This window comes from Ligilactobacillus faecis (assembly GCF_029889745.1).
Lineage (GTDB): Bacteria > Bacillota > Bacilli > Lactobacillales > Lactobacillaceae > Ligilactobacillus > Ligilactobacillus faecis.
Genome location: NZ_CP123639.1, coordinates 872,501 through 930,171 on the forward strand (window position 1 = coordinate 872,501; position 57,671 = coordinate 930,171).

The 57,671-nt window shown below is 39.7% G+C and carries 56 protein-coding genes, 2 rRNA genes, 1 pseudogene and 1 riboswitch (2 of these 60 running past the window's edge); of the genes and pseudogenes, 45 read left to right on the forward strand and 14 right to left on the reverse strand.

What is annotated here, in order from left to right:
* The 18 genes from QFX10_RS04260 to QFX10_RS04345 form a co-directional block, all read left to right on the forward strand.
* A 23S ribosomal RNA gene (locus QFX10_RS04260) occupies nucleotides 1-36 on the forward strand (it extends 2,887 nt beyond the left edge of the window).
* Between the two features lie 70 nt (nucleotides 37-106).
* A 5S ribosomal RNA gene (rrf, locus tag QFX10_RS04265) occupies nucleotides 107-223 on the forward strand.
* A 209-nt stretch (nucleotides 224-432) separates the two neighbouring features.
* Nucleotides 433-555 carry a RodZ family helix-turn-helix domain-containing protein gene (locus tag QFX10_RS04270; protein WP_280606970.1) on the forward strand — a complete coding sequence of 41 codons (123 nt, stop codon included), beginning with the start codon at nucleotides 433-435 and terminating at the stop codon, nucleotides 553-555.
* A 29-nt stretch (nucleotides 556-584) separates the two neighbouring features.
* On the forward strand, nucleotides 585-1,325 hold the full coding sequence (locus QFX10_RS04275; protein WP_280606971.1) for a CPBP family glutamic-type intramembrane protease: 741 nt from the start codon (nucleotides 585-587) through the stop codon (nucleotides 1,323-1,325).
* A 93-nt stretch (nucleotides 1,326-1,418) separates the two neighbouring features.
* On the forward strand, nucleotides 1,419-2,465 hold the full coding sequence (locus QFX10_RS04280) for an LLM class flavin-dependent oxidoreductase (protein ID WP_280606972.1): 1,047 nt from the start codon (nucleotides 1,419-1,421) through the stop codon (nucleotides 2,463-2,465).
* A gap of 219 nt (nucleotides 2,466-2,684) precedes the next feature.
* Nucleotides 2,685-5,363 carry a sigma-54-dependent transcriptional regulator gene (locus QFX10_RS04285; RefSeq protein ID WP_280606973.1) on the forward strand — a complete coding sequence of 893 codons (2,679 nt, stop codon included), beginning with the start codon at nucleotides 2,685-2,687 and terminating at the stop codon, nucleotides 5,361-5,363.
* Nucleotides 5,364-5,479: 116 nt separating this feature from the next.
* The gene (locus tag QFX10_RS04290; protein ID WP_280606974.1) at nucleotides 5,480-5,803 is read left to right on the forward strand and encodes a PTS sugar transporter subunit IIB; all 324 of its coding nucleotides are present in this window, start codon (nucleotides 5,480-5,482) and stop codon (nucleotides 5,801-5,803) included.
* Between the two features lie 9 nt (nucleotides 5,804-5,812).
* Nucleotides 5,813-6,130 carry a PTS lactose/cellobiose transporter subunit IIA gene (locus QFX10_RS04295; RefSeq protein ID WP_280606975.1) on the forward strand — a complete coding sequence of 106 codons (318 nt, stop codon included), beginning with the start codon at nucleotides 5,813-5,815 and terminating at the stop codon, nucleotides 6,128-6,130.
* 11 nt (nucleotides 6,131-6,141) lie between these two features.
* Nucleotides 6,142-7,278 (forward strand): GNAT family N-acetyltransferase, encoded by a 1,137-nt coding sequence (locus QFX10_RS04300; protein ID WP_280606976.1) that lies wholly within the window; start codon nucleotides 6,142-6,144, stop codon nucleotides 7,276-7,278.
* An 18-nt stretch (nucleotides 7,279-7,296) separates the two neighbouring features.
* Nucleotides 7,297-8,556: a PTS sugar transporter subunit IIC gene (locus QFX10_RS04305; RefSeq protein WP_280606977.1), complete on the forward strand. Its 1,260-nt coding sequence runs from the start codon at nucleotides 7,297-7,299 to the stop codon at nucleotides 8,554-8,556.
* A gap of 12 nt (nucleotides 8,557-8,568) precedes the next feature.
* The gene (locus QFX10_RS04310; protein WP_280606978.1) at nucleotides 8,569-9,657 is read left to right on the forward strand and encodes a DUF871 domain-containing protein; all 1,089 of its coding nucleotides are present in this window, start codon (nucleotides 8,569-8,571) and stop codon (nucleotides 9,655-9,657) included.
* A 253-nt stretch (nucleotides 9,658-9,910) separates the two neighbouring features.
* A complete protein-coding gene (locus QFX10_RS04315; RefSeq protein WP_280606979.1) occupies nucleotides 9,911-12,109 on the forward strand; it encodes a PTS transporter subunit IIBC in 2,199 nt (732 codons plus the stop codon).
* 82 nt (nucleotides 12,110-12,191) lie between these two features.
* Entirely contained in the window at nucleotides 12,192-13,007 is an 816-nt protein-coding gene (locus tag QFX10_RS04320) for an endonuclease/exonuclease/phosphatase family protein (RefSeq protein ID WP_280606980.1), read from the forward strand.
* 148 nt (nucleotides 13,008-13,155) lie between these two features.
* Entirely contained in the window at nucleotides 13,156-13,278 is a 123-nt protein-coding gene (locus QFX10_RS04325) for a hypothetical protein (RefSeq protein WP_280606981.1), read from the forward strand.
* A 61-nt stretch (nucleotides 13,279-13,339) separates the two neighbouring features.
* On the forward strand, nucleotides 13,340-15,970 hold the full coding sequence (locus QFX10_RS04330; RefSeq protein WP_280606982.1) for a class III lanthionine synthetase LanKC N-terminal domain-containing protein: 2,631 nt from the start codon (nucleotides 13,340-13,342) through the stop codon (nucleotides 15,968-15,970).
* Nucleotides 15,971-16,122: 152 nt separating this feature from the next.
* The gene (locus QFX10_RS04335) at nucleotides 16,123-16,824 is read left to right on the forward strand and encodes a hypothetical protein (protein WP_280606983.1); all 702 of its coding nucleotides are present in this window, start codon (nucleotides 16,123-16,125) and stop codon (nucleotides 16,822-16,824) included.
* A 9-nt stretch (nucleotides 16,825-16,833) separates the two neighbouring features.
* Entirely contained in the window at nucleotides 16,834-17,376 is a 543-nt protein-coding gene (locus QFX10_RS04340) for an ATP-binding cassette domain-containing protein (RefSeq protein ID WP_280606984.1), read from the forward strand.
* Nucleotides 17,377-17,401: 25 nt separating this feature from the next.
* Entirely contained in the window at nucleotides 17,402-18,289 is an 888-nt protein-coding gene (locus tag QFX10_RS04345; protein WP_280606985.1) for a DNA-3-methyladenine glycosylase family protein, read from the forward strand.
* Between the two features lie 53 nt (nucleotides 18,290-18,342).
* Here the strand turns inward: QFX10_RS04345 and QFX10_RS04350 are convergent, their stop codons facing one another.
* Together QFX10_RS04350 and QFX10_RS04355 are read right to left on the reverse strand one after the other, a co-directional pair.
* Nucleotides 18,343-18,840: an ATP-binding cassette domain-containing protein gene (locus QFX10_RS04350; protein ID WP_280606986.1), complete on the reverse strand. Its 498-nt coding sequence runs from the start codon at nucleotides 18,838-18,840 to the stop codon at nucleotides 18,343-18,345.
* Between the two features lie 170 nt (nucleotides 18,841-19,010).
* A complete protein-coding gene (locus tag QFX10_RS04355) occupies nucleotides 19,011-20,261 on the reverse strand; it encodes an RNA-guided endonuclease InsQ/TnpB family protein (RefSeq protein WP_280606987.1) in 1,251 nt (416 codons plus the stop codon).
* Between the two features lie 74 nt (nucleotides 20,262-20,335).
* Here QFX10_RS04355 and tnpA point away from each other — a divergent pair, with 74 nt between their 5' ends.
* Nucleotides 20,336-20,809 carry an IS200/IS605 family transposase gene (tnpA, locus tag QFX10_RS04360; protein WP_280606988.1) on the forward strand — a complete coding sequence of 158 codons (474 nt, stop codon included), beginning with the start codon at nucleotides 20,336-20,338 and terminating at the stop codon, nucleotides 20,807-20,809.
* A 2-nt stretch (nucleotides 20,810-20,811) separates the two neighbouring features.
* Here tnpA and QFX10_RS04365 read toward each other — a convergent pair whose 3' ends face one another.
* Nucleotides 20,812-21,903 carry an ABC transporter transmembrane domain-containing protein gene (locus tag QFX10_RS04365; RefSeq protein ID WP_280606989.1) on the reverse strand — a complete coding sequence of 364 codons (1,092 nt, stop codon included), beginning with the start codon at nucleotides 21,901-21,903 and terminating at the stop codon, nucleotides 20,812-20,814.
* Nucleotides 21,904-22,056: 153 nt separating this feature from the next.
* Here QFX10_RS04365 and QFX10_RS04370 point away from each other — a divergent pair, with 153 nt between their 5' ends.
* The 4 genes from QFX10_RS04370 to QFX10_RS04385 all read left to right on the forward strand — a co-directional run bounded on the left by QFX10_RS04370 (nucleotide 22,057) and on the right by QFX10_RS04385 (nucleotide 24,004).
* Nucleotides 22,057-22,404: a hypothetical protein gene (locus tag QFX10_RS04370; protein ID WP_280606990.1), complete on the forward strand. Its 348-nt coding sequence runs from the start codon at nucleotides 22,057-22,059 to the stop codon at nucleotides 22,402-22,404.
* A gap of 24 nt (nucleotides 22,405-22,428) precedes the next feature.
* The gene (locus tag QFX10_RS04375; RefSeq protein WP_280606991.1) at nucleotides 22,429-22,773 is read left to right on the forward strand and encodes a hypothetical protein; all 345 of its coding nucleotides are present in this window, start codon (nucleotides 22,429-22,431) and stop codon (nucleotides 22,771-22,773) included.
* A gap of 8 nt (nucleotides 22,774-22,781) precedes the next feature.
* Nucleotides 22,782-23,144 (forward strand): hypothetical protein, encoded by a 363-nt coding sequence (locus QFX10_RS04380; protein WP_280606992.1) that lies wholly within the window; start codon nucleotides 22,782-22,784, stop codon nucleotides 23,142-23,144.
* A gap of 62 nt (nucleotides 23,145-23,206) precedes the next feature.
* Nucleotides 23,207-24,004, forward strand: a complete 798-nt coding sequence (locus QFX10_RS04385) for a helix-turn-helix domain-containing protein (RefSeq protein WP_280606993.1) — start codon at nucleotides 23,207-23,209, stop codon at nucleotides 24,002-24,004.
* Nucleotides 24,005-24,049: 45 nt separating this feature from the next.
* Here QFX10_RS04385 and QFX10_RS04390 read toward each other — a convergent pair whose 3' ends face one another.
* Nucleotides 24,050-25,045, reverse strand: a complete 996-nt coding sequence (locus QFX10_RS04390) for a LacI family DNA-binding transcriptional regulator (protein ID WP_280606994.1) — start codon at nucleotides 25,043-25,045, stop codon at nucleotides 24,050-24,052.
* A 14-nt stretch (nucleotides 25,046-25,059) separates the two neighbouring features.
* Entirely contained in the window at nucleotides 25,060-26,556 is a 1,497-nt protein-coding gene (locus QFX10_RS04395; RefSeq protein WP_280606995.1) for a sucrose-6-phosphate hydrolase, read from the reverse strand.
* 225 nt (nucleotides 26,557-26,781) lie between these two features.
* Here QFX10_RS04395 and QFX10_RS04400 point away from each other — a divergent pair, with 225 nt between their 5' ends.
* The 4 genes from QFX10_RS04400 to QFX10_RS04415 all read left to right on the forward strand — a co-directional run bounded on the left by QFX10_RS04400 (nucleotide 26,782) and on the right by QFX10_RS04415 (nucleotide 33,905).
* Nucleotides 26,782-28,719: a sucrose-specific PTS transporter subunit IIBC gene (locus tag QFX10_RS04400; protein WP_280606996.1), complete on the forward strand. Its 1,938-nt coding sequence runs from the start codon at nucleotides 26,782-26,784 to the stop codon at nucleotides 28,717-28,719.
* Nucleotides 28,720-29,617: 898 nt separating this feature from the next.
* Nucleotides 29,618-30,355, forward strand: a complete 738-nt coding sequence (locus QFX10_RS04405; RefSeq protein WP_280606997.1) for a DUF975 family protein — start codon at nucleotides 29,618-29,620, stop codon at nucleotides 30,353-30,355.
* A gap of 120 nt (nucleotides 30,356-30,475) precedes the next feature.
* Entirely contained in the window at nucleotides 30,476-32,140 is a 1,665-nt protein-coding gene (locus QFX10_RS04410; RefSeq protein ID WP_280606998.1) for an alpha-glucosidase, read from the forward strand.
* Between the two features lies 1 nt (nucleotide 32,141).
* Nucleotides 32,142-33,905, forward strand: coding sequence for a glycoside hydrolase family 13 protein (locus QFX10_RS04415; RefSeq protein ID WP_280606999.1), 1,764 nt, complete (start codon nucleotides 32,142-32,144; stop codon nucleotides 33,903-33,905).
* 104 nt (nucleotides 33,906-34,009) lie between these two features.
* Here QFX10_RS04415 and QFX10_RS04420 read toward each other — a convergent pair whose 3' ends face one another.
* Complete coding sequence (locus QFX10_RS04420) at nucleotides 34,010-34,318, reverse strand: hypothetical protein (protein ID WP_280607000.1); 309 nt, start codon at nucleotides 34,316-34,318, stop codon at nucleotides 34,010-34,012.
* A gap of 327 nt (nucleotides 34,319-34,645) precedes the next feature.
* Between QFX10_RS04420 and QFX10_RS04425 the strand changes: the two genes are divergently transcribed.
* The 4 genes from QFX10_RS04425 to QFX10_RS04440 all read left to right on the forward strand — a co-directional run bounded on the left by QFX10_RS04425 (nucleotide 34,646) and on the right by QFX10_RS04440 (nucleotide 36,171).
* Nucleotides 34,646-34,792, forward strand: a complete 147-nt coding sequence (locus tag QFX10_RS04425; protein ID WP_280607001.1) for a hypothetical protein — start codon at nucleotides 34,646-34,648, stop codon at nucleotides 34,790-34,792.
* The gene (locus QFX10_RS04430; RefSeq protein ID WP_280607002.1) at nucleotides 34,789-35,070 is read left to right on the forward strand and encodes an uberolysin/carnocyclin family circular bacteriocin; all 282 of its coding nucleotides are present in this window, start codon (nucleotides 34,789-34,791) and stop codon (nucleotides 35,068-35,070) included. Before QFX10_RS04425 ends, QFX10_RS04430 begins: the two co-directional genes overlap by 4 nt.
* A 67-nt stretch (nucleotides 35,071-35,137) precedes the next feature.
* Complete coding sequence (locus QFX10_RS04435) at nucleotides 35,138-35,653, forward strand: hypothetical protein (protein WP_280607003.1); 516 nt, start codon at nucleotides 35,138-35,140, stop codon at nucleotides 35,651-35,653.
* 2 nt (nucleotides 35,654-35,655) lie between these two features.
* Entirely contained in the window at nucleotides 35,656-36,171 is a 516-nt protein-coding gene (locus tag QFX10_RS04440; protein ID WP_280607004.1) for a hypothetical protein, read from the forward strand.
* Between the two features lie 33 nt (nucleotides 36,172-36,204).
* On the opposite strand, the gene QFX10_RS04445 is transcribed toward QFX10_RS04440, so the two are convergent.
* Nucleotides 36,205-36,648, reverse strand: a complete 444-nt coding sequence (locus tag QFX10_RS04445; protein WP_280607005.1) for a hypothetical protein — start codon at nucleotides 36,646-36,648, stop codon at nucleotides 36,205-36,207.
* Between the two features lie 371 nt (nucleotides 36,649-37,019).
* Between QFX10_RS04445 and QFX10_RS04450 the strand changes: the two genes are divergently transcribed.
* The 4 genes and pseudogenes from QFX10_RS04450 to QFX10_RS04465 all read left to right on the forward strand — a co-directional run bounded on the left by QFX10_RS04450 (nucleotide 37,020) and on the right by QFX10_RS04465 (nucleotide 41,329).
* Nucleotides 37,020-37,283 (forward strand): LytTR family DNA-binding domain-containing protein, encoded by a 264-nt coding sequence (locus QFX10_RS04450; protein ID WP_280607006.1) that lies wholly within the window; start codon nucleotides 37,020-37,022, stop codon nucleotides 37,281-37,283.
* An 11-nt stretch (nucleotides 37,284-37,294) separates the two neighbouring features.
* Nucleotides 37,295-37,666 carry a DUF3021 domain-containing protein gene (locus tag QFX10_RS04455; protein WP_280607007.1) on the forward strand — a complete coding sequence of 124 codons (372 nt, stop codon included), beginning with the start codon at nucleotides 37,295-37,297 and terminating at the stop codon, nucleotides 37,664-37,666.
* 296 nt (nucleotides 37,667-37,962) lie between these two features.
* Nucleotides 37,963-39,732 (forward strand): alpha amylase N-terminal ig-like domain-containing protein, encoded by a 1,770-nt coding sequence (locus tag QFX10_RS04460; protein ID WP_280607008.1) that lies wholly within the window; start codon nucleotides 37,963-37,965, stop codon nucleotides 39,730-39,732.
* Nucleotides 39,733-39,913: 181 nt separating this feature from the next.
* Nucleotides 39,914-41,329 (forward strand): annotated as a pseudogene (locus QFX10_RS04465) (IS1182 family transposase).
* Between the two features lie 47 nt (nucleotides 41,330-41,376).
* On the opposite strand, the gene QFX10_RS04470 reads toward QFX10_RS04465, so the two are convergent.
* The gene (locus tag QFX10_RS04470; RefSeq protein WP_280607009.1) at nucleotides 41,377-42,753 is read right to left on the reverse strand and encodes a C40 family peptidase; all 1,377 of its coding nucleotides are present in this window, start codon (nucleotides 42,751-42,753) and stop codon (nucleotides 41,377-41,379) included.
* A gap of 550 nt (nucleotides 42,754-43,303) precedes the next feature.
* On the opposite strand from QFX10_RS04470, the gene serC reads away from it, so the two are divergent.
* The 4 genes from serC to QFX10_RS04490 all read left to right on the forward strand — a co-directional run bounded on the left by serC (nucleotide 43,304) and on the right by QFX10_RS04490 (nucleotide 47,954).
* Nucleotides 43,304-44,404, forward strand: coding sequence for a 3-phosphoserine/phosphohydroxythreonine transaminase (gene serC, locus QFX10_RS04475; protein WP_280607010.1), 1,101 nt, complete (start codon nucleotides 43,304-43,306; stop codon nucleotides 44,402-44,404).
* A gap of 100 nt (nucleotides 44,405-44,504) precedes the next feature.
* The gene (locus QFX10_RS04480) at nucleotides 44,505-45,098 is read left to right on the forward strand and encodes a uracil-DNA glycosylase family protein (RefSeq protein ID WP_280607011.1); all 594 of its coding nucleotides are present in this window, start codon (nucleotides 44,505-44,507) and stop codon (nucleotides 45,096-45,098) included.
* A gap of 110 nt (nucleotides 45,099-45,208) precedes the next feature.
* Complete coding sequence (locus QFX10_RS04485) at nucleotides 45,209-46,390, forward strand: MFS transporter (protein WP_280607012.1); 1,182 nt, start codon at nucleotides 45,209-45,211, stop codon at nucleotides 46,388-46,390.
* A gap of 142 nt (nucleotides 46,391-46,532) precedes the next feature.
* Nucleotides 46,533-47,954, forward strand: coding sequence for an APC family permease (locus QFX10_RS04490; RefSeq protein ID WP_280607013.1), 1,422 nt, complete (start codon nucleotides 46,533-46,535; stop codon nucleotides 47,952-47,954).
* Nucleotides 47,955-47,994: 40 nt separating this feature from the next.
* On the opposite strand, the gene QFX10_RS04495 is transcribed toward QFX10_RS04490, so the two are convergent.
* The 6 genes from QFX10_RS04495 to QFX10_RS04520 all read right to left on the reverse strand — a co-directional run bounded on the left by QFX10_RS04495 (nucleotide 47,995) and on the right by QFX10_RS04520 (nucleotide 53,074).
* Nucleotides 47,995-48,534, reverse strand: a complete 540-nt coding sequence (locus QFX10_RS04495) for a folate family ECF transporter S component (protein WP_280607014.1) — start codon at nucleotides 48,532-48,534, stop codon at nucleotides 47,995-47,997.
* 56 nt (nucleotides 48,535-48,590) lie between these two features.
* Nucleotides 48,591-48,695, reverse strand: a riboswitch (THF riboswitch).
* Between the two features lie 208 nt (nucleotides 48,696-48,903).
* Entirely contained in the window at nucleotides 48,904-49,704 is an 801-nt protein-coding gene (locus tag QFX10_RS04500; protein WP_280607015.1) for a metal ABC transporter permease, read from the reverse strand.
* On the reverse strand, nucleotides 49,697-50,362 hold the full coding sequence (locus tag QFX10_RS04505) for a metal ABC transporter ATP-binding protein (RefSeq protein WP_280607016.1): 666 nt from the start codon (nucleotides 50,360-50,362) through the stop codon (nucleotides 49,697-49,699). The genes QFX10_RS04500 and QFX10_RS04505 overlap by 8 nt, the downstream gene beginning before the upstream one ends.
* 18 nt (nucleotides 50,363-50,380) lie before the next feature.
* Nucleotides 50,381-51,262, reverse strand: a complete 882-nt coding sequence (locus QFX10_RS04510) for a metal ABC transporter solute-binding protein, Zn/Mn family (RefSeq protein WP_280607017.1) — start codon at nucleotides 51,260-51,262, stop codon at nucleotides 50,381-50,383.
* A 364-nt stretch (nucleotides 51,263-51,626) separates the two neighbouring features.
* Complete coding sequence (locus QFX10_RS04515) at nucleotides 51,627-52,268, reverse strand: HD domain-containing protein (RefSeq protein WP_280607018.1); 642 nt, start codon at nucleotides 52,266-52,268, stop codon at nucleotides 51,627-51,629.
* Between the two features lie 2 nt (nucleotides 52,269-52,270).
* On the reverse strand, nucleotides 52,271-53,074 hold the full coding sequence (locus tag QFX10_RS04520; RefSeq protein WP_280607019.1) for an alpha/beta hydrolase family protein: 804 nt from the start codon (nucleotides 53,072-53,074) through the stop codon (nucleotides 52,271-52,273).
* Between the two features lie 169 nt (nucleotides 53,075-53,243).
* On the opposite strand from QFX10_RS04520, the gene rsmG reads away from it, so the two are divergent.
* The 6 genes in view from rsmG to ychF are tightly spaced (at most 18 nt apart) and all read left to right on the forward strand, a layout consistent with a single transcriptional unit that may run on beyond the window.
* Nucleotides 53,244-53,987: a 16S rRNA (guanine(527)-N(7))-methyltransferase RsmG gene (gene rsmG, locus QFX10_RS04525; RefSeq protein WP_280607020.1), complete on the forward strand. Its 744-nt coding sequence runs from the start codon at nucleotides 53,244-53,246 to the stop codon at nucleotides 53,985-53,987.
* Between the two features lie 2 nt (nucleotides 53,988-53,989).
* Nucleotides 53,990-54,826 carry a nucleoid occlusion protein gene (gene noc, locus QFX10_RS04530; RefSeq protein WP_280607021.1) on the forward strand — a complete coding sequence of 279 codons (837 nt, stop codon included), beginning with the start codon at nucleotides 53,990-53,992 and terminating at the stop codon, nucleotides 54,824-54,826.
* Nucleotides 54,827-54,837: 11 nt separating this feature from the next.
* Nucleotides 54,838-55,614 (forward strand): ParA family protein, encoded by a 777-nt coding sequence (locus QFX10_RS04535; RefSeq protein ID WP_280607022.1) that lies wholly within the window; start codon nucleotides 54,838-54,840, stop codon nucleotides 55,612-55,614.
* Nucleotides 55,595-56,473, forward strand: a complete 879-nt coding sequence (locus QFX10_RS04540; RefSeq protein WP_280607023.1) for a ParB/RepB/Spo0J family partition protein — start codon at nucleotides 55,595-55,597, stop codon at nucleotides 56,471-56,473. Before QFX10_RS04535 ends, QFX10_RS04540 begins: the two co-directional genes overlap by 20 nt.
* A gap of 14 nt (nucleotides 56,474-56,487) precedes the next feature.
* Nucleotides 56,488-56,676, forward strand: coding sequence for a DUF951 domain-containing protein (locus tag QFX10_RS04545; protein ID WP_280607024.1), 189 nt, complete (start codon nucleotides 56,488-56,490; stop codon nucleotides 56,674-56,676).
* A gap of 18 nt (nucleotides 56,677-56,694) precedes the next feature.
* Nucleotides 56,695-57,671: the 5' portion of a redox-regulated ATPase YchF gene (gene ychF / locus QFX10_RS04550; protein WP_280607025.1), read on the forward strand. Its footprint extends 124 nt past the window's final position; the window shows 977 of its 1,101 coding nt (coding positions 1-977); the start codon lies at nucleotides 56,695-56,697; its stop codon lies off the right edge, out of view.

The following is a 57,671-nucleotide window of genomic DNA, read 5'->3' on the forward strand; positions in this document are numbered from 1 at the left end:
AGCGGACCATTACTAATCGGTCGAGGACTTAACCAAGTCAAAAACGCAGTTTTCGAGAAGAGAAGATATTGTCTAGTTTTGAGAGAACAAGGTTCTCAAAAATAAGTGTGGTGGCGATAGCACAAAGGCTACACCTGTTCCCATTCCGAACACAGAAGTTAAGCTTTGTCACGCCGAGAGTAGTTAGGGGATCGCCCCTTGCGAGGGTAGGAAGTTGCCACGCGACCAAAGTCGTTAGTCGATTGACTAGCGGCTTTTTTTGTATTAATTTTTAAAGATATAAAGTAGTTTTTGCAACTTAATAACAGCTCTAGTGTAGTAGTTTATTTCTATGCTAGAGCTATTTTTCGTTGAAATAGTAACACGCAATAATTTCGTTGTGCTATACTCGCGTTAAGGTAAGGGCCTTTTGAGAAAGAAGGAATTGATATTATGATGTCACTTGGGGAAAGAATACGTGCAGAACGCGAGAAAATGGGGCTTTCAAGAGAACAATTTTGCAAATTAGAAAATGAATTGACAGTTCGTCAGCTTAGTACTAATGTAGTATCGTGATTTTTACATAAAAGAAATGAGGGGAACTTATGGAAAATGAATGGACAGCAAGTAGGAGAATTTATTGGGGGCTTGTTTTTTTCGTAGGCTATTTCTTTTTCAGCATGTTTTTTTATGATGAAACTTTATATTTCAAGACAGGGTTCACTTTAATAATGGCACTTTTTGCTTTGATTGTAGCAATAAAAGCTGATAGAAATGAGAGATACTTAGATAATTCAGTCGAAAAATTCAATAAAAGGGTATTTATCTGCTATATTACACTTTGGGGATTCTTAAGTATTTTTATCATTTTAAATATCATAGCCGTTTCGCAAACGAAATATGCTCTTATTAGTGCTTTAATGAGTTTGGCATCGAGTATTTTTGAAGAATCCATAGGTCGTGGCCTTTTTTTGAGTGGTTTTATAAAGTTTTTTGATTATCGAGATTCAGCATACGTTTTGACGAAAGCTACGACCTTTTCAACCTTACTTTACAGTGGAATCTATTTACTTAACATTATTTTTGTCGCCCCCCAGATCATTTTTCAACAAGCCATTTGTTTGATACTAATTGGTATCATTTTGGGTGTGTTTAGAATTAGAACGAATAGTTTATGGGTCCCAATAGTCATTCATTTTATTTTGAGCTGGGGTTCACTTGGATTGATCGTTGATCAGAGTCTACTCAATTGGCTTTTACTCGCATTACTTTACTTACCGCTGGCATTGTTTAGTTTATTTTATCTACGAAGACTTGATCAAAAAAATACTGCAGTTTCGAGATGAGGGTCTTTTTTTTTGCCCTAGTTGCAATTTATAAAAAAGCATGTTATATTTTACTTATAAAAAGTAAGTAAAATATAAGAGAGGTAACGTAATATGAAAATCGAACTTGGAATCTCAACTTTTGGCGAAACGACACCACTTCGAAAAACAGGTCGCCCGATCTCACATGCTGAGCGTCTTCAAAACTTAGTTGAAGAGATCGAATTAGCAGACAAAGTTGGACTTGATGTGTATGCGATCGGAGAACACCACCGCGAAGACTTTGCCGTTTCAGCACCAGAGATCGTTTTAGCAGCTGGGGCCGCCAAGACAAAAAATATTCGCCTTTCAAGTGCAGTGACGATCTTATCTTCCCTTGATCCGATCCGAGTTTATCAACAGTATGCGACGATCGATGCGCTCTCAAATGGCCGCGCCGAGATCATGACTGGTCGTGGTTCGTTTACGGAATCTTTTCCACTTTTTGGTTATGATCTAAAAGACTACGACGCACTTTTTGATGAGAAAATGGAAATGTTGCTAAAAATCAACGAACAAACGAAGCTAAATTGGCAAGGAAAATATACCCAAAATGTAGATAATTTACCAGTTTACCCCCGAGCAGTGCAACCTAAATTGCCACTCGAAGTTGCGACTGGTGGAAATATCGAATCAACGATCAAAGTTGCTGAATGGGGCTTGCCGATCGTTTATGCGATCATTGGCGGTGACCCTAAAAACTTTGCACCGTTGATCAAATTATACCGCGAAGTTTGGGATAAGTTAGGTCATGACAAAGCCAAACAAAAAGTTTCAGCGCATTCTTGGGGCTGGCTGGCTGAAGATCAGACTAAAGCTGAACGTGATTATTTTTACCCGACTAAAGTTTTGATCGACACGATCAGTCAAGAACGCCCCCACTGGGAACCATTGACTTTTAACGCTTATCAAACGATGATCGGTGAAAATGGAGCGATGTTTGTCGGTGATCCAGAAACAGTTGCTACAAAGTTGATCAAAGTGATCGAAACGCTCGGGCTAGATCGCTTTATGCTCCATCTACCAGTTGGTTCGATGCCGCATGAAGAAACGCTAAAAGCGATCGAACTCTTTGGCAAAGAAGTTGCCCCTAAAGTCCGTGCACATTTTGCTAAAAAATAATTCAGTCAGACCCAGGTACTGTTAGGGCCTGGGTCTTATTAGTAGCTCGTGTAAAAGAAAAGGTTTACAATTAAAATATTAAATATTTAAACTGAATTGGCAAGTCTCAAAGAGAAAGTTACAAGCGATGTGTCTGAGACGAGGCTAGTATTCAAAATCAAGGAAGAAAGGAAAAGCTATAAAACTTTCTCGTGAACATCGTTATAGTAGGATGTAAAAGTGCGGAAAAAAGATACGATCTTACGCGAGTTACAGCAGGCTAAACAGGCGCTCACTGCGAAAGAGATGGCGCAAAAACTCAAGATGGATCGCACCAATGTCAGTCGTCATTTAAATGAGTTAGTCAAAGAAGAAAAAGTTAAAAAACTCGCTGGGCGTCCAGTCAAGTTCAAAGCAGTGAGCTTTTTGACTGAAAAATATATCACGTTTGAAAATTTGATCGGCAAAGACGGTTCTTTAAAAAATCAGATCCAAAAAGCTAAAGCAGCGATCTTATATCCGCCTTTAGGGTTACACACTTTGATCTTTGGCAAAACTGGAACAGGGAAAACGATGTTTGCTGAATGCATGTATCGTTTTGCGCTTACTTCAAAAACTTTAGCCAGTGATGCGCCGTTTATCACCTTCAACTGTGCTGACTATGCGCAAAATCCTCAGTTATTATATGGACATATTTTTGGGGTCAAAAAAGGCGCCTTTACTGGGGCAGAAACTTCGCGCAAAGGTCTGTTAGAACAAGCCGATGGGGGGATCTTATTTTTAGACGAGATCCATCGCTTGCCGCCAGAAGGTCAAGAGATGCTCTTTACTTTCATTGATAAAGGAACGTTTCGGCCGTTAGGAGCTGAGCAAGAAGAACAAGCCAAAGTTTTGATCATTGGTGCTACGACGGAAACGAGTCAGACTTTTTTGACGACGTTCAACCGGCGGATCCCGATGCAGATCGAGTTGCCTGCTTTGAGCGAGCGCTCTTTAGATGAGCGCTTAGCGATCATTGAAGAATTTTTACAACAAGAAGCAAATCGCTTAGAAAGTACTATTAGCCTTGATCGCCGAAGCCTCTTAGCTTTTCTAGCCTATCAGCCTGAAGGAAATATCGGTCAGTTAAAGCGCGACCTCAAATTAGTTTGTGCGAAGGCCTTTTTGCATTATCAAACAGCTAAAACCGCCACTAAGATCGCGATCACCGAAGAAGATCTGCCGTTAGTCGTGCAAAAAGGTCTGCTGCGTAGCCAAACGTTGCAGGCTAAATTACCGCACTTTTTAGATAAAAATGAGCTTTGCCTTGTTTTAGATCCCGGCGAAGATAACGTGATCTGGCGTAAAGATCCAAATAACGACATGGAGGTTTATGATTCGATCACGACTAAATTAGATGAACTTGGGAATTTAGAGCTCTCCACGATCGACCTTGAAAAATTGATCGCCGCCGATGTCGACCGTTATTTTTCGACTTATGTGGAAAAACTGTCGCATACAAATACGTACCGCGAGATCATCTCAGATAAACTTTGGCATTTAGTTGAGCAGATGTATGCTAAAGCAAAAGAACGTCTAGGTCGCCACTATGACGAAAAAGTCCGCTTTGCTTTTGCGTTACATCTCAATGCGACGATCGAACGCATCAAAAATGATCGGTTCGTTGCCCATCCAGATCTCAATGATATTCGTCGCCAAAATACAAAAGAATTTCAGTTAGCGCTAGAATTTTCAGCCCAACTCGAACAAGCGTATAATATCGTTTTACCATTAGATGAGATCGGCTTTATCACGATGTTTTTGACGATGGACGAGACAAGTGAAAATGCCAGCTTAGCAAACGAACAAGTCGAAGTGCTTGTCGTGATGCACGGAGAGCAAACAGCAACAAGCATGTTAAAGACAGCTCAAGATCTCTTGCAGACAAAGTGGGGGCAAGCGTTTGACATGCCCCTTTCACTTTCGACTGAGGCGATGTATCAACAAGTTCGCACTTATATCGCTAAACATCAAGCCAGTTTAGGACAAGGCGTGATCATCTTGACCGATATGGGTTCCCCGAATAATTTTGGCAAACTTTTGACGCATGAGTTTGGGATCAAGACGCGGGTGATCTCACTTGCAAGTACGATGCTCGTCTTAGAGAGCTTACGCTTAGCCACACTAGGTCGGACTTTAGCCGAGATCTATCAAAGTGTGTCGTTGATCTTTGAAAAACAATGTTTAAATGATGAACCAAAAGAAAAGCCTAAAGCTAAAGCCCTCGTCGTAGCTTGCTTTACTGGGGAAGGTGTTTCGGCTTATCTTTATCAACTTGTAAGTCGTTTAGTCGATCCAGCTGAGATCGAGATCGTGCAGATGCAGTCACTTGAAAAGGCGAAATTTTTAAAGCAGCTCGAACAGCTGAGCTTAGAAAAAGAGCTCGTGGCGATCGTGGGCACGGTTGAATTAAATTACCAAAAGATCCCCTTTGTTCCGGCCTTTGATCTCTTTCAACGAAAAAAAGTTTTAGCTTTCCAAGAGCTTTTAGGTCCGTTGACGACGAGTGCTGAAGTCAGCCACGCCTTAGCGAAAGAATTTGCTAGTTCATTAGATGTCACGCAACTCTTTGCCCAGATCGATACTTGTTTACAAACGTTTCGAAACGAGCAAGAGGTGCTCTTGGAAAATTCAGTCTGGCAAGCCCTTAGTGTACACTTAGGTTTTTTGATCGATAAGCTGACTAAAAAGCAGTTGCCTCCGCTCTTTCCTAATTTGCAACATTTTAAAGCACAAAATAGCCTGCTCTTTACCCAACTCAAAAATTATTTGGCGCCGTTAGAAGAAGAATTTGGCGTCACATTTAGTTTTGATGATCTAGCATATGTCGCAAAGATCATCTGCAATAATCAAATCAAGCTAGAATTACACAGTGTGTGATCCTAGCTTTTTTGTGTGTAAAATAAAAACCTTGATATTTCGCGGTTTTTTAGCAAAAAAGTTGGCACGGATCTTGCTATAAGTAAAGTGAAAAGAAAAATGAAAGGGTGTTCAAAATGGAAAGGATCATGTTAGTTTGCTCAGCTGGAATGAGCACGAGTTTATTAGTGACGAAAATGGAGGAAGTTGCGCAAGCTCGCGGATTGGAGACTGATATTTTTGCAGTCTCGGCCACTGAAGCTGAGAGTCGTTTGCAAGATGCAGAGCATCCAGTCGATGTTTTATTGCTAGGACCACAAGTTCGTTATATGAAGCCACAGTTTGAAGGAAAATTAGCCGGTCAGATCCCAGTCGATGTGATCGACATGAAAGATTACGGCATGATGAATGGCGAAGCAGTATTAGATAATGCTTTGACGTTGATCGCCCAAACAAAGTAGGGGGCTAAAATGATGGAACAAGGACAATTAGAAAAAGTGATGGGCTTGATCATCAATGCTGGGAACGCTAAAAGTGATGCGATGGAAGCGATCCAAGCGGCTAAAAAAGGTGATTTTTCCTTAGCGAAAGAAAAATTACAAGCAGCCGATCAAGCTTTATTAGAAGCCCATCATGCGCAAACCGAGCTTTTGACGGCTGAAGCCCAAGGTGAAGCGTTGGAATTGACGTTGTTAGTCGTTCACAGTCAAGATCACTTGATGACAAGTATTACTTTTAATGATTTAGCTAAAGAAATGGTCGAACTCTATCAAAGAATGGCAGCTTAGGAAGTGAGCTAATGAAACTGACACATGATGCCCAAACGACAAAAGCAGTCGCACAGTTAGTTGGATATGCGTTCAACAAGCAACAAGCGCTAGACCAAGATGAAATTTTTTTATCACGTTATAAGCATGCAGACTTGTACGGTGAGACAAATGAGCAAGAAGTGACGAGTTTTATTTTAGTCGATCGTTTTAAAGTACAACTCTTTGAAAAGGTCGTCAGCTCAGCTGGGATCGGGTATGTTGCGAGTTATCCCGAACATCGTGGAAATGGGGCGATCAAACGCTTGATGCAAGAGATTCTGCAAGATCTTTTTGCAAAACAAGTCGCACTTTCGCAACTAGCGCCGTTCTCAGAAAGTTTTTACCGCCAGTTTGGTTATGCCGTTACAAGTTTGCAAAAATGCTATCGGATCAAAGAGCAAGCTTTTTTAGGCTTTAAAAACGAACAAAAAGGAACGATCAAACGCGGTGACTGGCAAACTTTAGCGCCGCTTATCAAAGCGTTATATGCTAAGCAACTCAAAAATAAACAAGTTGGGACACTTGTCCGTAGTTCATGGTGGTGGGAGCGTCTTGATAAGTATTATGGCGGTCGCTTTTATGCAGTGATCTTTGACCAAGCGGGGCAAGCGTGTGGTTATCTGAGCTATCGCGTAAAAGGGCCCCAGCTATACGTTGACGAGTTAGTTTATGAAAATGCCTTTGCTTTACGGAAATCATTGACATATTTAAAAGCGCATCTAGCTTCATTTCAAGAGATCATTTATAATGCTCCGTTGCATGAACAGCTTGAAAGGTATTTTCCCGAACAACGTCTATTAGAGATCACGCAAAAACCATATATGATGAGTCGGATCATCGATGTAAAACAAGTTCTCCCGTTGTTCTTTCCTAAAGAAGTCGTCGTTGAAGTGACAAACGATGATTTTTGTCCACAAAATGTCGGACGTTGGAAAGTAAAGGGTGGAACGTGTCAGCCAAGTAAAAAGCGCCCAGATCTTGCAGGCTCGATCACAGCCTTAAGTGAATTGTTGTGTAGCGATCTGACGCTTGACCAAGCTAGTCTTTTAGAAAAGCTCAAGCTTGAGCCCCACAAAAAAGACTTGCAGTTACGTAAAGGGCAACAGAGTTTTTATGATTATTTCTAATATAAGGAGGAAAACACGATGGATAAATTTGTAAATTTTATGGAAAAACATTTCATTCCGATCGCATCCAAGATCGGGAACCAACGACATCTGATCGCTATCCGTGATGCTTTCATGGTCACGATGCCATTGATGATCTTAGGGGCTTTAGCCGTAATGATCAATAACTTGTCGCTTTCGATCCCAGCCTTTGGGAAATTTATGGACATGATCTTTGGCGGTGAGTCTTGGAAAGGTTTCGGAGCAGCTGTTTGGAACGGAACCTTTGGTGTCTTATCTGTTTTTATCGCCTTTTTAGTCGCATATAACCTAGGAAAACATTACGGTAAAGATCCACTTGGAACTGGGATCGTTTCTGTTGCTTCCTTCTTTACTTTAGGAGCAGCGACAAGTGGGATGAACTCATCTGGTCTCTTTGTGGCTTTGATCGTAGCGATCGTTGTGGCTGAACTCTTTACCCGTTTAGTAGGTAATCCAAAATTAGTTATCAAAATGCCCGATGGTGTTCCGCCAGCAGTTGCGCGCTCATTTGCCTCGCTTTTCCCAGCAATGATCGTGATCTCGCTCTTTGGGGTCGTGGCTGCGATCTTTACGGCTTTTGGGGTCAAAGATATGTTTGCCGCCTTCTACGGCGCTGTGCAAGAACCGTTTATGGGCTTAGCTAATTCATACGGGTCAGCCCTCTTGATCGCCTTTATCACTCCATTCTTATGGTTCTTTGGACTACACGGAGCTAATATGATCGATCCGTTCATGCAAGCGATCAATGCGCCAGCGATCGAAGCTAACGCCAATGCACTAGCAGCTGGCAAAGCGATCCCATATATCGTTAACAAACCGTTCATCGATTCCTTTGTCAACTTAGGTGGGACCGGGGCGACTCTTGGGTTAGTCATTGCGATCTATATCGTAGGGCGTCGTAATAAGCCGTACATGGTCGTAAATAACTTAGCGGCTGCGCCAGGACTCTTTAACATCAACGAACCTTTGATGTTTGGCTTGCCAATGGTCTTGAACCCACTGATGTTTATTCCATTTATCTTGACTCCGATGGTCTGTGTTACGACGGCTTATTTTGCAACGAAATTCGGACTTGTCCCACCGGCAACAGTTATGCCACCGTGGGTCACACCACCGATCATTGGCGGCTTTTTAGCCACACAAAGTTTTGCCGGGGCTTTATTAGCAGCGGTCAACTTAGGGATCTCGATCTTGATGTACATTCCGTTTGTTTCCTTAGCAACACGGCAAGAATTGAAAAAAGAAAAAGCTGCATAGTGGGGTGAGAAGATGAAACGTGAATTAGGGATCTCACTTTATCCTGACCATAGTGATCCTAAAAAAGATCGAGTTTATTTAGAACAAGCGGCCAAACTTGGCTATACCCGCCTTTTTATGAGTATGTTAGAAGTCAAAGAAGGTAAACAAAAAGTCAAAGAAAAATTCAAAAGTATCATCGAACATGCTAATGAACTAGGATTCGAGACGATTTTAGATATTGCGCCGGCGATCTTTGATGAGCTTGAGATCTCATATGATGATCTGAGCTTTTTTAAAGAATTAGGGGCCGCTGGGATCCGCCTTGACGAAGGCTTTGACGGCAGTAAAGAGGCACTTTTGAGTTACAATCCAGAAAAATTAGCACTTGAGCTCAACATGAGCAATGATGTGATGTATTTAGATAATATCTTATCGTACCAAGCTAATCAGCCTTTCATCTACGGGTGTCATAACTTTTATCCCCAAGCCGGTACAGGCTTGCCGTATGCTTTCTTTGTCAGATGTAGCCAGCGCTTTAAAAAATATGGACTCAAAACAGCAGCTTTTATCACTAGCCAAACGGCCACAGGCGGACCGTGGGATGTCAACGATGGCTTGCCGACGCTTGAGATGCACCGTAAGTTACCACTTGAATTACAGGCAAGACACCTCTTTGCGACGAATTTGATTGATGTCGTGATCATCGGAAATGCGTACGCTTCGCCCGAAGAGTTAGCGGCAGTTGCTAAAGTCGACCGCTATAAGTTGAGTTTAGGGATCGAGTTCAACGCAAATGCTACTGAGCTTGAGCGAAAGATCGTCCTTTATCCTAAACATTTTCGCCGGGGTGATATTACAGAAAATGTCGTGCGCTCAACGCAAGTTCGGGTCAAATACGCTGACAAACCTAATCCAGCCCACGATGAACAGCAAGAGTTTCAAGTTGGTGATGTTGTGATCGGAAACGATGCTTTTGGTAAATATAAAAACGAGCTCCAGATCGTCTTAAAACCGCACCGCGATCCGCGAAAAAACCGAGTCGGCCAACTTCCTGCTAACGAACACTTTTTGCTAGACTATATCAAACCGTGGACGAAGTTTGAATTTGTAGCTAAATAAAAGGGCAGTTTGCACCTTAAAAAGAAGCACTAGGGCTTAGTGCTTCTTTTTGTATGAGTAGCAGAGCGTGTGGAAGAAATGGGTGCAAAAGGTAATAAAAGTATCTTTAAAAAAATAATGTTAAAAAAATGAGCGAAAAGGTTTACATTTTTAATGACCCTATGTATAATAAAAATTGTAATGAAACCGGTTGCGTAAACCGGTTGCATAAAAAGAAATCATTCAAGGGAAATTTATTAAGGAGTTGAGATAGTTGAAAGCGCAGTTCAAGAAATTTTTCAGTTTTGAATTTTGGCAAAAATTCGGAAAATGTTTGATGGTCGTGATCGCTGTTATGCCGGCTGCTGGTTTGATGATCAGTATCGGTAAGACGTTAGCGATGATCGATCCAAATATGACAGCACTAGTAACGACCGGGGGCGTTATCGAACAGCTCGGTTGGGGCGTTATCAATAACTTAAACTTACTGTTCGCTTTAGCGATCGGTGGTAGTTGGGCAAAGGAACGTGCTGGTGGTGCATTTGCAGCCGGTTTAGCATTTATTTTGATCAACATCGTTACTGGGACAGTCTTTGGGGTCACAGCTGAAATGCTTACTAGCAGCAAAGCTTACGTCCACACGATCTTTGGTAGCAAGATCTTAGTCAGTGACTATTTCGTAAACGTTTTAGGTGCACCAGCGCTTAACATGGGTGTCTTTGTCGGTATCATCGCTGGTTTTGTTGGGGCAACAGCTTACAACAAATACTACAACTACCGGAAATTACCAGATGCTTTATCATTCTTTAATGGTAAGCGCTTCGTTCCGTTCGTTGTTATCTGGCGTTCAACAGTCGTTGCGTTAGTTTTAGCAATTATTTGGCCAGTTGTACAATACGGTATCAACAGCTTTGGGATGTGGATCGCTAACTCACAAGAAACAGCTCGTTTCTTAGCTCCATTCCTTTACGGTACGTTAGAACGTCTCTTACTTCCATTTGGTTTGCACCATATGTTGACGATCCCGATCAACTACACTTCTCTTGGTGGAACATACGAGATCTTAACAGGTGCACAAGCAGGACACCACGTCTTTGGGCAAGATCCATTGTGGTTGGCTTGGACAACTGACTTAGTTAACTTAAAAGGTGCCGGTGACATGGCTAAATACAACTACGTCTTGACACACTGGACACCAGCTCGTTTCAAAGTTGGGCAAATGATCGGTTCAACAGGTATCTTGATGGGCTTGACTCTTGCAATGTACCGCAATGTTGATCCAGACAAGAAGAAACAATACAGTTCAATGTTTATCTCCGCTGCTTTAGCCGTATTCTTGACAGGTGTTACAGAACCACTTGAATACATGTTTATGTTCGTTGCAGTACCACTTTACATCGTATATGCGATCATGCAAGGTCTTGCTTTCGCTTCGGCCGATCTGATCAACTTACGTGTTCACTCATTTGGTAACATCGAATTATTGACCCGCTCACCTATGGCTTTCAAAGCTGGCTTAGGTCAAGATATCTTCAACTTCATTTGGGTATCCTTGCTCTTTGCTGTAGTCATGTACTTTGTAGCTAACTTTATGATCAAACGCTTCAACTTAGCTACACCAGGGCGTAACGGTAACTATGATGGCGTCGATAATGGTGGCGACAGTGGTGCTAGTGGCACAACAACTGCTGACGGTAAAGCAGATCCTAATTCACAAGTCGTTAAAATCATTAACTTGCTTGGTGGTCGTGAAAATATCTCTGATGTTGATGCCTGCATGACACGTTTACGTGTTACAGTGCGGGATAGCAGTAAAGTTGGTTCTGAAGAAGCTTGGAAACAAGTAGGTGCGATGGGCTTGATCGTAAAAGGCGAAGGTGTCCAAGCCGTTTACGGACCAAAAGCTGATGTTTTGAAATCTGATGTGCAAGACTTACTCGACTCGGGCGTTGAGATCCCTAAAGTTGACGTTGTGAGCGGTACAGTTACAGAAGAAAAGACGATCCAATATAAAGGGGTCAAAGAAGATGTTGCCACAGTTGCTAACGGGGAAGTTGTCAAGATCGAAGATGTCAATGATCCAGTCTTCTCACAAAAAATGATGGGTGATGGTTTTGGTGTCAAACCAACAGACCAAAATGTTTACGCCCCAGTTTCTGGTAAAGTGACAAGCGTCTTCCCAACAAAACATGCGATCGGTCTTTTGACAGACGCAGGTTTAGAAGTTTTAGTTCACATGGGCTTAGATACAGTTGGCTTGAATGGGGAACCATTTGACGTCAAAGTCAAAGAAGGCGACCAAGTCAAGTTAGGTGACTTACTTGCCTTAGCTGATCTAGATAAGATCAAACAAGCTGGTAAAGATGACACGATCGTTGTGGCCTTTACTAACGTTCAAGATATCAAAGAAGTATCGATCGATAAACTTGGACTACAAAAGGCTAAGACTGTGATCGGTTCAGTCGAACTTTAAAATCAAACGACGCATAGTGAACGCTCATTATGCGTCGTTTTTATGTGATAAAATAGTGGCAAAGAAGAAAGGTTCAAGAGAAATGGCAAAATTTTTAACGTTGAATACCCATAGTTGGTTAGATGAAGATGCTTTGACACGCTTAAAAATCTTAGGCGATAAGATCATTACTGAAGGTTATGATGTGATCGCCTTGCAAGAAGTCAATCAACTGATCACAGAAAAAGAAGCAAAGTGCTCCAAAACGTATGTAGCAGTTGCTAACAAGCATGCGTTACATGCTGACAATTATGCTTTGAAATTAGTTGAGTATTTAAAGACTAAAGGTGTGACATATTACTTTACGTGGGTCTATAACCATATCGGCTATGATAAATATCATGAAGGCGTAGCACTTTTATCGAAAGAACCATTTACGAAAGTGCAAAAAGTTTTGACGTCGAATGTTGATGACGAGCACGACTACCATACACGCTATGCCTTGATCGGTCAAACAAGGATCGCTGGTCAGTCTGTGACTGCCGTCAGTGGACATTTTTCTTGGTGGGAGAATGGTTTTTTAGCTGAGTGGGAAAGACTTGAAGAAAGGCTCGGCGAACTTGACGCGCCTTATGTGATCATGGGAGATTTCAATAATCCCGTCGCTTCGAAAGGACATGAACGGGTTTTAGTCAGTCCTTTAGGTTTAGTTGATAGTCACGAAGTAGCTAAAACCGTCCTAGGACAAGCAACGATCGAAAAAGGGATCGATGGCTGGGAAGAAAATCAGTCTGAATTAAAGATCGACTTTATCTTCTTATCAAAAAGCTTTGACGTTTTAGAAAGTCAAATCATCTTTGACGGCCAAAATGAAGCTAAGATCAGCGACCACTTTGGCGTGGCATGCGTGACAAAATGATAAAAAACTATTACTAGACAAGATGACTTCAGTTTTGGATGAAGTCGTCTTTTTGGTTGAATGATATTTATATATTAAAAAATGATGTTGATTAAATTTGTTTTGTGTGATGATATACTAATCAAAATTAAAGGAGGAGGGAGATATCATGAATGCTATTTTGGAATTACAGACTCTAGGATTTGAGAATGTACGTGATGCTCGTGTTCCAAACGGTTCAGGATCATCATCATCTAGTCTTTCACATAGTTCGATCAGCATTTTTTGTTGATAAAGTTGGGCTGGTAATTAATTACTGGCCTTTTTTATTAACTAGATATCGATTAGAAAATATGGAGTTATTTGATTATACCAATTATGTAGCAGAAAATAATTTTTTCTATAGAAAAGATGACAATGTTCGTCTAGATAATCTAGACCTATTTGAAATAAGACAGCCACTAGGAAAGGATTGGGTAGTATATGTCGACAAGTATTGGCATAATGTTATAAATAAGAAAAATTTTTCAATAAAACAAGGATGGAAGATTCATATCACAGCAGATATAGATGATGCACAAAAGATGCTAGAGGAAATATCTGAATTTTTAATAAAAAAAGAGATATCTTTTAAATTTGTAACCTCTAAACAAGAGTTATGGCGGAAAAATAGCAAGCAGGGAGATAAATCTGCTGTGGGAAAATTTATCACGGTTTATCCTCAGAATGAAGAAAGCTTTTGCATTCTTTTAAATGAATTAAAAAGTATAACAGATTCATATAAAAAAGGTACCTATATTTTAAATGATTGTTGTTGGCAAGAGAGTAATGTATTTTTTAGGTATGGTGGGTTTATTAGGAATGAACAAATCATCAATGGTAAAAATGTACTTGTAATTGAAGATGATGAGGGAAATTATATAGAAGATAAGCGAACCCCATATTATTCAGTACCAAGTTTTATATCTGAACCTAACTATGTTAAAAAATTTAATACATTTCCTGATTCGAAAGAATTTGAAAAAATAAAAAATCTTAATATAAATGAAGTTATACATTTTAGTAATTCTGGTGGTGTATATAAATTTGAAGATCGTAAAAAATCATATATTTTAAAAGAGGGTAGATTTAAATCAGGGTTAGATGGATTGGGAAAAGATGGATTTAAAAGAAATAAAAATGAGTATAGAAATCTATTGTTATTGAAAAAAGTACCTAATGTAATTGATGTATATAGTTACTTTGAATCTTGGAGAAATAGCTACTTTATAGAGGAGTATTTTGCTGGAGAAACTTTGAGAAAATTTGTGGCATCCAATTACCCACTGCTAATTGAAGATGATGCTAGTGATTACTTATATTTAGTGGAGATTGTCGCTAAAAAATTGTTCTCTACATTAGAAGATATTCATAGTAATGGTATAGGTATTGGGGATTTGAGCATTAATAATATTATGATTTCTAAAGAAGACGAAGATATTGTTATAAAAATTATTGATTTAGAAAATTCTCAATTGATATCTACAAAGTATGAACATACATTGGTTACACCAGGCTTTTTTGCAAAAAATATCTCTAGTATAGTTGAAGCTGATTGGTTTAGTTATATTAGAATTATAAGGTATATGTTATTACCTATAAATTTTGTTCAAGATTTTGTAAAAGATATAGTTACAGTTCAAAATGAAATTATTGAAGAAAAATTTGGCAGAAATGTAAAGGATATTTTACAGATTTTGGATAATGTACAGCTAAAGAAGATTCATTCTGATTATAAATTACCATATCAAGTTGAAGGTTTATCAGTTGTGCAAGAAAAAATAGATTTTCAAGATATAGGAAAGTATATCTCTAGTTTAGAATTGGGATTAAATAACACTATGCTCAGGAATAATACTTTAGATATTAATGGAGATATTCCTCAATTACATAACGAATGGGATAGGTATAATGTATCCAACGGACTTTTTGGGGCATTGTTAGTAATAAATAGGGTAAGTAAGTTAAATAAAGGGGCATTGAACAGCAAGATTGAAGTGATAATTGAGAATCTTTATACAATTAGAGATACTCGTTTGGGATTATTAGATGGAGTAGCCGGAGTTGTAACAGCGTTGCTTGAAATGGGATATTGTGATTATGCTGAGAATTTATTGAACTTATATACAGTTGATAGTGTGCGGACGTATAAAGAAGATATATCTTTGGAAACTGGTCTAGCTGGAATTGGATTGTTCTTATTAGGCCTATACAGAGTTAATAAGGATACAAAAGATTATACACTTTGTTTAGAGATTCAAAAACTTATCATAGATAAAATAAAGAACATGTCTAAGAGTGATGAAGTTGATGTTAGCTTATTTCAGGGATTGAGTGGACCGCTACTGTTCTTGGTATTACTTAGAAATGAATTGCATCCAACAGATAGACAAGATATTTTTTTGGAAAAATTACTGGTTATGATACTTGATCAGATTCAGTTTGATGATACTATGAGATCAGCCTTTATTCTGAATAAAGAGAAGAAGTATGATCGAATAGTACCATATCTAAAAAATGGTGTGATAGGTTTAGGACTAGTCCTTCTAAAAATAGATGAACAAAAAATTTTTTCTAGAAGTATATCCCAAAGATTAAAAGATATATTAAACCATATGCTAAAAATAATAAGAGTTACATTTTCATTTGATGCAGGCCTATATGAGGGACAATTAGGAATTATATTGTTTGAATACTGTTATAACCATAGATATAACGTTGATAGTAACTATACGGTGAAATTATTGCAAAATTTGAAATTGCATCTTCTTTATAAAAATAATGAATTACATGTTACTGGCAAGTATGGCTTACGCTGTTCGCAAGATATTGCTACTGGGGCGGCTGGAGCTCTATCAGTTTTAGAGGGGATCAGGCGTTCTAATTGGGGGTATTGGTTACCTATTTTGGATTTTGAAGAACTATTTAAATTTAAAGATAAGTAATTTGAGTAGAGAAAAATAAAGATCTATCGGAAAACGTAAAACATGAAGTAGATCTTTATGAACGGTGATAGGTAATGAAGAAAAGAAATATTTGTTTTCCTAAATGTAGGTCGATAAACTACATTGTTCATGTTTTATATCGAGGGTAAATTATGAAACAAATATGCGCATTAAGTCGGATTTTTTTTCTTGAGGCTCTGAGTAATAAATTTGTTTTGATTTTTAATCTTATTCTGCCAGTCGGGATCTTTCTTGCAAATAATACACAAGGACTGCCACGTAATTTAAATGAAGCTCTTCTTATAGAGCAACTTAGCCTTTATTGGGGCTATATTATCCTTGTGACGATCTTCAATTCAATTATTCTAAATGTGGTAGCGCAAAAAGAAAGAGGGATATATTTAGAATATACGTTGATTTCAAGATCTAAATATCAAGTATTTATAGCACTAGTATTAGTTCAACTAGGTACGATTTTTACTGAGTTACTACTTTTTAACAGCATAGCTTTATTCATCTTTCCGACGTTGAGGTATTTGAAGTTACTCGAAATTACATTTCTAGGAACTTTTTTAGCAGTGCCTGTGATCGGAATATTGAGTCTGTTGTTGCTCTTAAAAACAAATGAGCGTACTTTTTCAGTCATTGAAATTATCTTGATCTTTACTTTATTTTTGCTAGATGATGTCAAAGGACGATCTGAATTTATTTCTTTGCTGAATCCATTGAATTATTTACGCCAGATATTGATCTTACATGGGAGTTGGAGCGATTTTTTACTAGTGACGTTCATATATTTAATAACAGGCTGGATGAGTCTTGTAAAATTTGATGTTAGACCACAGTATAAGTAGGGGATCGATATGCAAATAAGTAATTTAGATAATTTAGTGTCGCTGTTTGAAGAAGATAAATTGAATATTTTGACTGGGAAAAATGGAAGTGGGAAAAGTACTCTCTTGGATCAGCTTGCTGGGCTCGGGGGACAAACAAGTATTTTTAGCTCTAAGAGTATTGCTTATAAATTACAAAAGAACTATTTTTTTCCAGATCTAACGGTAGCGCAGACCTTAGCATTATATGACAAAATGACTATTGATCAACAGCATAAAAAGTGGTTAGCGCAATTTTACCAAGATAATATCCAGGATAATTTAAGGGTCAAGATGGGAAATCTGTCAGGTGGACAACAACAACTTGTTTTAGATTATGGCATACTCCTTTTGAAACGAGATGTTTATTTGTTGGACGAACCATTAACGGGAATAGACGAAAAAAATGCCAGATCGTTATATGAAATTTTTGTAGACATAGCCCAGTCTAAAGATAAAATGGTCATCGTCGTTGAGCACGATCGAAACATCATTGATACTTATAAGTCTGTGGCTAATATTATCACGCTATGAAGCAATAGTGGTAGGTGTGTAGATTTTGATATATTTAAAAAACAAAAACGATCTTTCTTGGGAACAGATCCTTATCGCATTACAGAAAAATAACAAGGAGATCTTATACACTGTTTGGGCTGATCAAACGTTAATATTTGCTTTAGATACGGGGAAAGTCCACTTGTTTAAAATGGACTATGATGCAAAGGGAAATAAATTTAGGGTCCGTCTTATTGAAGGGTCAAAAATGTCTACTGAAGAGTGGGATCTAGTAGCGGAATATGTCCGCCATTGGTTTGATCTAGAATATTCGCTCGTTGATTTTTACGCTTATTTCCAAAACGACCCTTTATTACGTCCGCTTTTGGAAAAATATCGTGGTCTGCCTTTGATCGGAACTCCAAGGTTGTATGAGGCATTGACTTGGGGGATCATTGGACAACAGATCTCTTTACCTGTTGCGTATCAGATAAAAGCAAGGTTTGTCCAAAAATATGGTCAAAAGATCAGCTATAAGGGTAAGGAATATTGGACTTATCCGCATCCTGGATCTGTGCAAAACGCTACGCTCGATGAATTAGCAAGTCTGGGGTTACCAAAAACAAGAGCGCAATATCTTGCAAATGTTACGGAAGCGTTCTTAACAGGAAAGTTAGATGAGAGAGTTATTTCTCGACTCGAATTTTCTGAGGCACAGCAATTATTGCTCTCACTAAAGGGAGTCGGACCTTGGACTGCTGGCGTGGCACTCATGAGCTCACTGCGTTTCCCTAATGTTTTTCTCACCACCGATGCCAAATTGCTCAATGGCTTAAAGAAGCTTTTTCAAACAGCTAAACGCCCAGAGCAAGCTCAACTTACTAAGTTAAAAGAAGTATGGGGGGCTCATGCTTCACATGTGATCTTTTATATTTGGCAAGATGCTTGTTGACCTTCTAGATGAAAAAACAAGTCCTTCCTCATTTTTTGGAAGGACTTGTTTTTTTATTTTCCAAGTTTATCTAAAGCCAGTGTCTTATCAAAGAGGGCTTGTTCGGCAGAACTCAATTTATGTGCGATCTCGATCACAGTTCCATTGAAAGTTGCGATCGCATTTTTATGGATCATCTCAGATAACTGTGGATCTAAAGCCGATGTTCCTTCGTCTACAAGTAACAATGGACGTTCTTGCAACAAAGCACGGGCTAATTCGATCCGTTGCTTTTGCCCGCCAGAAAGATCAGCCCCAGCAGGTCGTAACTGTGCGTCGAGCCCGCGTTTAGCAACGAGTTCTTCTAGACCAGTCAAAGCGATGACTTGTGCTAACTTTTCCTGGGAAATATCTTTACCTAAGCAGAGATTGAAACGTAAAGTATCGGCAAAGATCCGAGGTTCTTGGGCGACATGAGCGAAGTAGGCATGGGTCGTTTTAGGATCAACAGTTTGACAGTTGAGCTCATATGTACCTTTATCTGGTGTCAACTCACCTAATAAGACTGTCAACCACCACTGACTAAAGTCAATGGCTTGTGAGCCGAAAATCCTCGTGGATTTCAGACCACAATTTGCGTAGATAGGGACAACTTGCTTGACCAACCAAGGTTGCAATCAAGTAGCGGTCGTCTAATTACCAACGCCTTTTATGTCCCCAGGTTGCCATAGGGACAGATAAGCTAGGATAATTTAGCAATTCCCTTATCCAGAATATTTTTAGCTGCATTCCAATCACGAATATGATGAATACCACAGTTCGGACACGTCCATTTTCGATCAGCTAACGTTAGTTTGTTCGTGCCATTAGTACCCATCACAAAGCCACAATTGTGACATGTTTGTGTAGTATTTCTTGGGCTGATTGTGATAAATTGTCGACCATATAGATCTGCTTTATAAGCCAACATGCCGAGAAAGGAACGCCAGCCAACGTCAGAAATACTAAGCGCTAAAGCATGATTCTTGAGCATATTCTTACTACGCAACTCCTCAGCTACTACTAAATCGTGGTTCTTGATTAGTGCAGTAGAGATTTGTTGGAGAAAATTATGTCTTTGGTTCATTACTTTGGCATGGAGTTTAGCAACTAACAAGCGTTGCTTTTGATAATTTTTACTATCGCGTAAAGAACGATGTTCTTTTTTGACACGCCGTTGTCGTCTAGATAGAATACGCTGTTCTTTAGCTAATTTACCTTTAATAGTGCGATAATATCGTGGATTAGGAACTGTGTTACCTTCATTATCGGTTAAGAAATTATCAGTATTAAGATCAATTCCAATATGTCCGTGATTAGCCTTGGACACTTTAACAAAAGGTTCATCTGAAGCTAGTTGCATTGATAGAAAGAAGTGATCCGCTGGATCTTTAGTCAATGTCACAGTACCAATTCTAGTCTCACACATTCTCCTCAAGAGACGTGCTTGGGAACCGGCAACACGTAACAATCCTATTTTAGGTACTTTGATATGGCTATTATCTAGAAAACATACTGTACCGTTAGTTAGCAACGCAGTCTTTTGCCCTGGGTATTGACAATTGGTTTGATAACGCCAGCGATAACTCTTTCGATGAAATTTAGGAACACCAGCAGTGTGAACCTTCCGAAAGGCATTCCAAGCTTTTCGGTAGTTCTGAATGGCATTAGCTTTCGCCAAACTGTCAATTCGTTTATCTTCTAAAAATTGATAGTGATTAGACATTTGTTTAGCGTTTTGACGCATAGTTAGTTGCTTAATACGCTCCTGGACTGTGTCAATCGGTAACTTAACTCTGCGAAGTTGCATCAGTTCCTTACCGATCGCAACCATTTCGTTATAGATAAAGCGACTAGCGTCACTGTTAATTTTAATCAACTGCTTTTGTTGGTCACTAGGGTAGCAACGCATTTTCAGGCCATAATGATATTGCATTTTCGCCATTGACTTCATTTGATTCCACCTCCTTAATTGATATAATGATATTGTATCATATGTCAATGATAATAAATATAGGGGTAAATAAAATGAGTAAAGATAAAATCAAAGACGCAGTATATACCAGACGATATATCTATAACTTCCATTTCCATCTAATTTGGGTTACTAAATATCGTCATAAAACTTTTACTACTGATGAGTTATCAAACGAAATGAAGGATATCCTATGGCAAGTAGCCGAGGATAACGAAATCTTAATCGAGAAAATGGAAGTTATGCCTGACCATGTTCATGTCTTAATTAGCTTTCCGCCTAGCAAGGCACCGACTAGCGCCATCAAAGCGCTCAAAGGCAGAAGTGCCTTTATTTTCTTACGTCGACACCCGGAAATTCGGCAGTCCCGATACTGGGGTGGTCATTTATGGTCGCCTAGTTACTACATGAGCACATTAGGTAATATGAGTAAAGAAGTAGTTGAGAAATATATAAACGATCAAAAATACAATGAGATGAAAAAGCTCCTTACGGAGCTTGATAGGGCCTATCCATCCCATGACTAAAGTCACGGGATTTCCGGCTGAATCTCATCAAAGAGCGTTGTCTTTCCAAAGCCAGATGGGGCAGTCCACAAGATTTTTTCGTTTTTAGCAACTTGCAGATCAAGACCATGATAAAGATCTTTGTAGCTCACTTGTTTTAAGGCAAGTGAATCAAAGTTTGGAGCAGTAGGCAGATCAGGCGTTTGGAGCGTATCTTTGGCAGTCAAATACTTTTGATAGATCGGGTCGGTCGTTTTGAGTGTATTGAGTGTCGACAAGATCGACATCAAAGGATTCGTAAAACTATTTGAAAGCTGTGTGATCATCAAGAAAACCCCTAGTGTGATCTGGTGTTGCATCGTTAAATAAACGCCCAACAAAAAAGGAATTATGATCGTTGTGATCAAAGCTGTTCCAACGACGATCTCATTTGTATAACCAATATAGGCTTTCATTTTGCGAAGTGCTTCTTCGAGACCAACGATTGGCTTTTCCATCTTAGTTGAAAAGAGTTTACGGACATCATAGAGTTTGACGACTGTGATGTTTTTAAGCAGTTCATCGATTTTAGCTGTATATGTACTGTTGCTTTCTTGCCAAGCAACGGAATTAGCTTTGATCTTTTTTTGGAAAAGTCGTTGTAATGCTACTGGTAGAAGCGAAGTCAAAAAGTAGACGAGCGTTAGCAAAAAATTTCCTACAAGAGCGGCGATCAAAGCTGTCAAAAATTCAAGTGCATATATCGTGATGTTTAGTTGACCTTCGATCCGAGCTGTTTCGAGTTGTTTGAGATCATTGGTCAAATAAGATACATCAAGCTGAAGTTCGTTATCCGTTCCTAGTAGATAAGCAACTAGATCATTTTTAAATGTAACATTGACTTCTTTTAATAGTGCAGCGCGCACTTTTTGGTAACCAAAATTCAGTAGGGTAAAGACTAAGATCCCCCCGACAGATAGTAAGGATAAGGAAAAGAGTCCTTGGTAACTTTTTGTTTGGGCTAAGTTGATATAACGCCCGACGATATATGCGACAAAAACAGACTCTAAAGCTTTCGTAAAAGCTAAAACAAAGAATAAAAAGCTATTGCTTTTGGAACAGTATTTATAAAACATAAATTTTTTCCCCCCCTTTTAAATATAGATGTTATAGTAACACTAAAAATGCCGTTGCCCACATTTTTGGCAAATTTGCCAAAAAGTAATTTTTCTGCTTTTCTCTGCTATACTAGAGACACCAAATATCTTTATAAGAAAGCGTTGATTTAGATGACAGTAGATAAAGACGTTTTACAAAAAGTAGAAAAGCAATTCCTGTTAGAAGCAGCCCTCTCAGAATTGGCTGCCTTGTTAGGGCACACACTATGTGATCCGCTCTCTTCTGAATTATTTTGCTTAGAGAGTGGTCTGTCTCTAGCAAAGCGTGACAAAGTGGTGCATTATTTACAAAGTCTAGTTCCGACGACTTCAGAGATCAAATTGGTCACATTGAAAAGAAGCGTACTGAAATTAGTGCCTGAACTTTCAAATTATGCTGATCCTGTCTTTAACGGCTTACTCAAAATCTTAATAAAAGAATTTGCAATAGAGTTAAATATCTTAGGGCTAAAAAGTTAAATGCTTTAAAAAGGGGGGAAAACGATGGACATAAATGAATGTATTTTAGCCAAATTAGCCACTCAAGATCGTCTGGAAAAAGCGCTTCGAGATCTAGCGCACGTAATGGGGCATACTAAAGCAACACCTCTTTCAACGAGCTTATTTTGTTTAGATTTTGACTTGGGGATCGAAGAACATGATCAGATCATGTGCTACTTGAGTCGAATAGCAGAAAAACGCCAAGTGCGCTCACTGTTTGCAGTAAAAGCAGAGCTAAATACGTTAGTTCCTAAAACAAAAAATTTTTCTGAGCCAACGTTTAAAGCGATGCTCAAGATCTTTATAAAGCAATTTGAGCTTAAATTGCACATTCTAGGACTCGAATAGGTGAAATTATGACAACAGTTGATGAATATATCCTTTCAAGGGTGTCTTCAAGTGAACTACTAGAAGTAAGTCTCTTAGAACTGGCTCGCCTCAAAGGACATACAAAAGAAACGCCACTTTCTAGCGCTATCTTTTGTTTGGATGTGGGACTAACACTTACTGAGCGGGACAAATTATTTGAAAAATTACGCTCCTTAGCTAAAAGGCCAACAGTGCTAGCTGAAGCTACGTTAAAAAAAGAGTTGGGGACAGTCGTGCCTAAAGTTTTGACATTGCCAACAGCTGTTTTTTACGGAATGGTCAAGGTCTTTGTAAAAGAAGCCAAACTTGAATTGGATGTTGTAGTATCTGATGGATCAACTCAGAGTTGAATTCGGGCATTTTTTGTTATAACCTGAGCAGTGAGAATAAAAGAAAGGTTTGGGGAAAATGAATGAGTTGTGGGGCATTAGTACGTAAAATTCGCTGTTCGAAGCGGATGACTTTACAAAAAACAGCTAAAAATGTCATCTCGCCTTCTACTTTAGCCAAATTTGAACGTGGGGAATCAAGTTTGTCAGTCGAGAGTTTTTTAGCGATCTTACAAAATCTACATATTTCGTTACATCAGTTTGCATTTTTTTATGAAAATGAGCAGATCAAGCGCTCTGAAGAATTTTGGCGTTGTTATCGCGAACACACTTTACCGAAAGCTCAGGTCGAGATCTTAAAAGCTAGCGAAAATAGGCGGGGATTTAAATATCAACTAAAAACTGCTTACAATGCTGAGCGAACTGAGGCAGACGTCATGTGCTTCAATGAGTATTTTTTTGAAGTTGAAGTTTGGTCTTTGGATGAATTAAAATTGCTCGCTTTTAAAGCCGACCTCTTGCATATCCAAAGTTTAGAGCGCTGTCGTTTCGTACTAGAAGAACAAGTGCTAAAAGGGACATATGATGGCGCTTATTTAGCCGAAGTATATGAGGCGCTCTTAAGTTTATACGGGGCGTTATTAGTCAAAAAACAGCACTTTAGACCGCGAAAAGAAGTCTATGAGTATATCCAAGCGCTAGATCTAAAATATTTATGGTATCAACACTGGCTGAGTCTATTGTTGTTATTGAATGATTCGATCTGTGAAAAAGAAATGCTTGGTTTGAAACCGATAGTCGAGTCGTTTTTATGCTCGCCTTTTCAAAAAGCGCCTAGCTGTGTCGAACGTGTCCTCGAATGTTTAGGTTTTAGCAAGTGAGATAATAAAATACGCCTCGCTAGTTTGACTAGCCAGGCGTATTTTTTAGTTCAATTTAAAAGTCGAATTGCGACGTAAGAAAGTGACTGGTAAAGTGTATTGCATTTGTTTGAGCGGTTCTTTTGGTTGGGCGATCCGCTCTTTTAAAACATTTACAAGCAACAAAGCGATATCTTCGATCGGTTGCACGATCGTTGAAAGTTCAGGGTGGTAGATCTGAACGAGTTTTGTTCCATCAAAACCAGTGACTTTGAGTTGCTCGGGGATCTTGATCTGTAGCTCTTTAGCTGCTTGTAAGACTAAGATCGCCGTCAGATCATCGGTACAAACGATCCCGTCAGCCACACTTTCACTTAAAAGTTTTTTGATCGAAAAGAGCTTAAGTGAAGGTGATTCAGAAAAACTAACAGTGTGGATGTGATGCGTCAGTCCAAAGCGATCGAGCGTATCGCAATAGCCAGCTAGTCGTTGATCAGTCGGATTGCCACTTTGATGTGGGTTTCCTAGGAAATAAATGTGGCGCGCGCCGGCTGCATACAGTTCTTCGACGGCTAATTTGCCTCCAGTGTAGTTGTCACATGAAATGATCGGGATCTGATCTGAGAGTTTTCGATCAAACGAAACGATCGGCAAACCAACTTGATTGTACTCTTCGATCCCCAAGTTATGTGCTCCCGCAATGATCCCATCGACTTGGTTAGCGCTCAACATACGTAAGTATTCGCGTTCTTTATCTTTATCATTTCCGGCATTGCAAAGGATCACTTTATAGCCTTCAGCAAAGAGCTTTTGCTCGATCATTTCAACTAGTTCTGCAAAAAATGGGTTGTTGATGCTAGGAAAGATCAAACCAACTAAGTTAGTGCTTTTTCCGTGTAACGAACGAGCTAAAGAATTTGGTTGGTAATTGAGCTCTTTCATCGCATTCATCACATTTTCCCGCGTTTTTTGGCTGATATAACCGTAATCGTTGATCACACGTGAGACAGTTGTCACAGAGACGCCAGCTTTTTTAGCGACATCGGTCAGTTTTGGACGCATTTTTGCCACCTCTTTTAGATGTTTTTTAGCTTCCAGAAAGTCCCGCGATAGTTGAGCTTAGCTTGGGCTGCTGTCAGTGCGATCTGTTTTGGTCCTACGTCTGCAAAGAAACGTAAAGTCATAACGTGTTCGCCACCGTTGACAAAGATCTCACAAAGCGAATGGTCGACAAAAATATCTAGTTCCAATTTCTGATCCGCCAAAAGTTTCAAAGTGCGCGTCGTTTTGAATTCAGTTGCAAATTGTGCTCCGGCGTTAGCGCGTGAAACAGTTAAATGAGCATCTGCTCCAGTTGAAAATTCAAGGTCTAAACTTTGAGAAAGATCAGCATTTCCAGCTAAGTGGAGGGTCCCTTTCTGGTCAGGGTCTAAAGTTAATTTTAACTCATATTGCTCACCACTTTCAGCAACTAATTGCTGTTTTGCAAGATTATTTTTGGGATCAGGTGAAATGAGCTGGCCTGTTTCTCTGAGATCAGCCATTGCCTTGACTGGACGTTGGATCAATTTGCCATCTTTTAAGCTCAATTCTTTGACTTGACTCAAGCAGTTAGCCCATTCTTCTTGGTCAGTTGGATAGGAAATATCAGGGAGCCCGACCCAACTGATCGCGTAAGCTTTGCCATCTGGTGCATTAAAAGCTTGGGTCGCATACACATCAAAACCGTCATCTAAGTTTTGGATCGTATTTTCCCCAGCCACAAAACGCGCTTCATCTAAAACGACATCTGAACCGACCAGATACATATTAGGATAGATATTATCGTAAGCGACTGTTTCTTTGGCTAAGCCTTGTGGACAAAAGATCAAAACAGGCTTTTCATCGACAAAGATCAAGTTGGGACATTCGATCATATAACCCATTTCAGCTTGCGTAAAATCAAGATAGCCAAGATCAGTAAATTCAGTTAGATCTTTAGAACGGAAAAGGGAGATCTTTCCTGTCTTAGTTGCCTTATCTTGTGCTCCTAAGATCACATAATAGTGATCGTTATGTTGAAAGACTTGGGGATCGCGGAAGTGATCTGTTGTATGTTCTGGTTGAGTGATCAAAGGTTCAGGGAGTTTTTCGATCTGATCGTTTTTGTCCATCCACGCTCCAAGTTGGTAAGGATGGCGGATCCAATCTTTGTCGCGAACATTCCCAGTGTACATTAAAAAGAGCTTGTCACCTAAAGGTAGCGCTGAACCAGAGTAAGCTCCGTGACTATCGAGCGGTGTATCTGGTGTGAGCGCCAGTCCGAGCTCTTGCCAGTGCACTAAGTCATCTGAGATGAGATGCATCCAGGATTTTAACCCATGAGCTGCTCCAAACGGAAATGATTGATAAAATACATGCCATTTGCCATTAAAATAAGAAAAACCATTTGGGTCATTCAAAAGACCAGAGGAAGGTCGGATGTGATATTTGAGTTGGTAAGGGGACTTAGCCGCCTTAGCTTGAAGCTCTAACAATGTTTTAGCGTCCCATTGAGCATAAGGACGGTAACGTGATTCACGTGTCCATTCCATAATATATTTTCCCTTCTAAATGTTTTTTTGAAAACGTTGTCTCTATATTGAATTTTAACTGTAATCAGAATATGTGTCAAACGTATATCATTCTATATCCATATATATTGCTAGAGTGAAAAATAATCGAAATATTTTATGACAAACGATTGACATATTTAAAAAATGCGCTATCATTATAAATATAGAAAATATAAAACGTTTACAAAAAGGAGAGTGCTGACGATGGATCACAAAAAAGTGGCAAAAGAAGTCATCGAAGCGGTCGGGCGCGATAACATGGTGGGCGCGGCTCACTGTGCGACCCGCTTGCGTTTAGTTTTAAAAGATGATGATAAGATCGATCAAGCTGCGTTGGATAACAACCCAGACGTGAAGGGGACATTCAAAACAAATGGTCAATATCAGATCATTATCGGGCCTGGGGATGTCAACTTTGTTTATGATGAAATTATTAAGGAAACTGGCTTAAAAGAAGCTTCGACCGAAGACCTGAAGAAGATCGCTGAACAAGGACAAAAGTTCAATCCGATCATGGCATTTATCAAATTACTTTCTGATATTTTTGTTCCGATCATTCCAGCGTTAGTTGCCGGTGGTCTTTTGATGGCGTTAAACAACTTCTTGACTTCTAAAGGATTGTTTGGCCCACAAGCGATCGTTGAGATGTACCCTGCGATCGGTGGTTTCTCAAGCATCATCCAAGTGATGTCGGCGGCACCATTTATCTTTATGCCGATCTTAGTCGGGATGTCAGCTGCTAAGCGCTTTGGGGCTAACCAATTCTTAGGGGCTTCGATCGGGATGATCATGACGACACCTGATCTAATTGCTGGAAAATCGTGGGATATCTTTGGGCTTCAAGTTGCCCAAAGCAATTACTACTACCAAGTTATCCCTGTTTTAGCAGCAGTTTGGATCTTATCGATCTTAGAAAAATGGTTGCATAAACGCTTACCAGCTGCGGTCGACTTTACGTTTACACCGTTACTTTCTGTAATGATCACCGGGTTCTTGACGTTCACAGTTGTTGGACCAGTGATGAAGACATTATCTGACTGGATCACAAATGGGATCGTTTGGTTATACGATGCAACTGGCTTTATCGGGATGGGGATCTTTGGTCTTGGCTACTCAGCGATCGTGTTGACTGGTTTACACCAAAGTTTCCCAGCGATCGAAACACAGTTGATCTCAGCCTTTAGTAAAGGGACTGGGGCTGGCGACTTTATCTTTGTTGTGGCTTCGATGGCTAACGTAGCTCAAGGGGCAGCTACATTTGCGATCTGGTCTTTGACAAAAGATAAGAAGATGAAAGGTCTTGCTTCTTCTGCTGGGATCTCAGCTTTACTTGGGATCACTGAACCAGCTCTTTTTGGGGTCAACTTGAAGTATAAATTCCCATTCTTCTGTGCTTTGATCGGTTCTGGGGTCGCAGCTGCCTTTGCAGGTTTGATGAAAGTTGTCGCTGTCTCTTTAGGTTCAGCTGGATTCTTAGGTTTCTTATCGATCAACGCAACTTCGATCCCGATGTATATCGTAGCTGAGTTGCTCTCCTTTGCAGTCGCTTTTGCTTTGACATACATTTACGGCAAGAGCCACAGCGAGCTCTTAGCTCCAGCTCCAGTTGCTGCTCCATCAGAACCAAAAGCAGTGACAGAAGCTAAAAATGAAGCAAAACGCGTTTCAGATAAGCAAGATCAGATCGTCTTTGCTCCGATCGATGGACGTTCGCTTGATCTTAGTGAAGTAAATGACCAAGTTTTCTCAACGAAAATGATGGGTGATGGGGCTGCGATCGTTCCAACAGACGGCACGATCTACGCACCAGTTGACGGTGAGATCACAGTTGCTTACGAAACAAAACATGCCTATGGGATCAAGAGTGATGATGGGGCTGAAGTTTTGATCCATGTCGGGATCAATACAGTCAACTTAAAAGGTGAACACTTTACATCAAACGTGACTCAAGGTCAAAAGATCAAAAAAGGTGACATTTTAGGAACAGCGGACTTGAAGGCGATCCAAGCAGCTGGTTATGATACAACGGTTATGGTCATCATAACAAATACGATGAATTATGAAAGTGTCGCTCGGATCGAACAGACTGATGTCAAACATGGTGATGATCTGATCGCGATCACGGCAGTTACGGAAAATTAAAGACTCCACAAACTAATATGGATAGCAGTCTTAAGATGACTCCACGAGTAGCTAATGCAATGCTCCTGCAAAACAAGAATTACTACAGATTGGTGATGCAGATACACAAAAAGCTTCTATCCTTGGGGTAGCATTAGCAACGCTCGCAGGCTTACTTGGCTTAGATGTCGTTTCTGATAAAAAACGTTAACTGACCAAAAGGAGCTGGAAAAAGCTACTAGCCTAAACTGAAAATACCTGATCAAATTTTGAAGTGAAATGATCAGGTATTTTTCTTTTATGCTTATTTTCGAATCGTTTTTCAAAAAATTAGAGCCCTATTTCTTTGGATAGGTGCCATGATTTTGATATGTTGACCGTCAAAAGTAACAGCTCGATCTCATTTTGAACTGCTTTCTCTCCTCTAACATGTACCTGGCGGACAATCAAATTCCCTTTATATCTCCGAAAATGTTTTCATATCTGTCCGTCTTCTCGCATATATCTTTAGGCCCTTTTCACTTGAAACAATATTTATCTACACTTGAATTGTATCTTTGAAACTTAAATACTATATCATCAGGATCTGTATAGTAATTATTTTCTGCATTTACGACTCTGTTCTTTTTGAGACACTGGATATTGATCTGAGCCTCTTTCCTTATTAGAACTGAATTTTTCCCAGCCCCTTTTTGGTGTGCAGAGATATTAGAGAAATAGGCTTATTTCTGTTATAATAAGATATAAATATCATTAAGAATAACTAACGGTTATCTTAATGGTCAGAGTATATATAGAAGAGTTCAAAGATACGAACTAAATATACTTCTGGATCGATTTAGAGCCATTATGCAGATATAATAGAGAAGGGATAAACTACAGAACTCTTACATTATTCGTATCGTGTAGAGGAGAGCTTATGAAAACGAGAGCAGAACTTAAAGCCGAAGCGCGTGAGCTTTTGGCTGGTAATTGGGGTAAAGCGATCTTGCTGAATGTTATTTCGATCTTAGCGTATCTTTTGATCGGAGTGGTTTTTCTAGGTGTGATCGGACTAGGAATTTGGTTAGCACAGCAAAGTGTTAAAAACGGTGGTGTTAATTTCAATATAAGTGAGGCAACGACACGAGGCGCAGCAGGAGCTAATAATGGTGGCAATCTGATCGGAGGATTGATCGGAGCCTTTATTTCAGTTGGTGTTGCCTACACGACGCTTAACTGGTTGCGAACAAAGAACGCGGATTTTAGTCCAGTTCGCGGGATGTTTTCTGCCTTTTCTAGAAAATATTTTGTTTCGACACTTGTTTTATATTTATTACAAGCGATCTTTACATTTTTATGGGGCTTATTGTTCATTATTCCAGGGATCATCAAAGGATTTTCTTATTCGCAGACATATCTGATATATAAGGATGTAAATGAAGCTAATGAAGATAACAATTTGAATTATCTTGATTACATTACTTTAAGTCGTGAGTTGATGGATGGCCATAAGATGGATCTCTTTATTTTACAACTGAGCTTTATTGGCTGGTTTATTTTAGGTTTTGTAACGTTTGGCATCGCCTTTATTTGGATCATTCCATACTATGAGACAACAATGGTCGCTTTTTACAAAGATCTTGCGGGTGACCGTTTCCTCAACTATCGAGGCTAAGTTCGAGTTCCTCTTGTTCAACAAGAGGAGCTTTTTAGTATACAAATCTCTGCAAACGGTTGCAACGAGAAGGGCAGTAGTATAAAATTAATTTAAAAGTAAAAGAAAGGTGGTCATCTCGTGGGGGGATCAGCGGCAAAAAGGCGGATCGTTTATCAAATATATCCCAAAAGTTTTTATGATAGTGATCAAGATGGGATCGGTGATCTCAAAGGGATCACAGCTAAATTAGATTATTTAAAAGCGCTAGGTGTCAATACTTTATGGCTCAACCCGATCTATGCTTCACCTCAGATCGATAACGGTTACGATGTTTCGGATTACTATCAATTAGACCCGACTTTTGGAACGGGGGACGATTTTGCTGAATTGGTAAAACAAGTCCACGCTAAGGGGATGGAGCTTATTTTAGATCTTGTTTTGAATCATACTTCTGATCAACATCCATGGTTCAAAGAAGCTCTCAAAGATAAGCAAAGTAAATATCGTGACTACTATATTTGGCAAGAAGCTCCAGCTGGAAAACTGCCTAATAATTGGGGTTCGTTTTTTGGCGGGAGCGTATGGCAAGCAGATCCAACGACTAAAAATAACTATTATTTCCATCTCTTTGCTAAAGAAATGCCAGATCTGAACTGGAAAAATCCCGCAGTCCGAGAAGAGATGTATCAAGTGGCTAAATTTTGGCTTGCTCAAGGGATCGACGGCTTTCGGCTAGATGCCTTTATCCATATCGCTAAGGCTGATCTAGCGCAAAATGTTTTGGCAGATAGCGATAGTCCCCAGATCGCCGAGATGTTTTATGCTAATTTACCAGCAGTTAAAACGTATTTAGCCGAATTTATCGGACGTTTACGCCAAGAAAAGCCAGATATTTTTATTTTGGGCGAAGCAGCTAGTGCAGATATCGATCTAGCAGTCACTTATACGACACCAGAAAAAAAAGCATGTGATACAGTTGTGACTTTTAGGTATTTTACCGACGATGAAAGTTATTTGGATCAAGAACTTCCACGGATCGGGCAACTTTTGCCACTTGATCTCAAAGCATTTCGAACTAATATGCTCGAATGGCAAAAGCGCTTAGAAGGAGTAAGTTATCCGACTCTTTATTGGAGCAACCATGATCTTCCACGGATCGTGACGCGATTTGCGCCTAAAAAAGCACCTGAAAAAGCTGCTAAGATGTTAGCGACTTTGATGTATCTGCAACGGGGGATCCCGTGTATCTATTACGGTGAAGAGCTAGGGATGAGGTCTGCTTTCTTGCCAGATCTAGCTAGTTTTGAAGATGAGCAGATCATTGATTTTGCTACCAAAGCGCAAGCTAAAGGAAAAACGCCAGAAGAGATCTTAAAAATGGCAAGTCAAGCGCATAAGATGGCAGCGCGCACACCACTGCGTTGGGATGACAGTGATTTTGGTGGTTTTTCTTCTGTTTTACCGTGGAAATGGGGGCAAGAAACAAGTGCAAGCATCAAAGCGCAAATTGCAGATGAGAAGAGTGTTTTGAGCTTTTATCAACAAGTTTTAGCTTTGAAACAAACCGACTTATTTATTGACGGGCGCTTTATTTTAGAAAATACTGAGCCTGAACTCTATGTTTACCGGCGGATCTTAGCTGGAAAAGAAGCGCTTGTGCTCTGTAATCTAAGTGAGCACCCGCAAACAGTAGCTTTGAGTGCTCCAGGTAAAGTTTGTTTGAGTTCGAATGCTAAAGTCCATGAAAAAAGTGTTACGCTCAAAGAATATGGTTGTCTAGTTTTAATGAGAGAAGGGATTTAATTTGGATATTGCAGCGATCTATCATCGACCAGATAGTGAGATGGCTTATTTACGTGAAGAAGATAAATTTGAGATCCGTTTGAAAGTAAAACATGCTGATATCGCCCAAGTCGAATTACTTTACGGCGATCCGTACGGACAAAAAGTCAATGAAAAAGATGAAGGTGTCTGGGAGCACGAGACTGTTTTGATGAAAAGAGCCTTTGTGACAAAAGCACATGATTATTTTAGCGCAGACGTCAAAACACCGACGAATCGGCTTCAGTATGCCTTTATCATCACTGATACTGCAGGCGAAAAGATGCTTTATGACGATCGGAAACTTGTTCCTTATACTAAAGAGGCATTAAACGAGTTGACGTGTTTTCGGATGCCTTATTTGCATCAGATCGATCGGATCGATCCGCCAGAATGGGTCAAAGAAACAGTTTGGTATCAGATCTTTCCAGAAAGATTTGCCAATGGCGACCAGACTAATGACCCTAAAGGAACATTGCCGTGGGGCAGTGCCGAGCCAACGCCTGAAAATTTCTTTGGGGGCGACTTACAAGGGATTATCGACCATCTCGATTATTTGCAAGAATTAGGGATAAACGGGCTCTATCTATGTCCGATCTTTACAGCGCATTCCAATCATAAATACGATACGATCGACTACTTTACGATCGATCCGGCCTTTGGTGATAAAAAGACATTCAAACAGCTCGTTGATAAAGCCCATGCGCGGGGAATGAAAGTGATGCTCGATGCAGTTTTCAACCACTTAGGCGATTTCTCGATGCAGTGGCAAGATGTGATCACTCACGGTAGAGATTCACGTTTTGCCTCGTGGTTTCATATCAATGAATTTCCAGTGAGCTATACTAAGACAGAAAATGATGAATTTGCGACTGATCTGACCTATGAAGTTTTTGCCAATACGCCTCATATGCCTAAGCTAAATACGGCTTCGCGTGAAGTTCAAAATTATTTGCATGAGATCGCTTCATATTGGATCAAGCAGTTTGATATCGATGCGTGGCGTCTTGATGTGGCAAATGAAGTTGACCATCATTTTTGGCGCCATTTTTATTCGCTGACGCATTTTTTGAAAAAAGATTTTTATGTTGTTGGAGAAGTTTGGCATAATGCGCAAAGTTGGCTCAATCAACATGAATTTGACGCAGCGATGAACTATCCTTTTACCGAAACATTGATGGATGGACTCGTCTCTCAAAAGATCAGCTTGACGGAAATGGCTTCGCGCCTTAATGAGCAGTTGATGTGGTATCGACTCCCGACTGACCAAGTGATGTTAAATTCGCTTGATACACACGATACAGCGCGCTTATTGACACAATGCCAAGGTGAGTCAGAATTGGCAAAACTTGCTTTGACAGCACTGTTTTTACAGATCGGCTCACCATGTATCTATTATGGAACTGAAGTTGGTCTTGATGGAGGTAACGATCCGCTTTGTCGCAAATGTATGCTATGGGAAAAAGAAGAACAAGATCAAACGATGTTAGTTTTCATGCAAAAATTGATCGCTTTACGCAAAAAATATCACCGGCTCTTTAGTTACGGAAGCTATACGTTTGAAGCGATCGATGATGTGCACAAGACATTTTGTTTGAAGCGAACTTTAGCGGATAAAACGTTGCGCGCTTATTTCAATTTAGGTGCTACGCCACAAAAACTTGAACTTACTAAGGAACCACTTTTAGCCAATAACTGGGAACAAGGTCATTTACAAAAAAATGGGCTTGCCTTAGTTTTAGAATAATGATGCTAAAAAAGATACGCCACCACAGCGTATCTTTTTTAGCGCCATTATTTGTGTTCATCGGAGTAACTGCTGACGCCCATGATAAAAATAGGATTATATCATTAATTTCCGGGCCAAGTGTTAGTCGTCATCAAGTCGTTCATCTTTTCAAAGAGACTACCACTGTTAGCTAACTCGGCTAGTTGTTTGAGCAGTGCTTTAGTTTTTTTAGAAAAAACGACTTTTTCGCCTAACTGCATAGTGGCTAGATTTTGCTGGATGACGCGCAATTCAGTGCGCAGTGGCTGACCTTGTTTGATCTTAGTAACTGCTATATCAATGATGTTTAGACTGTAGTTGGCCCCGTCAGAAGCTAACGCCAAGCGCAACTCAGCTAAAAAAGCTAGGATCTCAGTTTTTGTTTTCTGCATAGTAGTTTCCCCCTCGTAAATATAGAAATATCAAAAACATTATAGCATGATTCAATCTAATTGTTTTTTAATTTTAAAATAGTGTTTGATTATATATAATGTAAGTATTTTGATTTTTATAAGATATAACAAATGTATTTGGAAGCTAGAAATACATATAACTTATCTTTAAAAAGTTATTGTAATGATTTTTTTCGCTAAGTAAAAATGTAATATAAATATAAAAAATAAATTTACATATAGTTATATTTTAATTAAAAAAATAATTAATAATACCATTTACTTTTATAGTGAAATGAATTATCTTTATTTCAGGAGGTAATAACTATGTTGATTGCCATTTTGTCATTACCGCTATTGTATTTGTTGCTAAAGGATAGATTGAAGGGATTTGATTTATTTGAAGCTCTTCATATCGGTTTTTATGTTGTACTTGTTCTGTATCTTTTATGGAAAGGTGGATTTTTGTTATGATGAAAATTTTTAAAAGATTGATCGTTGTTGCAATGCTTAATATGTTATTATTTTCAACATTTAGTTCTATGAGTGCTACAACAGTATCGATGTTAACTGGTCAAATGGGAATTAACGCTACTGTTGCCACTCAAATTACATCAATGCTGAATGCAGGGGCTACTGTATGGGGAATTATCGCAATATTAGGTTCGTTAAATGTTGTAGGTGCTGGAGTTCTATTTACTGCAAAGGCGATGTTAAAAAAATTAGGAACTAAAGCTGTCGTGTCTTGGTGACGAATAATATCTTCGTATAGAAATGTAAGAAATTCTTGCATTTCTATTTATTTTAGGAGAGATAAAAATGTTAAAGAAGATAAGTTTACTTTACTGTATAACTTTGTTAGTGATGGGATGTTTGATTATATTTTCTCTGTACTTTAAGTGGTATGATAGTAGCTTTGAACTAGTGATTTCCAAATCTATATTAGAGATTTTCCTGAATAATATAGGAGTATTTGGCAAAATTGTTATGTTGTCGATAATATCATTTGGTTTTTTGGGTTCTATACTGATCATGAGTAATTTGTTGATATTAGCAGTAAATGTATCAGGCATTCTAGCTATTTATGGTTTGAAAAAATTTTTATTGGTAATGTGCTATGGGCTTTTTGAGCTGTCGTATCTACCAGTATCAATGTATTTAATAATTCAAATTGTTGATATTTTTTTAGATATCTATAAAAACAAAAGTCTATCGATAAAGTACTTTTTCAAATTTAGCGGGCAAGTAAAGAATTTTATAAGAGTGTTGATTATAGAAATGTTCATACTTATGTTTGCAAGTGTTTTAGAATTTTACATAGGTGAGTGGTTATAATTATGAATTTTGAAAGTATGAAGCTAAGATACTATATATTGTTATTTTTTCTGCTACAGTTTTGTATTACAGTAATGTCGTATATGTTATTTGGAAAATTTGAAGTGATTTTGCGTAAATTCGATGTTAGCCAAATAGCGGTGATTCTATTAGTTGTTGCAGTTGCAAATTTTTGTGTAACGCTAATTGGGTTTACATTATTATCCATTTTTTTGGATATTATATTAGTGTATATTGCTGAATATAAAGATGGATATAAAAAAATTTTAAAATTATTATTATTGGTAAGCTTAATTCAAATATTGAAAATAATTTTAGAATATCTATTTAGCATAAATATTAATATACATTCATTTGATCAAATAATATTTGATATATTTTTCAAAATAATTGAATTAATACTTTTGAGCGTTTTAGCTTATAGTAACTTTGAAAAATATGTGGCAAATATATTAGTAATATCACTATTTATATTACAAATTATTAGTTATATAGGAATGCATTTTATTTTAGGATAAAAACCATTCGTTGTATAGCCATTAATTAAAAGCTTACTTCAACTTTTGGGCTCGTTTTACTAAGACAAGGTGTTGGGTCGTAAGAGTCAAGGCTAAATATAAAAAGAGCGTTGAAGAACCGACGCCAGTCAAATGGTCAACTGCACCATGCATGATGATCATGAGGATCCATAAGAGTAACGTGACCCACGTTGCTTGGCGGTAGTAAATGCCGTTTTCTTGCCAGACCTTGCACGTTAAAGCGCGCAAAATACCAAAGCCGATCGCTAAAACAAGTAAGGAAAAGGCGAGACTTGCTCCTGTTTTTAGATTTAAAACAAGTTGATGTTGATCGAGCGCATTTAATGTAAAATAGACGCCTAAGAGCACAAGGATCAACAGCTTTTTAGGCGAATATTTAAGTTGTTTTGGCTGGAGTTGACGATAGATCACATAGATCACGATCAAAACATAAAGAAAAATCGAAGTAAGTTGCATGATTTGACACCTCAGTAATAATTTATCATCAGCATAGCTGAGATCGGACCTTAAAGAAACCTGTTTGACCTTAAGTGGTAATTTTTTATACTTAGGTGGTCAAGATCTAACCTTGAGTTACGCAAGCAGATTTTACAGCGTTCACCGGCTTTGTTAAAATCATAACGTAACTAATTTGGTAGGGGATAAAAAATGAAAGTCACTTATCGGCAAGTAAGAGCGGCGTTAGATGAGCTCAATGTCATCGTTGAGAGCCAAAAACAAACGCCTAAAGTCGACCGCAGTATATCAAAGGTTTTGAGCAAACCTCAGATAAACTCCCACTCAAAACAAAGACTGGTGTTGTTTTAGTGAAAAGAGCAGAGCTTATTTTGCTTGAAGTCGAAGGTAAAGAGCTGACATTTTATACGCTGACGCAAAAATTTACCGTCAAAGGAAGCTTGAAACAGATCAAAGAACGCCTACCTGAGCCAAATTTCATTCAAGTCTCTCGTTATTCACTGATCAATATCGAATATTTGTTGGCGATCGAAAATAGCTTTTCTGGGACGATGGTCGCTAAGTTGACGAATGATCTAAAAACTTCGGTCAGTCGAAAGTATGTCCCAGCGATCAAAGAATACTTAGGACTTTAGGAGGGAGCAAAATGCGGATCTTTGGACGACGTTTTTTTGCAGGTATCGGTTTTGCGGCTACGATCTATCTCGTGAGTTTAGCGCTTGGGCATGCCACGAAAGCCCCGACGCTTTTAGAAGTCTTTTTAGTCTTGTTCACAGGCGGTCTGATCGGACTATGTAGTTTAGTTTTTGAGCTCGAGCTAAGCTATCTCGCCGCTTTAGGACTCCACTTTTGTTTGACCGTGCTACTTGTAAGTGGTTTGATCTGGAGCGCTGGGTGGTCTTTTAGTTATCAGACGTTTAGGATGATCGGCGCGATCTATTTAGGTGTGTGGCTCTTTTTGCGACTGACGCAAAGAAAAGAGCTAGCACAGATCAATCAAAAATTGAAGGAAAAATGAACTACTGGATCGTGATCAGATCCAGTAGTTCATTTTTTAGATGATAATGCTAGCAAACAAGGCAAATAGCTAAAATTGACAAGCTATCTTACATTTTCTACAATCGAAGTATAATAGATATGGTTTGCTCAAATATGATCAGCTGAGAGATAAAAATGTGAGCTCTATTATAGCGAGCAAAAATAGATACCGATATTTGATATATTTAAAAGGATGATCTTACTGTAAGATCAAGAAAGGAAACACTATATTTTTCTCAGGAATGCCCACATTTTATATAGTACTTGGTTTGGAAAATGGATAAAGCAGCTATCTATCACCGTCCTGCTAGTGAGATGGCGTATATGACAGATAATGACCACTATCAACTCCAATTAAAGACAAAACACCAAGATATCGCACGTGTTAGGGTGATCTACGGACCGCCCCAAACGCTGATGACGCATGAAGGAAAACTCGTTTCATGGGAATATGAGACAAGTGAGATGCATTTACGCTTACAAAATGGAGTTTATGATGTTTGGAGCATCGAGTTGCCGATCCCTAAGATGCGTAAGTTGAAGTATGCTTTTCATCTGCTAGATAAAAATGGGGATGAGGTCTTGTATGATGCTAATTTGAGCCAAAAATATACACCTAAAGCGCTTGAACGAGTAACTGGGTTTGTGACCGCTTATCTTGGATATGATGAGAATGCGACTGTGCCAAAATGGGTCCAAAAGATGGTCTGGTATCGTTTGATGCCTGATAGATTTGCCAATAACGATAAAAAACGCGACCCAAAAGATATTTTAGAGTGGGGCGCAGAAGCCGATAAGGCGAAGTTCTTTGGCGGCGATCTGCAAGGGATCATTGACAACTTAGATTATATCCAAAGTTTAGGGATCAATGGGCTTTATTTGACGCCGATCTTTGATGCTTATTCAAATCACAAATTTGATACGATCGATTATTATGAGATCGATCCTGAATTTGGGACAAAAGAAAAGTTCAAAGAATTAGTCGAAGCTTTACATCAACGTGGCATGAAGTTGATGCTTGATGTCACGTGTGATCATTTGAGCGATTTTTCTTTACAATGGCAAGATGTTCGCAAGTATGGCGCCCGCTCGAGTTTTGCAAAATGGTTTTTGATCGAGCAATTTCCAGTGCGTTATGTTCCGACAGAATCGCCTGATTATGCAGAACGTTTAACATATGAAGCGTTGAACAATAATCCCCATATGCCAAAAGTTGACTTAGAAAATCCAGAAGTCCAAGAGTATTTTGGAAATATTTTGACTTATTGGACGCGAAATTTTGGGATCGATGCATGGAGCATCGCAGATTCAAATGAGATCCCGACTTCATTTAAACTCTATTTGAGTGAACGTTTGAAAAAAGTTGCCCCTGAGATCTATTTGTTAGGAAATACTGTCGCCAATAAGGCTGAACAAGATCAAGTTTTTGCGGGAACAAATGCGATCAATGTACGGGATCTGATCGAACAAACTTTTATTGAGAGAACGATCGCGCCTACAGAGTTAGCGTATGCTTTGAATGAACATCAATTGCGAGCACGGCCAACAGAACTCTTTGCTTCGCTTCTAGCGGCTGATAGTCCAAAGACGGCGCGGATATTAGCTAAATGCGATGACAACGTCCAACTCTTGCGGGCGGTGATCGCTTTTATGTTCATGCAACCTGAGACGCCAAGTATCTTATATGGAACGGAAAAAGGATTACTGGCAGGAACAGAAGCAGCTTTACAGCCTTGTATGGATTGGAAAGAGACTGAAAAGAGCAGTGAGATGCAACGTTTCATCAAGAAACTGATCGCTGCTCGAGCTAAGTATGGTGATGTTTTGACGGTCGGCTCTTTTGAATGGGGACCTTGCAGTAACCAACATGCGTATTTGAGTTTTTCACGTAATTTAGGTGAGAAGAAGATCTTTGCGATCTTTAATCTTGGCTATGGAAGTATTAAGATCGTTTTACCTAAAAATAGTAAATTGCTACTCGGACAAAATCTAGTTGAACAAGATCAGCGTCTTGGTCAATATGGTTTTGCGATCATTGCATTATAAATAATAGTAATAGCCGGTCTAAAAGAGCTTGTTTAGCTCCCTAGACCGGCTATTTTTTGATCAAGACAATAAAAAAAGACGTCGACTGACGTCTTTCAGAATGTAGACTAAGTCATCAGAGTATGTGCTCTGGTGACTTTTTTTTGTATAATTAAAGAAAACGGTTACGGAGGTGCTCATTATGCTTCACAAAAGTGATCCCAATCTCAAACGCTGTGAATATGCTCGTACTTCTCTAGATGATTTGGTCCCAAAAGATCATTTACTCCGTAAAATTGATCAAATTATTGATTTCTCTTTTATTTATGATCTTGTCGAAGATTCCTATTGTAAAAATAATGGTCGTCCTAGTCTTGACCCTGTACTACTCATAAAGATTCCTTTGATCCAAAATCTATTTGGTATTCGTTCTATGCGTCAAACGATCAAAGAAATTCAAGTTAATGTCGCTTATCGATGGTTTCTAGGACTAGGTTTAAATGATCCTGTTCCTCATTTCTCTACCTACGGTAAAAATTATAAAAGAAGATTTGCTGAAAGCCATGTAATAGAAGCTATTTTTGCTCATATTTTGAAACTCTGTTTAGAAAATGATCTTATCGACACAACTGATATCTTTATTGATGGAACTCATTTGAAAGCTGCTGCTAACAGCCGTAAATATACTACTGAAGTTATTGAAACTAAGTCAAAATTTATGAGTGAAGATCTCGAAAAAGAAATAAATGTAGATAGAGCTAAACATCAAAAGAAACCCTTAAAAGAAGAAAAACCTAAAAAAAAACTAGACAAGTAAAAATATCTAAAACTGATCCTGATAGTGGATGGTTTCATAAGGGTGAACACAAACAGGTTTTTGCCTATAACGTTCAAGCTGCCTGTGATAAAAATGGGTGGCTCTTAGCTTATGTGGTCGGTGCGGGAAATATCCATGATACGCAACTTTTTCCTGAAATATTTGAAAAAGTACGGAAGTACGACCCACAATATATTATCGCTGATTCTGGCTATAAAACACCCACGATCGCACACTTTTTACTATCTCAAGGCATAATTCCCATTCTTCCTTATAAACGCCCAAGGGGCAAAGTTGGTACGCTTAGACCCAAAGATTTTGTTTATGATGAATATTATGATTGTTATTTATGTCCTGGCGATCAAATCTTAATGTACTCCACAACTAATCGAAGTGGTTATCGTGAATATAAAAGTGATCCTACAATCTGTGAAAAATGTCCTTTACTGCACAAATGTACACAAAGTAAAAATCATCAAAGAGTTATCGCTCGTCATGTTTGGCAAGATAGTATGGAAAAATGTGAGGATATCAGGCATCAAACTGGCTCAAAATTAAAGTATGAAGCGCGAAAGGAGACGATCGAAAGAAATTTTGGTTCGGCAAAAGAATATCACAACTTGAGATACGCCCGAGAAGTAGGAATTGATAAAATTCTAGCTAAAGTTGGGTTGATATTTGCGTGCCTAAATCTAAAAAAATTGGTAAAAATACTGGGGAAAAACCCTGTTATATTCGTATATTTCAAAGTATATAGTTATAAAAATACATAAAAAAACAAACTCTATCCGATTTGAATAGAGTTTGTCTACGTTCTGAAAGACGTCGACTGACGTCTTTTTGAATAATTAGTTCACGTGAACTGCAAATGATGGCATGAAGTAAGCCATGTTACCAACTTTAACGCTTTGGCCTGGTTCTGGAGCAGCAACGTAGCTACCGCCACCTAAGTAGATCGCAACGTGGTAAGTAGAACCTGGTGTACCCCAGAATAATAAGTCACCAACTTGTGCTTGGCTCACAGGGATGTGAGCACCAGCAGATTCTTGGGCGATCGTGTTGCGACCGATCTGTTTGCCAAAGTGAGCATAAACGTATTGTGTCAAACCAGAGCAGTCAAAGCCAGAAGGTGTTGAACCACCCCAAACGTAAGGAACACCGATAAATGATTGAGCGTAAGCAGCGATCGCACTACCATCAGCAGAAGCAGAAACTTGTGGTTGAGCTTGTTGTTGTGTTTGTGCAGGAGCTGCTTGTGTTTGTTGTTGCACAGGTGCCTGTGTTTGTGTTTCCTGAGCTGGAGATTGTTGTACAGGTGCTTGTTGTTGCACTTGTGGTTGAGCTTGCGTCTGTGTTTGAGTAGCTACTTCAGTTTGTTGTTGAACTGGTTGTTGTTCTTGTTGTGTTTCTTGAGCAGGTTGAGCAACTTCTTGTGTAGCTTGTGTTTCTTGTTGTGTTTGTGTTTCAGGTGTCTTAGCTGGATCGTTGATCGTCAAAGTTTGGCCAACTTGTAATGTTGCGCCTAAGTTGTTAGCTTGACGTAAAGAATCAACTGTAACACCGTAAGCTTGTGCGATCGAGTAAAGTGATTCGCCGGCTTGGACTGTGTGTGTTGTGTGGTTAGCTGAAACAACGATCTCAGGTGTTGCTGTTTGTTGTGTTTCTTGAGCAGGTTGTTCTTGAGTTGGTTGAGCAACTTCTTGTGTAGCTTCTGGTTGAGCTTGTGTGTCAACTTGAGGAGCTTGTGCTTGAGTAGGTTGTTGTGCTGGAGTTGCTTGAACAGTTCCATTAACTTTAAGAACTTTACCTGGGTGGATCAAGTAAGCATCTGCTTCAAGGCCGTTCAATTCACGTAATTTGTCAACTGTTGTGCCGTAAGTATTAGCAAGATCCCAAAGTGTATCACCGTGTTTAACAGTTACTTCGGATGTGTTTTCATCTGTAGTTGTCTTTGTTGTGTCAGCTTTAGGTGCTGTTGTCTTATCAGCATCTTTAGCTGGAACTTTTAATGTTTGACCAGTAACGATCAAGTGTGAGTTTTGATCGATATTGTTCAAAGCTTCGATAGCTTGGATCGAAACGCCGTATTTTTGGGAGAGATCCCAAACAGTGTCGTTAGCAACGACTTTATGTGTTGTATCAGCATTTGCTGTTGCTGTTGTTGTTAAGAACAGACCTGCTGCTCCAAGTGTACCGACTAAGATATTTTTTGCTGTAGATTTCAAAATTATTATTCACTCCTATAAAGATAATGTTCAGATACCGACTAACATCAATTTGACTGATAAGTCTATTTTATTCTTTTTATATTGCAACGTAATGCAAAAAAGATTACATTTTATATGCATTTTGTAATAAAGTTGCGCAAAGCCTTATACATAGTGCTTTTCAGAAAAACATTAAATTTTTTTAAAGTATGTAAAAAATAGTTGAAGCTTGATAAATTAACTTTTTTAAAATTAGAAAATGAATTTAGGAAGTAAATTATCAGGTGTAATGTTACAGTAATGTTACAAAAAATAGAAAGTTATCTATAAGCGAGTTAATCGAGTAAATAAAGATAAAAACCACTAAAATTATTTTAAAGTTCTGCGTAAATGTTACAAAAAAGTTAAATAAATGTGACTTAATTTTTTTACCATGAAGTGCTCATTAAACTGGCTGGTACTAAAATCGATTTATGGATAAAATAGGCAGTTTTATTGACTTTTGAATAATATTAAAATATTTTTAGTATTATCGAATCTTAATTTTAAACAGAAAGAAGGTCGTTGTGTGGTAGTTTACAATTTTTCAGCTGGACCGGCGATGATGCCAAGTGAAGTCGTTGAACAGATCAAAGCGGAGCTGACATCATATAAAGCAAGCCAAATGAGTGTGATGGAGATCAGCCATCGTTCTGATCTTTATGCGCAAATGTTTCAAGAAGCAAAAGCTGATCTGCGTGAACTTTTAGCAGTGCCAAAGACGCATCGGATCTTGTTTTTACAAGGTGGAGCTTCGATGCAATTTACAACAGTACCGCTCAATTTAGCGTATAAAACAAAGCGGATCGCTTTTGTCGATACCGGTCACTGGTCGCAAACAGCGATCGCCGATGCAAAATTATTGCCTGATAAAGAAGTCGATGTGATCGCCTCAGGAAGTGAGAACGGCTATACAGCTCTTCCGACCAAGATCAAAGCACAAAAAGATTATGACTATGTCCACTTGACGATCAATAATACGATCGAAGGCACGATGTTTCAAAAGTTACCAGAACTGGCAGGACAAACTTTAGTGGGCGATATCTCATCTAACATTTTAGGTTATCAGCATAACGTTGATAAATATGGTCTGTTATATGCAAGCGCGCAAAAAAATATCGGACCAGCGGGCTTGACGCTTGTGATCGTAAAAGAAGACTTGTTAGATCAAGAGCAAGATCTTCCTTCAATGCTTGATTATGTCAAACTGATCAAAGAAGACTCGAATTTGAATACTCCACCGGTCTTTCCGATCTATGCTGCCGGACTTGTCTTTAAGTGGTTGAAAAAACAAGGTGGCGTCGTGCAGATGCAACGCCAAAATGAAGAAAAGTCTAACTTATTATACGAACAACTCGATAATTCGAAATTGTTTAAAGCCACAGCTGCTAAAGCGGATCGTTCTTTGACAAATATCCCGTTTACAACTGGCGATAAAGCGTTGGACGAGCGTTTTGTGACCGAAGCGACGCAAGCTGGCCTGTGCAACTTGAAAGGGCATGCGTTAGTCGGTGGGATGCGGGCAAGTATGTATAATGCCTTTCCTTATGCTGGGGCTAAAGCACTAGTTGAGTTTATGCAAAAATTCGAACAACAACTCCACCCGAGTTTTGCCGTCTCAGCTTTGTGATATAATGAAGTTCCTTGGCAGGGGCAAGCGATCAGTTGGCGGACTGATCGCTTTTTCTAATTGGTTATGTTACGCTTGAAAATGAAAGAAGATGAACAAGATGTCAACTAAAGAAGAGCTACAAAAAATATTTGAAGAGATCAAAGCTGATCCTGAAAATGCTAAATATACTGAGCAAGGGATCGATCCTTTATATGAGATCACCCCAGAAGCTAAGATCTTGATCGTCGGGCAAGCACCGGGGAAAAGAGCGCAAGATACGCGGATCTTTTGGAATGATCCAAGTGGCGATAATCTTCGCCAATGGATGGGCGTTGACCGCGCTACTTTTTATAATTCTAAAAAATTTGCGATCTTGCCGATGGATTTTTATTATCCTGGTAAAGGGCGTTCAGGTGATCTGCCTCCGCGAAAAGATTTTGCCGCTAAGTGGCATAAGCGTTTATTGCAATATGCACCAAAGATCGAATTGACGTTACTAGTCGGCAGTTATGCAACGAAGCACTATTTAGGTCTCAAGAGCCAAACGAAGTTGACAGATATCGTGCGTGACTATAAAGGCTATCTCCCAGAATACTTTCCTCTCGTGCACCCTTCGCCCCGAAATAAGATCTGGCAAAGTAAAAACCCGTGGTTTCAAGCTGAAGTTTTGCCTGATCTCAAAGAACGTGTCCACAAGATCTTAGAAGACTGATACCAAGACCTGGCGTTACTGTCAGGTCTTTTATTTTGGAAAAATTTTGATATATATGTTTGCGAAAATTTAGGGTATAGTTTTGGAAAAACTACTCAGGGGGGCTCTATTTGAAAAATTATTTTACGATCGTGCGTAAGCATGCCGGAGTTTACCAGTTTATTGCACTTTTCTATTTGGCAATGGGGACATCAAAATATACACAGATTTTATTTTTTCAAAAAGCAGCTTTATTGAATTACTCATTTTCGTATTCAGCGATGGCGCTCGCTGGGTCTTGTGCTTTTTTGATCGCTAATAATTTAAAGGGCTGGTCTTTACAAAAGATCGTCCGCAAGACACTGCCGTTATATGCGTTGGGGATGCTCTTACGGGTGTTTCCTCAAAGTACTTTGCTCGCCATTTTGTCGGGGACGCTCAGTGGTTTAGGGGCATCTTTGACACTGTTAGTCATTCGAACGTGGCTGTATGCTCTTTCTGATCGCGATCCAACTGAAAAAGAACAATTGATCTCAGCGCGTTATACGCTAGTCCAAGTCTGTTCGTTAGGCGCCACGGTGCTTTCTGGTGGGATACTTGCGAGTATTGGGAAAGGTGACGTTGGTTATCTTTTTTTACTTAGCGTATCTGCGGGGGTGATGGCATTCCTTGGAAATACCAAGATCGATACGACCGAGCGGATCACGCCCCAGAAAAAAGGTTTTGTCTATTTACCAGAGGATAAATTACAAGGCTTAGCACTTTACCTCAGTGTTTTATTTTTAGGTTTAGCAAATGCTCTGGTGGGGCCGATCGTTGCTGCGATCTTGCGCGATCTGGGTCTGACAGTCTTTATGACGACGTTAGTGACGAGCGCTTTTAGTTTGATAACTTTAGGTGCAGCTTTCTTCTATCAGTCACCTCGGTCGACAAAACATGCGGCCCGAAATTTTTGCTTGAATCAAAGTGTGCTGATAGTCGGACTTCTCAGTTATTTGCTCTTTTTTCCAAATAAGTTTGGTGCACTGCTGGTATTTACTGTGGGTTCATTTACGTTAGCAGGCTTTTATATTTTGAGAGAACTCATGGAATATGCGATGTTTCCTAAAAATGAGACGTTGATCTATCTTGGCTTGGTGCAATCAGCTTTTTTAGTCGGCGATGCCTTAGGTAGTCCGCTTGGAACAAGTATATATACGTCATATGGGTTAAAAGTTCTGTTTAGCTTTTACGCAGTGATGCTAGGTGGCAGTACACTTGCTTATAGCGGGGTCTATCATTATTTGAAAAAGAAAAACGTTGCGAAAATGTGAGGCTCAAAAATTTTAGCATTGATTGTCTTCAACTTAATGTTTACAATCAAATATATCTAATTCTTATAGAAAGAAGATACTTAGGTCACTTTTAGACAAAGCGTGCTTTAATAAGTGATCAGCTAAGAAAAAAGGAAAAATAATGAAGCATTTTTTAAAACGTTTGATGAAAAAGCAAGATCCGGCCTTTTATAAGGCTAAAGATCTGCACTTAACTCCGTCACTCACGACTAAAGATCTCTTAGGCTTAGGGATCGGAATGGTCGTAGGCACAGCGATCTTTACTTTACCGGGGATCGTAGCGGCCGCGCACACCGGTCCGGCTGTCTCGCTTGCCTTTTTATTTGGGGCGATCGGTGCTGGGATGGCAGCTTTTGCTTACGCTGAAACATCCTCGGTCTTGCCGTTTGCTGGTTCAGCTTTTTCGTGGGTCAATGTCTTATTTGGTGAATTCTTTGGATGGTTGACGGGCTGGGCTTTACTGGCAGAATATTTTATCTCAGTTGCTTTTGTGGCCTCGGGATGGTCGGCTTATATGCAAGGCTTTTTAAGCAGTTATGGTTGGAAGCTTCCGCAAAGTGTTGCTGGTGGTTTCGATCTAAAACAAGGAACTTATATTGATCTCTTAGCCGTTATTGCGATCATAGCGGTCGGCTTTTTACTGACAAAAGGCACGCAGATCGTCAGTCGGATCGAAAATGCGATCGTTGTTATCAAAGTGGTCGTCGTGCTTTTATTTATCGTCGTGGGTCTGACTTCGATCCATCCAGAAAATTACACGCTGTTTCTCCCTGCGCACCGTCCTAACAGCAGTTTTGGAGGTTGGCAAGGGCTCTTGGCTGGGACGGCACAAGTCTTTATCGCGTATGTTGGTTTTGATGCGATCGCAGCTAATACGGCTGAGACGAAAGATCCCGCTAAAACGATGCCTCGAGGGCTCATTGGCACGCTTGTCTTAGGAACAGTCTTGTTTTTCTTAGTTTCGACAGTCTTAGTCGGGATGTTTCGATATGACTTGTATGCTAATAATGCCGAACCAGCTGCCTGGGCTTTACGCCGTTCCGGTCATTATTTGACAGCTAATCTCCTTTCGCTCGTAGCGATCATCGGGATGTTTGCGTCGTTGATCGGGATCCACATGGCCAGTTCGCGTTTGATCTACTCGTTTGGACGCGATGGTCTCCTTCCCGCACGCTTAGGTAAAACTGATCAACATAATTTGCCTAAATATGCGCTCAACTTAGTGACCGTGGCAGCGGTCATCGTGGCTGGTTTCTTACCGTTTACCTTTCTCTCAAATTTAGTTTCGGCAGGGACACTGATCGCATTTATCATGGTCTCTTTAGGGATCTACGCGTTGCGCAAACGCGAAGGCAAAGATCTCCCTAAACCAAGTTTTAAGATGCCACTATATCCGGTGTTACCAGCAGTTTCAGCTCTTTTCTCAGCCGGGATCTTTATCGGTTTGAGTAATGCTTCGAAACTTTTGATGTTAGTTTGGTTTATCATCGGGATCATCGTCTATTTTGTTTATGGGATGCACCATTCTAAATTACAAAACTAATGAAAAACGCCTGACTGTTTTATTGGTCAGGCGTTTGTTATTATTTATGTGGAAGTCGTCTTTTTTCTAAACGGGCTATTGCGCGCAAGAGAAGCAAAGTGATCACAGCTTCGATCGGCCAAGTGATCAAATTTTTAGGGACCCGTACGCTCAACAAAGCCATAACTGGGGCTTGATACATCAAGTGGATCCACAACGTATTAAAGACGATATTTGAAATAAAGATCTGGACAAATTGGTAAGTGAAGACTCGTTGCCACGAGATCTGTTGCTGGTACAAGAAAGCGCCGGCGATGATCCCAGTAATAAAAGCACTAAACGTAAAACCGATAAAAAAGGTGCTCCCAGTCGAAAAAACAGTACTTTTGAGCAGATCGACCAAAACGAGGACTAGACCACCAAGCCATGGTCCTAAGTAATACCCGATCAAAGTCGTACCGATAAAGCCCAGCCCGAATTTGACTAAAGTGTCTGCCCCAAAAGATAACTTGCTCAAAACGAGCTGTAAAGCTATCAACATCGCGGCTAAAGTAAGCGTCTGTGTAGTCAATTTGGGACTACGCCAAGATAATTTTGTCATAAAAAACATCTCCCTAAAGTTTTTGGGGGGAGACAAGCACCAGCAATTGGTAAATTATTGGTGAATGCGGAAGATACACGCGACTAAAATGACGGTTCAGCCTTCTGCCCCCGTTCACATTCCGTTCCGTGGGCCCGTAACGCATAAATTCCTACCCCTACAAGCGTTGATTTTAGCATTTATTAATAAATAAATCTACTAGTAAAAACCGAACGATAAAACTTTTTTTAAGTTAAATGTAATTAATTAGGTGAATGATAGTGGGGATATTAAGCGTGAACAACAATTAAAAGCGAATCTAGCTATACTTGATTAAAACCAAATAAATAAGGGTAAGTAGCTCACCATTATTAGTGAGACTACTTACCCTTATTTTTGATGATTAGCGATATGATCTTTTAAGATCGCAGCACCGTAGATCAAAGCTTCGATCACAGTGATGAAAAAGCTGACCGGCCAATCGGTCAAATAACTCAAATATAAACCGAACCAGACGCCAAATAAAATGAAAAAGAAATTCAAAATGATCATCTGGTAGAGGCGGTGGACAAAATATTTTGTCGCAGACGCAGGGATCGTCAATAAAACAAAGATCAACAGCGCTCCGACGATCTGAGCAGTGATACTGATCGTCAAAGCTAACATGACTAAGAAAATGATCGAGATCGTTTTATTGAAGCGTTGGTTATATTGAGCACCTTGCGAGTCAAACGAATTATACGCAAGACGTTTGAACAAGCAGATGATGACGAGCAAAAGACAAATACTCAAAGTGCTCAAAACTTGGATATCAGAGCGATCGATCCCGACGATGCTCCCAAATAAAATACTTGTCGCATAGTTAGCTTGTTTATCAGATAGCGATAAAAATAAGATCCCAAGTCCTAAAAAGATCCCTGAAAAAACACTGATCGAAGCTTCGCGGCGCCCTAAACGTTCGCCTGACATCCCGATCAACAGCGCACTCGCACTTGTGAAAAGAAGCATTCCCGCTAACGGTGAGATCCCGATAAAGATCCCAAAGGAAGCCCCGGAAAAGCCGATCTCAGAAAGCGTGTGGGTGAAAAATGACGTTTGGCGTGCGACGACAAAGGTCCCCATCACACTACAGATCAAAGCGATAAAGATCCCGGCGATAAAAGCGTAGCGCATAAAATCATAATCAAACATCGGTGTTCCCCCCTCGCTTGATCAAAGTGCCTGTTTGATCGGCTAAATGCAACTCGTAGTCGGCATAGCGCTCGATCAATTCAGGATCGTGGGTGATAAATAAGATCGTCAGCTCGTGTTTTTGCATGACTTGTTTTAACATCTGCAAGAGCTCGTGTTTGTTAGTCGTATCAAGACTTGCAGTCGCTTCATCTAAGATCAAAAGTTTAGGATCGGCACAAAGCGCTTGCGCTAAATAAGCCCGTTGCTTTTCGCCCCCCGAAGCTCGCCCTAGAGGTTGATCTTTGATCCGCGTCAATTTTGTTTCGGCTAAGATCTGGGCTAGCTTTTGGTCGCGCGCTTTCCGGTTCCAAAAAAAGGCGCGTTTTTTTAAGCCAAAAGCTACAAAATCGCGGATACAAAGTGGATAATCGTCATCGATGTTGCGCAATTGTGGTACATATTGGACTTCGTCACGGGCGACATTAAAGACGGTGTGCACCGTGTAGTTATGGGCGAGATCTTGTAATAAGTGTTTGACTAACGTTGTCTTTCCGACGCCATTTTCACCCGTGATACAAGTCAAAGCACCTTGAGGGATCTCAAAGGATAAGTTGGAAAATAATTTGCGATCGGGAATGGCAAGGTCTAAGTTATGCACAGATATGATCGGCTTCATAACAATTCTTCTCTCTAATTACTTCTTTTGTTGGATATCTAAAATAGCTTGGTATTCAGAACTGAGCCAAGAAACATAGTTTTTGTCCTTTGGTAAAGTTTCAGTAACTTTCACGACTGGGATCTTGTTTTTATGGCAAAGTTCGACGATGTTTTTGATGACTGAGCTATCGCTTTGTGTGTTTTGCACAAAGAAGGCGATCTTTTTATTTTTGATATCATCTTGAAGTTTTTTAATATCAGAATAAGAAGGATCGCTCCCTTCTTCTGTTGCTTTAGCAAAATGCTTATTTGCGATCTGATAGCCCATCTTGTTCAAAGAGTAGTCAAAAACGGGTTCTGAAACAGCTACCTTTTGATTATTGCTGTTTTGTTTGATCTTGTCTAGCATCTTTGTCAATTTAGCTAATGATTTTTTATATTTAGTCGCGTTTTGTTTGAAGCTGGCTTTATTTTGTGGTTGCATCTTGCCAAATTCAGTTGCTAAACGATCAGCTAATTTAGCCATTGTTTGTGGATCATACCAGAGATGTTCATTAGCGCCATCTTTTGTTTTCATCACTGAAGCTGCAGAGAGATATTGTTTACCATTCAATTTTTTGACCCAGTTATCATAACCAGCGCCGTTATAGACGACTAAGTCAGCTTTGGCAACTGTTTTAGCCGTTTTAGTCGTTGGTTCAAAATCATGGGGGTCAACATTTGGACTTGTGATCAAAGAGGTGACAGTTCCGTGATCACCTAAAACAGCTTTGGCAGTTTCGCCGTAAAAGTCAAGCGTCGTCACGACGTTTATTTGCGAAGAACTTGCTTTGAGCGGTGTTTGGAAAGCTCCAAGAAAAATAACAGTTAAGAGCAGTGAACTGACAGTCAACAATAACTGACGAAATTTTTTAGACATAATAAAGATGATCCTTTCTTGAATTAGTAATGATTACTATTAAGATAGTAAACTTTACCCAAAAGGCTGTCAAGGCGTAAAAAACGTGATTACGATTAAGCTTTACGCTAGAAAAGACGAGATAAGGGCTTAGGAGAATTGATTACGATTTAAAAAATATAAAAAAACCTCCGTATGGGGAATACGGAGGAAAAAAGGAGTATGCTCAACTGCAAGCAAGGGGGGCTTGCAGTGATTTCAGCTATAGGACTACACCTTGTATGATGGTTTGCTTTAGCTTATGACTATAGTATAGGGGGAAGGGTTAAAGAAAAAGTAATCGTTTTCTTAAATAATAGATACGAATTACTTAAATAAATTTAAATTACCACTCAGCTTTGAAAGCCGCTAAAAAATCAAGCATGATCTGTTGACGGGGACGCGCTAAAACTTTAGCTTCTGGCGTATTTAAAAGCTCGGGCAGTTTTAAGAGTTTTTCGTAAAAATGATTGATGATCGTCTCGTTAGCCAAGTTTCGATATTCAGTTTTATCTAATGCTTTGCGTGGTAAAATCTTTGGATCATAGATCTTTTCTTGGTGAACGGCTCCGTAATAGATCGCGCGGGTGATCCCGATCGCTCCAAGTGCATCGAGCCAATCAGCATCTTGGACGATCTGTCCAGCAAGTGAGAGCTGATATTTACCATTTAATGAACTGGCATATGACATATGGGTGATGATCTCTAAGATCTCTGCTTGCTTTTCTTGCGTGATCTTTAGGGCGGTCATCTTAGCTACGACTTCTTTTTGTGCTTGTTTAGGATCAGCAAAAAGTTTGTCGTCGACCACATCGTGTAACGTTGCGGCAGCTAGAACGACAAAGCGATCGACTTGATAATTTTTGGCGAGCTCTTTAGCAAGTTTGAGCACACGATCGATATGTGCTAAGTCATGTCCTGTCTTATCTGAAGCGAGTTTTTCTTTTGTATAAGCGTATAATGCGTCAAGTTGTGCTTTAGTATCCATAGTTATCCTTTCTTTTTCAAACTGTTATCGATGAAATCGACCATCAGATCGATGCTATACGGGGTGAAAAAAGCATCTGAACCACGGGGAGCATCGGTGAAATTATAAAGTTGGGCGTTACTTTGGGCGTTGATAAAGGCATTTAAGAGCATCGTCGCTTCTTTTGGCGGTAAAAATGGTTCTTTTGTACCATTTAAAAGTAAGACTGGTGGTAGCTTACCCGAAACTTTTTGCAAAACTTCCAGTAAAGTTGGGGCCGTTTTTTGATAACGTTTATAAGAAGCTGGTAAGGGCACAAAAAAATCTGGCGCAGAAAGCATCAAACAGCATTGGTAGCGTAAAGGTGAACGGTGGATATCTTCGTCATGTAAAGCTTGATCACGTTGTTTGAGTAAACAAAGTGCACTCAAATACGCACCAAGACCTTCACCAAACAAAACGTAGCGGTAAGGATCAAAGTGGTATTTATAAGTCTTACTAAGTAAAAAGCGGACAGCAGAGTTGATATCTTTGACCATCAAAGAAACATCGCTTTTCGAGCGATAAGAGAGCAAAGCCACTGCATATCCATAACGCGCAAAGCTAAACATTTGACTCAAGCGCTCGTCGCGTTTGACGATGTTATCGTCTGCGATATCAGGCACATAGATGAGCAAAGGAAAATGAGGCTTTGTACCTGGGCGAACAGGGGGAACGATCAAGTTCAAAGTTAAAGCTTGACCATCTTTGAAAGCATAAACTAAGTTAGTAAAGATCTGTGGGTATTTAGGGGTAGTTGCTTCATGGAGATTTAAAATGTTTTGCATCGGGATCGACTATTTTTGTCCTTTCTTAAAGAATTACAGGCGCAAACGTTAGTCTTTTCAACGTCTTAACTTGTATTTTAGTACTAAATAAATTACTATTATAATAGCACGTGAAACATAGAAATTAAATATTGTTTCACAATTCAGAAATAAGATCTAAGGGGACCAAATGACACCAGAAGAATTTAAAGAAGCTTTAGCGCAAAAAGGGATCGAGCTTAGCCCAAAACAGCTCGAACAATTTGAGATGTACTATGAATTTTTAGTTGCTACAAATGAGCATGTCAATTTGACGGCGATCACAGCTAAAGATGAAGTTTATCTTAAACATTTTTATGATTCGCTCTTACCCGCGTTAGAGATCCCAGATTTAAGCCAAAATGCTTGGACGCTCTGTGATGTCGGGGCGGGGGCTGGTTTTCCTTCACTCCCGTTAAAGATCGTCTTTCCCCAATTAAAAGTGACGATCGTTGATTCGCTCAACAAACGCATCAAGTTTTTGCATGAGCTAGCAGCTAAACTTGAGCTAGACGAGGTCTCTGTTTATCATGCGCGTGCTGAAGAATTTGCAAGTAAAAAAAGTGCGTTTCGGGAGAGCTTTGACATTGTGACCGCACGTGCCGTTGCGCGTTTGAGCGTTTTGAGCGAATTTTGTTTACCATTGACTAAAGTCGGGGGCCGTTTTATCGCTTTGAAAGCGCAAAAAGCAGGCGAAGAATTAGCTGAAGGACGCTATGCGATCAAGACTTTAGGGGGTAAATTACAAGCCGATATCGAGACGACTTTACCAAAAAGTGACGAAAAACGGCATCTGCTCGTGATCGATAAAGTCAAAGAAACGCCTAAAAAATATCCAAGAAAACCAGGAACACCGGCAAAACAACCTTTAGAAGCGCCCCAAGGGAGGAAATAAAAATGGCATTTTCATTTTTTAAAAAAAATAAGGACGAAGATGTTACTAATAAAAATCGCGTCCAAGAGATCGAGTTAGCTAAGATCGTGCCTAACCAAAATCAGCCACGAACAGTTTTTAGTGAGGAAAGCATCGCGGAATTAGCCGATACGATCTACGAACATGGTTTATTGCAACCGATCGTTTTACGAAAACTAGCGGAAGATCAATATGAGATCATTGCTGGGGAGCGGCGCTTTCGTGCAGTCACTAAACTTGGCTATGAAAAAGTTCCCGCGATCGTGCGAGAGATGAGTGATTCTGAGTCAGCTTCGCTTGCGATCATCGAAAACTTGCATCGCGAAGGTTTGACGGCAGTTGAAGAAGCTAAAGCCTATGCGCATTTAATGGAACTAAATGACTTGACCCAAAAGCAATTAGCAAAAGAAATGGGTAAGAGCCAAGGATTTGTCGCTAATAAATTGCGTTTGTTGAAATTAGAGCCAACTGTGCAAACGGCGATCTTAGACCGCAAGATCACAGAACGCCACGGAAGAAGCTTATTAGCCCTTGAACCGGCAAAGCAAGTCGAGATGTTACAAACGATCGAGACTGAGGGTCTTTCTGTCAAAGAGACTGAAGAAAAGGTCAAAGAAAGTTTAGCTCCAAAAGAAGAAGCTAAACCAAAGAAGAAACGTGCCGTTACAAAAAATGTTGCACCTAATCAAAAAGTAGCGATCAATACAGTTAAAAAAGCTGTCCAAATGGTCGAAAAATCAGGGCTCAAAGTTAATATGAGCGAAGAAAATACTACTGAATTCCATCGGATCATTATTGATATTCCAGTCGCTAGAGACTAGGGGGGATATTTTTGGGAAAAGTTATTGCACTAGCCAACCAAAAAGGTGGCGTTGGGAAGACGACCACAAGTGTCAATTTAGCTGCTTGTTTAGCCGATCAAGGCAAACGCGTTTTGTTGATCGATATGGACGCCCAAGGTAATGCGACAAGTGGGATCGGGATCGACAAAGCCCAGATCAAGCAAGATATCTATGACGTTTTGGTTAATGAAGTCTTTTTAGAAGACGTGATCTTAACGACTAAACGCAAAAATCTAGATGTCGTGCCCGCAACGATCCGTTTGTCTGGGGCTGAGATCGAACTGGCATCACAGTTTGCGCGCGAAAAGCGCTTAGCCGATGCGCTTCTTTTAGTTCAAGATGAATATGATTATCTTTTGCTCGACTGTCCGCCTTCATTAGGGATCTTGACAGTCAATGCCTTTACGGCTTGTGATTCGATCTTGATCCCTGTCCAAAGCGAATACTATGCGCTAGAAGGACTTAACCAGTTGATCAATACGTATCAATTAGTGCAAAAACACTTTAATCCTACATTAAAGATCGAAGGTGTCTTATTGACGATGTTTGATGCGCGGACTAACTTAGGCAATCAAGTCGTAAGTGAAGTCAAAGATTACTTCAAAGAAGCTGTTTATGAAACGATCATTCCGCGCAATGTCAAACTTTCTGAAGCACCGAGTTATGGTGAACCGATCGTCGATTACGATGCCAATTCAAAAGGTGCCAAAGCATACGAAGCTTTAGCAAAGGAGGTTTTGGCAGCTAATGCCACAGAAGAAAAATAAAGCCTTAGGCCGGGGACTTGAAGCCTTATTTTCCGCGGTCGAAAGCCCAAAAACAGATAAAGATGCGGTCGTGATGCTCAAGCTCGATGAGATCCGGACCAACCCATACCAACCGCGCCGAACTTTTGATGAAGAGTCTTTACAAGAGTTAGCAGCTTCGATCAAAAAGCAAGGTGTTTTCCAACCCGTGATCGTTCGTCCGTCTGCTGTGATGGGGTATGAGCTGATCGCTGGGGAGCGCCGTTTTCGGGCTTCAAAATTAGCCAAAGAAGAAACGATCCCGGCTATCATCCGTGAATTCGATGAAGAAAAGATGATGGAGATCGCCGTTTTAGAAAATCTTCAAAGAGAAGATCTGACGCCGTTAGAAGAAGCACAAGCGTATAATACTTTGATGGAAAAGCTTGATCTGACGCAAGCCCAAGTCTCAGAACGCTTAGGCAAATCACGTCCATATATCGCTAATTATTTGCGGTTATTGAGTTTACCCAAAGAAGTCAAAGACTTATTACAAGCAGGGAAACTTTCGATGGGCCAAGCGCGGACTTTACTTTCACTAAAAGATAAAAAGCTTTTAGGCAAAGTTGCGCAAAAAACAGTCAAAGAAAGTTTGACTGTGCGTCAACTTGAACAGCTCGTGAGCTCTTTGAACGGTGAGACAAAAGCTAAAAAGCCAAAGAAAACAGCTAAAAAAGATCCGCATCTTCATCACAGTGAAGAATTATTGCGGGAACGGTTGGGAACGAGCGTGTCGATCAAAGAAAATAAGAAGACTAAAAAAGGTAAGATCGAGATCGAATATCTTTCGTTAGATGATCTTAATCGGATCTTAGAGCTCTTAGAAATAAATTTAGACTAAGTGGGGGGAAAACTATGTACGAATTGCATGATATCGTTGAGATGAAAAAACCACATCCATGTGGGGTCAACCGGTGGGAGATCATCCGGATGGGGATGGACATCAAGATCGAATGTACTGGCTGCGGTCGGTTGATCATGTTGCCCCGTCGCGAATTTGATAAAAAGATGAAAAAGGTCTTAGAAAAAGCAACTAAAGAATAGGAAAGAGAGAAAGTAATCATGGCATTAACAGCAGGTATCGTTGGTTTACCAAATGTCGGCAAGTCAACATTATTTAACGCGATCACAAAGGCAGGCGCTGAAATGGCAAACTACCCCTTTGCGACGATCGAACCAAATGTCGGGATGGTCGAAGTTCCAGACGCACGGTTAGCCCGGATCGATGAGATCATTCCCGCTAAAAAGATCGTGCATACAACATTTGAATTTACTGATATCGCCGGGATCGTTAAAGGCGCAAGCAAAGGTGAAGGTCTTGGAAATAAATTCTTAGAAAATATTCGTCAAGTCGATGCGATCGTCCATGTCGTGCGCGCTTTTGATGATGAAAATATCACGCATGTGGCCAATAAAGTTGCCCCATTAGAAGATATCCAAACGATCAATTTAGAATTGATCTTAGCGGATCTTGATTCAGTCAATAAGCGTTATGCGCGGGTCGAAAAAGTGGCACGGACAAAAGATAAAGCCGCTGTCGCTGAATTTGAAGTCTTAAAGAAGATCAAACCAGCTTTAGAAGCAGAAAAACCAGTGCGTTCGCTCGAATTCAACGAAGAAGAACAAAAGATCGTTAAAGGTCTATTCTTATTGACTTCTAAACCAGTCCTTTACGTTGCTAACATCGCCGAAGAAGATATGGCTGATCCAGAAAGTTCCAAATACTACCAAGAGATCAAAGAATTTGCTGAAGCTGAAGGTTCGAAAGCTTTAGCTGTTTGTGCTCGGACTGAAGAAGAGATCGCAGAAATGGATGAAGATGAAAAACAAGAATTCCTTGAAATGGAAGGTGTGGAAGAATCAGGGCTCGATCGCTTGATCAAAGCGTCTTACAAACTTTTAGGCCTAGCGACCTTCTTTACAGCTGGAGGTAAAGAGACCCGAGCTTGGACATTCAAACAAGGAATGAAAGCTCCGCAAGTTGCAGGTGTGATCCATTCGGATTTTGAAAGAGGCTTTATTCGAGCTGAAACAGTGTC

Coding starts and splice junctions, on each gene's coding strand:
- QFX10_RS04270 (WP_280606970.1), top strand. CDS start 433: ATGATGTCACTTGGGGAAAGAATACGTGCAGAACGCGAGAAAATGGGG.
- QFX10_RS04275 (WP_280606971.1), top strand. CDS start 585: ATGGAAAATGAATGGACAGCAAGTAGGAGAATTTATTGGGGGCTTGTT.
- QFX10_RS04280 (WP_280606972.1), top strand. CDS start 1,419: ATGAAAATCGAACTTGGAATCTCAACTTTTGGCGAAACGACACCACTT.
- QFX10_RS04290 (WP_280606974.1), top strand. CDS start 5,480: ATGGAAAGGATCATGTTAGTTTGCTCAGCTGGAATGAGCACGAGTTTA.
- QFX10_RS04295 (WP_280606975.1), top strand. CDS start 5,813: ATGATGGAACAAGGACAATTAGAAAAAGTGATGGGCTTGATCATCAAT.
- QFX10_RS04300 (WP_280606976.1), top strand. CDS start 6,142: ATGAAACTGACACATGATGCCCAAACGACAAAAGCAGTCGCACAGTTA.
- QFX10_RS04305 (WP_280606977.1), top strand. CDS start 7,297: ATGGATAAATTTGTAAATTTTATGGAAAAACATTTCATTCCGATCGCA.
- QFX10_RS04310 (WP_280606978.1), top strand. CDS start 8,569: ATGAAACGTGAATTAGGGATCTCACTTTATCCTGACCATAGTGATCCT.
- QFX10_RS04320 (WP_280606980.1), top strand. CDS start 12,192: ATGGCAAAATTTTTAACGTTGAATACCCATAGTTGGTTAGATGAAGAT.
- QFX10_RS04325 (WP_280606981.1), top strand. CDS start 13,156: ATGAATGCTATTTTGGAATTACAGACTCTAGGATTTGAGAATGTACGT.
- QFX10_RS04330 (WP_280606982.1), top strand. CDS start 13,340: ATGGAGTTATTTGATTATACCAATTATGTAGCAGAAAATAATTTTTTC.
- QFX10_RS04335 (WP_280606983.1), top strand. CDS start 16,123: ATGAAACAAATATGCGCATTAAGTCGGATTTTTTTTCTTGAGGCTCTG.
- QFX10_RS04340 (WP_280606984.1), top strand. CDS start 16,834: ATGCAAATAAGTAATTTAGATAATTTAGTGTCGCTGTTTGAAGAAGAT.
- QFX10_RS04355 (WP_280606987.1), bottom strand. CDS start 20,261: ATGAAGTCAATGGCGAAAATGCAATATCATTATGGCCTGAAAATGCGT.
- tnpA (WP_280606988.1), top strand. CDS start 20,336: ATGAGTAAAGATAAAATCAAAGACGCAGTATATACCAGACGATATATC.
- QFX10_RS04365 (WP_280606989.1), bottom strand. CDS start 21,903: ATGTTTTATAAATACTGTTCCAAAAGCAATAGCTTTTTATTCTTTGTT.
- QFX10_RS04370 (WP_280606990.1), top strand. CDS start 22,057: ATGACAGTAGATAAAGACGTTTTACAAAAAGTAGAAAAGCAATTCCTG.
- QFX10_RS04375 (WP_280606991.1), top strand. CDS start 22,429: ATGGACATAAATGAATGTATTTTAGCCAAATTAGCCACTCAAGATCGT.
- QFX10_RS04380 (WP_280606992.1), top strand. CDS start 22,782: ATGACAACAGTTGATGAATATATCCTTTCAAGGGTGTCTTCAAGTGAA.
- QFX10_RS04385 (WP_280606993.1), top strand. CDS start 23,207: ATGAGTTGTGGGGCATTAGTACGTAAAATTCGCTGTTCGAAGCGGATG.
- QFX10_RS04390 (WP_280606994.1), bottom strand. CDS start 25,045: ATGCGTCCAAAACTGACCGATGTCGCTAAAAAAGCTGGCGTCTCTGTG.
- QFX10_RS04395 (WP_280606995.1), bottom strand. CDS start 26,556: ATGGAATGGACACGTGAATCACGTTACCGTCCTTATGCTCAATGGGAC.
- QFX10_RS04400 (WP_280606996.1), top strand. CDS start 26,782: ATGGATCACAAAAAAGTGGCAAAAGAAGTCATCGAAGCGGTCGGGCGC.
- QFX10_RS04405 (WP_280606997.1), top strand. CDS start 29,618: ATGAAAACGAGAGCAGAACTTAAAGCCGAAGCGCGTGAGCTTTTGGCT.
- QFX10_RS04420 (WP_280607000.1), bottom strand. CDS start 34,318: ATGCAGAAAACAAAAACTGAGATCCTAGCTTTTTTAGCTGAGTTGCGC.
- QFX10_RS04425 (WP_280607001.1), top strand. CDS start 34,646: ATGTTGATTGCCATTTTGTCATTACCGCTATTGTATTTGTTGCTAAAG.
- QFX10_RS04430 (WP_280607002.1), top strand. CDS start 34,789: ATGATGAAAATTTTTAAAAGATTGATCGTTGTTGCAATGCTTAATATG.
- QFX10_RS04435 (WP_280607003.1), top strand. CDS start 35,138: ATGTTAAAGAAGATAAGTTTACTTTACTGTATAACTTTGTTAGTGATG.
- QFX10_RS04440 (WP_280607004.1), top strand. CDS start 35,656: ATGAATTTTGAAAGTATGAAGCTAAGATACTATATATTGTTATTTTTT.
- QFX10_RS04445 (WP_280607005.1), bottom strand. CDS start 36,648: ATGCAACTTACTTCGATTTTTCTTTATGTTTTGATCGTGATCTATGTG.
- QFX10_RS04455 (WP_280607007.1), top strand. CDS start 37,295: ATGCGGATCTTTGGACGACGTTTTTTTGCAGGTATCGGTTTTGCGGCT.
- QFX10_RS04460 (WP_280607008.1), top strand. CDS start 37,963: ATGGATAAAGCAGCTATCTATCACCGTCCTGCTAGTGAGATGGCGTAT.
- QFX10_RS04480 (WP_280607011.1), top strand. CDS start 44,505: ATGTCAACTAAAGAAGAGCTACAAAAAATATTTGAAGAGATCAAAGCT.
- QFX10_RS04490 (WP_280607013.1), top strand. CDS start 46,533: ATGAAGCATTTTTTAAAACGTTTGATGAAAAAGCAAGATCCGGCCTTT.
- QFX10_RS04495 (WP_280607014.1), bottom strand. CDS start 48,534: ATGACAAAATTATCTTGGCGTAGTCCCAAATTGACTACACAGACGCTT.
- QFX10_RS04500 (WP_280607015.1), bottom strand. CDS start 49,704: ATGTTTGATTATGATTTTATGCGCTACGCTTTTATCGCCGGGATCTTT.
- QFX10_RS04505 (WP_280607016.1), bottom strand. CDS start 50,362: ATGAAGCCGATCATATCTGTGCATAACTTAGACCTTGCCATTCCCGAT.
- QFX10_RS04510 (WP_280607017.1), bottom strand. CDS start 51,262: ATGTCTAAAAAATTTCGTCAGTTATTGTTGACTGTCAGTTCACTGCTC.
- QFX10_RS04515 (WP_280607018.1), bottom strand. CDS start 52,268: ATGGATACTAAAGCACAACTTGACGCATTATACGCTTATACAAAAGAA.
- QFX10_RS04520 (WP_280607019.1), bottom strand. CDS start 53,074: ATGCAAAACATTTTAAATCTCCATGAAGCAACTACCCCTAAATACCCA.
- rsmG (WP_280607020.1), top strand. CDS start 53,244: ATGACACCAGAAGAATTTAAAGAAGCTTTAGCGCAAAAAGGGATCGAG.
- noc (WP_280607021.1), top strand. CDS start 53,990: ATGGCATTTTCATTTTTTAAAAAAAATAAGGACGAAGATGTTACTAAT.
- QFX10_RS04540 (WP_280607023.1), top strand. CDS start 55,595: ATGCCACAGAAGAAAAATAAAGCCTTAGGCCGGGGACTTGAAGCCTTA.
- QFX10_RS04545 (WP_280607024.1), top strand. CDS start 56,488: ATGTACGAATTGCATGATATCGTTGAGATGAAAAAACCACATCCATGT.